This window comes from Nocardioides sp. InS609-2, from assembly GCF_023208195.1.
Lineage (GTDB): Bacteria > Actinomycetota > Actinomycetes > Propionibacteriales > Nocardioidaceae > Nocardioides.
This window is the reverse complement of sequence record NZ_CP060034.1, coordinates 4,142,577-4,200,122: the sequence shown is the minus strand read 5'-3', so window position 1 is coordinate 4,200,122 and position 57,546 is coordinate 4,142,577. Positions and strand designations below refer to the sequence as shown.

General features: G+C 69.2%; 51 protein-coding genes and 1 tRNA gene (2 of these 52 running past the window's edge). 22 read left to right on the top strand and 30 right to left on the bottom strand.

The features are described from left to right. Both H4Q84_RS21530 and rpsT read left to right on the top strand, forming a co-directional pair. On the top strand, positions 1-342 hold the 3' portion of the coding sequence (locus H4Q84_RS21530; protein WP_248581108.1) for a hypothetical protein. The gene continues 861 nt to the left of window position 1, outside the view; only the last 342 of its 1,203 coding nucleotides appear in the window; its start codon lies off the left edge, out of view; the stop codon is at positions 340-342. A gap of 404 nt (positions 343-746) precedes the next feature. After that, the gene (gene rpsT / locus H4Q84_RS21525; protein ID WP_248581107.1) at positions 747-1,007 is read left to right on the top strand and encodes a 30S ribosomal protein S20; all 261 of its coding nucleotides are present in this window, start codon (positions 747-749) and stop codon (positions 1,005-1,007) included. Between the two features lie 47 nt (positions 1,008-1,054). Here rpsT and holA read toward each other — a convergent pair whose 3' ends face one another. The 6 genes from holA to H4Q84_RS21495 all read right to left on the bottom strand — a co-directional run bounded on the left by holA (position 1,055) and on the right by H4Q84_RS21495 (position 9,417). Next, positions 1,055-1,996, bottom strand: a complete 942-nt coding sequence (gene holA, locus H4Q84_RS21520; protein ID WP_248581106.1) for a DNA polymerase III subunit delta — start codon at positions 1,994-1,996, stop codon at positions 1,055-1,057. Positions 1,997-2,084: 88 nt separating this feature from the next. Then, a complete protein-coding gene (locus H4Q84_RS21515) occupies positions 2,085-4,370 on the bottom strand; it encodes a DNA internalization-related competence protein ComEC/Rec2 (protein ID WP_248581105.1) in 2,286 nt (761 codons plus the stop codon). A 3-nt stretch (positions 4,371-4,373) separates the two neighbouring features. Further along, a complete protein-coding gene (locus H4Q84_RS21510; RefSeq protein WP_248581104.1) occupies positions 4,374-5,258 on the bottom strand; it encodes a ComEA family DNA-binding protein in 885 nt (294 codons plus the stop codon). 234 nt (positions 5,259-5,492) lie between these two features. Continuing rightward, positions 5,493-6,356, bottom strand: coding sequence for a DegV family protein (locus tag H4Q84_RS21505; RefSeq protein ID WP_248581103.1), 864 nt, complete (start codon positions 6,354-6,356; stop codon positions 5,493-5,495). A gap of 28 nt (positions 6,357-6,384) precedes the next feature. After that, a complete protein-coding gene (gene leuS / locus H4Q84_RS21500; protein WP_248581102.1) occupies positions 6,385-8,853 on the bottom strand; it encodes a leucine--tRNA ligase in 2,469 nt (822 codons plus the stop codon). Between the two features lie 180 nt (positions 8,854-9,033). Further along, positions 9,034-9,417, bottom strand: a complete 384-nt coding sequence (locus H4Q84_RS21495; RefSeq protein ID WP_248581101.1) for a DUF4870 domain-containing protein — start codon at positions 9,415-9,417, stop codon at positions 9,034-9,036. A gap of 261 nt (positions 9,418-9,678) precedes the next feature. On the opposite strand from H4Q84_RS21495, the gene H4Q84_RS21490 reads away from it, so the two are divergent. Beyond that, complete coding sequence (locus tag H4Q84_RS21490; protein ID WP_248581100.1) at positions 9,679-10,440, top strand: 3-oxoacyl-ACP reductase family protein; 762 nt, start codon at positions 9,679-9,681, stop codon at positions 10,438-10,440. Here H4Q84_RS21490 and H4Q84_RS21485 read toward each other — a convergent pair whose 3' ends face one another. Further along, the gene (locus H4Q84_RS21485; protein WP_248581099.1) at positions 10,441-11,046 is read right to left on the bottom strand and encodes a hypothetical protein; all 606 of its coding nucleotides are present in this window, start codon (positions 11,044-11,046) and stop codon (positions 10,441-10,443) included. Positions 11,047-11,431: 385 nt separating this feature from the next. Here H4Q84_RS21485 and H4Q84_RS21480 point away from each other — a divergent pair, with 385 nt between their 5' ends. From H4Q84_RS21480 to H4Q84_RS21465, 4 genes are all read left to right on the top strand, one after another. After that, positions 11,432-11,974, top strand: a complete 543-nt coding sequence (locus H4Q84_RS21480) for a heme NO-binding domain-containing protein (protein WP_248581098.1) — start codon at positions 11,432-11,434, stop codon at positions 11,972-11,974. Positions 11,975-11,980: 6 nt separating this feature from the next. After that, entirely contained in the window at positions 11,981-13,381 is a 1,401-nt protein-coding gene (locus H4Q84_RS21475; RefSeq protein WP_248581097.1) for a HAMP domain-containing sensor histidine kinase, read from the top strand. Positions 13,382-14,589: 1,208 nt separating this feature from the next. Continuing rightward, positions 14,590-16,755 carry a hypothetical protein gene (locus tag H4Q84_RS21470; RefSeq protein WP_282580289.1) on the top strand — a complete coding sequence of 722 codons (2,166 nt, stop codon included), beginning with the start codon at positions 14,590-14,592 and terminating at the stop codon, positions 16,753-16,755. 242 nt (positions 16,756-16,997) lie between these two features. Next, positions 16,998-17,570: a tetratricopeptide repeat protein gene (locus tag H4Q84_RS21465; RefSeq protein ID WP_248581096.1), complete on the top strand. Its 573-nt coding sequence runs from the start codon at positions 16,998-17,000 to the stop codon at positions 17,568-17,570. A gap of 253 nt (positions 17,571-17,823) precedes the next feature. On the opposite strand, the gene H4Q84_RS21460 is transcribed toward H4Q84_RS21465, so the two are convergent. The 5 genes from H4Q84_RS21460 to H4Q84_RS21445 form a co-directional block, all read right to left on the bottom strand. Next, positions 17,824-18,231, bottom strand: coding sequence for an arginine deiminase-related protein (locus H4Q84_RS21460; RefSeq protein WP_248583703.1), 408 nt, complete (start codon positions 18,229-18,231; stop codon positions 17,824-17,826). Then, a complete protein-coding gene (locus H4Q84_RS23275) occupies positions 18,231-18,365 on the bottom strand; it encodes a hypothetical protein (protein WP_282580288.1) in 135 nt (44 codons plus the stop codon). The genes H4Q84_RS21460 and H4Q84_RS23275 overlap by 1 nt, the downstream gene beginning before the upstream one ends. Before the next feature lie 414 nt (positions 18,366-18,779). Beyond that, positions 18,780-19,397: a DUF305 domain-containing protein gene (locus tag H4Q84_RS21455; protein ID WP_248581095.1), complete on the bottom strand. Its 618-nt coding sequence runs from the start codon at positions 19,395-19,397 to the stop codon at positions 18,780-18,782. 79 nt (positions 19,398-19,476) lie between these two features. Continuing rightward, positions 19,477-19,938, bottom strand: a complete 462-nt coding sequence (locus tag H4Q84_RS21450) for a hypothetical protein (RefSeq protein WP_248581094.1) — start codon at positions 19,936-19,938, stop codon at positions 19,477-19,479. Between the two features lie 227 nt (positions 19,939-20,165). Continuing rightward, a complete protein-coding gene (locus H4Q84_RS21445) occupies positions 20,166-22,544 on the bottom strand; it encodes a heavy metal translocating P-type ATPase (protein WP_282580287.1) in 2,379 nt (792 codons plus the stop codon). 929 nt (positions 22,545-23,473) lie between these two features. Between H4Q84_RS21445 and H4Q84_RS21440 the strand changes: the two genes are divergently transcribed. Beyond that, complete coding sequence (locus tag H4Q84_RS21440) at positions 23,474-23,626, top strand: hypothetical protein (RefSeq protein WP_248581093.1); 153 nt, start codon at positions 23,474-23,476, stop codon at positions 23,624-23,626. Positions 23,627-23,632: 6 nt separating this feature from the next. Continuing rightward, positions 23,633-24,496, top strand: coding sequence for a F510_1955 family glycosylhydrolase (locus H4Q84_RS21435; protein WP_349238385.1), 864 nt, complete (start codon positions 23,633-23,635; stop codon positions 24,494-24,496). 1,081 nt (positions 24,497-25,577) lie between these two features. On the opposite strand, the gene H4Q84_RS21430 is transcribed toward H4Q84_RS21435, so the two are convergent. After that, positions 25,578-26,150: a TetR/AcrR family transcriptional regulator gene (locus tag H4Q84_RS21430; RefSeq protein ID WP_248581091.1), complete on the bottom strand. Its 573-nt coding sequence runs from the start codon at positions 26,148-26,150 to the stop codon at positions 25,578-25,580. A 106-nt stretch (positions 26,151-26,256) separates the two neighbouring features. Between H4Q84_RS21430 and H4Q84_RS21425 the strand changes: the two genes are divergently transcribed. Both H4Q84_RS21425 and H4Q84_RS21420 read left to right on the top strand, forming a co-directional pair. Continuing rightward, the gene (locus tag H4Q84_RS21425) at positions 26,257-26,439 is read left to right on the top strand and encodes a hypothetical protein (protein WP_248581090.1); all 183 of its coding nucleotides are present in this window, start codon (positions 26,257-26,259) and stop codon (positions 26,437-26,439) included. Beyond that, entirely contained in the window at positions 26,436-26,963 is a 528-nt protein-coding gene (locus tag H4Q84_RS21420) for a DUF2269 domain-containing protein (RefSeq protein WP_248581089.1), read from the top strand. The genes H4Q84_RS21425 and H4Q84_RS21420 overlap by 4 nt, the downstream gene beginning before the upstream one ends. A gap of 275 nt (positions 26,964-27,238) precedes the next feature. Here H4Q84_RS21420 and H4Q84_RS21415 read toward each other — a convergent pair whose 3' ends face one another. The 4 genes from H4Q84_RS21415 to H4Q84_RS21400 are packed head-to-tail and all read right to left on the bottom strand — an operon-like array spanning position 27,239 to position 31,129. After that, the gene (locus H4Q84_RS21415; protein ID WP_248581088.1) at positions 27,239-29,581 is read right to left on the bottom strand and encodes a heavy metal translocating P-type ATPase; all 2,343 of its coding nucleotides are present in this window, start codon (positions 29,579-29,581) and stop codon (positions 27,239-27,241) included. Between the two features lie 36 nt (positions 29,582-29,617). Further along, positions 29,618-30,583, bottom strand: a complete 966-nt coding sequence (locus H4Q84_RS21410) for a hypothetical protein (RefSeq protein ID WP_248581087.1) — start codon at positions 30,581-30,583, stop codon at positions 29,618-29,620. Continuing rightward, complete coding sequence (locus tag H4Q84_RS21405) at positions 30,580-30,786, bottom strand: cation transporter (RefSeq protein ID WP_248581086.1); 207 nt, start codon at positions 30,784-30,786, stop codon at positions 30,580-30,582. Before H4Q84_RS21405 ends, H4Q84_RS21410 begins: the two co-directional genes overlap by 4 nt. A 31-nt stretch (positions 30,787-30,817) precedes the next feature. Further along, positions 30,818-31,129, bottom strand: a complete 312-nt coding sequence (locus H4Q84_RS21400) for a metal-sensitive transcriptional regulator (protein ID WP_248581085.1) — start codon at positions 31,127-31,129, stop codon at positions 30,818-30,820. Between the two features lie 167 nt (positions 31,130-31,296). On the opposite strand from H4Q84_RS21400, the gene H4Q84_RS21395 reads away from it, so the two are divergent. The 4 genes from H4Q84_RS21395 to H4Q84_RS23270 all read left to right on the top strand — a co-directional run bounded on the left by H4Q84_RS21395 (position 31,297) and on the right by H4Q84_RS23270 (position 33,786). Further along, positions 31,297-32,745: an MFS transporter gene (locus H4Q84_RS21395; RefSeq protein WP_248581084.1), complete on the top strand. Its 1,449-nt coding sequence runs from the start codon at positions 31,297-31,299 to the stop codon at positions 32,743-32,745. A gap of 57 nt (positions 32,746-32,802) precedes the next feature. Then, positions 32,803-33,009, top strand: a complete 207-nt coding sequence (locus tag H4Q84_RS21390; RefSeq protein WP_248581083.1) for a heavy metal-associated domain-containing protein — start codon at positions 32,803-32,805, stop codon at positions 33,007-33,009. 111 nt (positions 33,010-33,120) lie between these two features. Continuing rightward, positions 33,121-33,633: a DUF4396 domain-containing protein gene (locus H4Q84_RS21385; protein ID WP_248581082.1), complete on the top strand. Its 513-nt coding sequence runs from the start codon at positions 33,121-33,123 to the stop codon at positions 33,631-33,633. Positions 33,634-33,651: 18 nt separating this feature from the next. Next, on the top strand, positions 33,652-33,786 hold the full coding sequence (locus tag H4Q84_RS23270) for a hypothetical protein (RefSeq protein ID WP_282580286.1): 135 nt from the start codon (positions 33,652-33,654) through the stop codon (positions 33,784-33,786). Positions 33,787-33,995: 209 nt separating this feature from the next. On the opposite strand, the gene H4Q84_RS21380 is transcribed toward H4Q84_RS23270, so the two are convergent. From H4Q84_RS21380 to H4Q84_RS21350, 7 genes are all read right to left on the bottom strand, one after another. After that, a complete protein-coding gene (locus H4Q84_RS21380; protein ID WP_248581081.1) occupies positions 33,996-34,145 on the bottom strand; it encodes a hypothetical protein in 150 nt (49 codons plus the stop codon). A 151-nt stretch (positions 34,146-34,296) separates the two neighbouring features. Then, a tRNA-Ala gene (locus H4Q84_RS21375) sits at positions 34,297-34,372 on the bottom strand. 68 nt (positions 34,373-34,440) lie between these two features. Further along, positions 34,441-35,049: a histidine phosphatase family protein gene (locus tag H4Q84_RS21370; protein ID WP_248581080.1), complete on the bottom strand. Its 609-nt coding sequence runs from the start codon at positions 35,047-35,049 to the stop codon at positions 34,441-34,443. After that, complete coding sequence (gene rsfS / locus H4Q84_RS21365) at positions 35,046-35,423, bottom strand: ribosome silencing factor (RefSeq protein WP_248581079.1); 378 nt, start codon at positions 35,421-35,423, stop codon at positions 35,046-35,048. Before rsfS ends, H4Q84_RS21370 begins: the two co-directional genes overlap by 4 nt. After that, the gene (gene nadD, locus H4Q84_RS21360; RefSeq protein WP_282580285.1) at positions 35,420-36,079 is read right to left on the bottom strand and encodes a nicotinate-nucleotide adenylyltransferase; all 660 of its coding nucleotides are present in this window, start codon (positions 36,077-36,079) and stop codon (positions 35,420-35,422) included. Before nadD ends, rsfS begins: the two co-directional genes overlap by 4 nt. 1 nt (position 36,080) lies before the next feature. Beyond that, positions 36,081-36,233 (bottom strand): hypothetical protein, encoded by a 153-nt coding sequence (locus H4Q84_RS21355; protein ID WP_248581078.1) that lies wholly within the window; start codon positions 36,231-36,233, stop codon positions 36,081-36,083. Between the two features lie 19 nt (positions 36,234-36,252). Beyond that, positions 36,253-37,503 (bottom strand): glutamate-5-semialdehyde dehydrogenase, encoded by a 1,251-nt coding sequence (locus tag H4Q84_RS21350; RefSeq protein WP_248581077.1) that lies wholly within the window; start codon positions 37,501-37,503, stop codon positions 36,253-36,255. A gap of 72 nt (positions 37,504-37,575) precedes the next feature. Here H4Q84_RS21350 and H4Q84_RS21345 point away from each other — a divergent pair, with 72 nt between their 5' ends. Beyond that, on the top strand, positions 37,576-38,091 hold the full coding sequence (locus H4Q84_RS21345; protein ID WP_248581076.1) for an SGNH/GDSL hydrolase family protein: 516 nt from the start codon (positions 37,576-37,578) through the stop codon (positions 38,089-38,091). 52 nt (positions 38,092-38,143) lie between these two features. Here H4Q84_RS21345 and H4Q84_RS21340 read toward each other — a convergent pair whose 3' ends face one another. From H4Q84_RS21340 to H4Q84_RS21320, 5 genes are all read right to left on the bottom strand, one after another. Further along, complete coding sequence (locus H4Q84_RS21340; protein WP_248581075.1) at positions 38,144-39,106, bottom strand: electron transfer flavoprotein subunit alpha/FixB family protein; 963 nt, start codon at positions 39,104-39,106, stop codon at positions 38,144-38,146. A 26-nt stretch (positions 39,107-39,132) separates the two neighbouring features. Further along, a complete protein-coding gene (locus tag H4Q84_RS21335) occupies positions 39,133-39,921 on the bottom strand; it encodes an electron transfer flavoprotein subunit beta/FixA family protein (RefSeq protein WP_349238384.1) in 789 nt (262 codons plus the stop codon). Positions 39,922-40,036: 115 nt separating this feature from the next. Then, entirely contained in the window at positions 40,037-40,405 is a 369-nt protein-coding gene (locus tag H4Q84_RS21330) for a hypothetical protein (RefSeq protein ID WP_248581073.1), read from the bottom strand. A gap of 33 nt (positions 40,406-40,438) precedes the next feature. Further along, entirely contained in the window at positions 40,439-41,218 is a 780-nt protein-coding gene (locus tag H4Q84_RS21325) for an enoyl-CoA hydratase-related protein (RefSeq protein WP_248581072.1), read from the bottom strand. A gap of 93 nt (positions 41,219-41,311) precedes the next feature. Beyond that, entirely contained in the window at positions 41,312-42,376 is a 1,065-nt protein-coding gene (locus tag H4Q84_RS21320; RefSeq protein ID WP_248581071.1) for a M36 family metallopeptidase, read from the bottom strand. Positions 42,377-42,475: 99 nt separating this feature from the next. Between H4Q84_RS21320 and glgX the strand changes: the two genes are divergently transcribed. Beyond that, positions 42,476-44,641, top strand: coding sequence for a glycogen debranching protein GlgX (gene glgX, locus H4Q84_RS21315; RefSeq protein ID WP_248581070.1), 2,166 nt, complete (start codon positions 42,476-42,478; stop codon positions 44,639-44,641). Between the two features lie 383 nt (positions 44,642-45,024). Here glgX and glgP read toward each other — a convergent pair whose 3' ends face one another. Next, complete coding sequence (gene glgP, locus H4Q84_RS21310) at positions 45,025-47,586, bottom strand: alpha-glucan family phosphorylase (RefSeq protein WP_349238383.1); 2,562 nt, start codon at positions 47,584-47,586, stop codon at positions 45,025-45,027. A 117-nt stretch (positions 47,587-47,703) separates the two neighbouring features. On the opposite strand from glgP, the gene H4Q84_RS21305 reads away from it, so the two are divergent. The 5 genes from H4Q84_RS21305 to glgB form a co-directional block, all read left to right on the top strand. Then, positions 47,704-51,531: a M36 family metallopeptidase gene (locus H4Q84_RS21305; protein ID WP_248581068.1), complete on the top strand. Its 3,828-nt coding sequence runs from the start codon at positions 47,704-47,706 to the stop codon at positions 51,529-51,531. A gap of 108 nt (positions 51,532-51,639) precedes the next feature. Then, complete coding sequence (locus H4Q84_RS21300) at positions 51,640-53,610, top strand: alpha-1,4-glucan--maltose-1-phosphate maltosyltransferase (RefSeq protein ID WP_282580284.1); 1,971 nt, start codon at positions 51,640-51,642, stop codon at positions 53,608-53,610. A gap of 47 nt (positions 53,611-53,657) precedes the next feature. After that, entirely contained in the window at positions 53,658-55,379 is a 1,722-nt protein-coding gene (gene treS / locus H4Q84_RS21295) for a maltose alpha-D-glucosyltransferase (RefSeq protein WP_248583700.1), read from the top strand. Continuing rightward, positions 55,376-56,782 (top strand): hypothetical protein, encoded by a 1,407-nt coding sequence (locus tag H4Q84_RS21290; RefSeq protein ID WP_248581066.1) that lies wholly within the window; start codon positions 55,376-55,378, stop codon positions 56,780-56,782. Before treS ends, H4Q84_RS21290 begins: the two co-directional genes overlap by 4 nt. Further along, a protein-coding gene (glgB, locus tag H4Q84_RS21285) for a 1,4-alpha-glucan branching protein GlgB (RefSeq protein ID WP_248581065.1) crosses the window boundary here: on the top strand, positions 56,779-57,546 show its 5' portion. Its footprint extends 1,101 nt past the window's final position; 768 of the gene's 1,869 nt are visible here — the first part of the coding sequence; it begins with the start codon at positions 56,779-56,781; its stop codon lies beyond the right edge, outside the window. Before H4Q84_RS21290 ends, glgB begins: the two co-directional genes overlap by 4 nt.

Below are 57,546 nucleotides of genomic sequence, written 5' to 3'. Positions count from 1 at the left end.
ACCGACGTCCGCGACGACAACCTGCTGGTCCGGCCCGACGGTGCGGTGCTGCTCTGCGACTGGAACTGGCCGGTCGTCGGCGCCGACTGGCTCGACACCGTCTTCCTGCTGATGGGCGCGCGCGGCGACGGCCTCGATGTCGAGGAGGTGCTGGCGTCGCGACGACTGACCCGAGACGTGCCCACCGACCACATCGACGCCGTGCTCGCACTTGCCGCCGGCTACTTCCTCGCCTCCGCCGACGAGCCCGTGCCGCCGACGTCGCCGCACCTGCGCAACCACCAGCGCTGGTACGGCGAGGCGTGCTGGGCGTGGCTGGCCGCTCGCCGTGGCTGGACGTGAACGTTCCGCGCGCGGTCGGCGTCCGGGCGCCGTACGCCGCTGTGCCCGAGCGCGTGCGCGTCTGGGTCGACGAGACGCTCGGGTCGCCGGTGGTCGAGGCGGCCGAGCCTTCCGGCTCACCGAGTCCCGCCGCGCGTTCACCGCTGCCGCCCGACGACTCGGAGTCTGAGCTCCGGGGACTCGCCGGGACGTCATCCGAACCGTGGACCCGCTTCCTCGATTCGGATGACGTCCCGGCACACTGGGCGAGATCGGCGCGCGGTGCCGCCCGAACGCGATTTGGGCGGCCTGACGGCCCGCTGGTAACGTGTGTCCTCGCATGTCAGGCGCCAGCCCATCCGGTGTTCCAGGCTGCCCGACAGCTCAAACTTTCCTGACCAGACACCTCCAGCGAAGGCTCATCAGTGGCGAACATCAAGTCCCAGATCAAGCGCAACCGCCAGAACGAGGCGGCTCACGAGCGCAACAAGTCCGTGAAGACCGGGCTCAAGTCGGCCGTGCGCAAGTTCCGCGAGCTCGCCGAGTCCGGCGACAAGGACGCCGCCGTGACCGCGGGCCGCGAGGCTTCCAAGAAGCTCGACAAGGCTGCGTCCAAGGGCGTCATCCACCGCAACCAGGCGGCCAACCGCAAGTCGTCGATCGCGAAGAAGTCCGCTTCTCTCTGAGGCTCCTTCACCTGCACGAACGCCGCCTCCGGGCGGCGTTTGTCATTTCAGCGGGAGCTGCGCAGCCCGGAGACGGTGAGCACCAGCCGCTCGAGCGTGTACGCCGCGTCGTGGGCCGCGCCCTTGATATCGGCGTCGGCCCGGGCCACTGCCTGCACGGCGGCGCCGATGCCCTCGTCGGTCCAGCCGCGTGACTGATCGCGGATCGTCTTGACCTTCCACGGCGGCACGCCCAGCTCGCGGGCCAGGTCGGCCTCGCGTAGGCCGCGGGCCGCCCCGAGGTAGCGGGCGATGCCGCGGGCGCCGGCAGCGAACGCGGAGGTCACCAGCACCGTCGCGGTGCCGCCCTCGAGCGCCCAGCGCAGCTCTTCCAGTGCTGGCGCGGGCCGGCCACCGAACGCATGGTCGGCGACGGCGAACGACTTGGCCTCGGCCCGGCCGCCGAAGTAGCGCTTCACCTCGTCGATCCCGATCTGCTGGTCGGGGAAGTCGTTGCTCAGCTGGTTGACCGCTGCCGAGAGCGAGCGCAGGTCCTGGCCGACGGCCAGCACCAGGAAATCGGCGGCCTCCGGGGTCGACCGGGCGCCCACGACCGCGAACTCGGCGCTCACGAAGGAGACGAAGTCGCGGGCGTACTTCACCTCGGCCGACTTCACCTCGGTCACGGCCTCGAGCTTGCGCAGCCGGGTCAGCACCCCGCTGCCCTTGGCGCCTCCGGAGTGCACCAGCACCAGCGCGACCTCGTCGGCCGGCGCCGCGGCGTACTCCACCAGGCCATCGGCGACCTCGTCGGAGGCGTCCTCGAGAGACGTCACGATGACGCAGCGCGTCGACGAGAACAGCGACGGCGACGACATGTCGTCGAGCGCGGCCAGGGTCAGGTCACCGCCGGGCGACTCGGCGATCTCGGCCTCGGCGTCGTAGGCGCGGATCGCGTGCCGGACAGAAGACACCGTGCGGGCGCTGAGGTACTCCTCCTTGCCCGTCACGAGGGTGACTCGACCGAGGACCTGGGCTGCGCTGGGACCGTGACCTGCCATCGTGACGCAAGCCTGCCACATGCTTCCGACAGTCTTCTCAGTCGCCCGTGAGGGTGCCGAGCTGCCCGTCGCGCACCGTCACGACGAGGTCTCCGTCGACGTCGGTGCGCAGCACGCGGGCGCCGGCGGCCGACAGCGCGGCCAGCGTGCCCGCCGCCGGATGGCCGTAGTCGTTGTCCTCGCCCACCGACACCAGCGCCACCCGCGCGCCCAGGCTCGTGAGGAACGGCAGGTCCTGGTAGCGGCTGCCGTGATGCGGCACCTTCAGCACGTCGACGTGCAGCCCGGCAAGCGTGCGGGCCAGCCGGCTCTGGGCGTCTGGCTCGACGTCGCCGGTGAGCAGGATGCGCACTCCCCCGACCTCAGCCACGAGCACCACGCTGGCGTCGTTGGGTCCGTTGTCGGGCAGGCCCGGCACCGGCCAGACCTCCTGGAGGCGTACGTCGCCGACCCGCCACCCCCGGCCGTACGAGGTCACGGCGGGTTCGATGCCGCGGCCCTCCGCCAGCCGGCGTACTGCATCGACTGCCTGGGGTGGATCGGCCAGCGAGGTCACGACCACCTCCCCCACCGATCGGCCGCGCAGCACCCCGGCCAGACCGTCGACATGGTCGGCATGGAAGTGGGTGATCACCACGAGCGGCACCGCCTTGATGTCCATCCGCCGCAGGCAACCATCGACCGCGGCGGCATCGGGCCCGGCGTCGACCACGACCGCCGAGCGGGGGCCGGCGCGCAGCAGCAGCGCGTCGCCCTGCCCCACGTCGCAGGCGGCCACGACCCAGCCGTCGGGCGGCCAGCCTGGCGTGGGTGGCCGGGTCAGCACGGTCACCACGAGCAGGACACAACAGCCGACGCCCGTCACCGGCGAGCGCAACAGCCGGGGCGCGAGCGCCACCACGGCGACCGTCAGCACAGTCAGCAGCGCGAGTGACCACGGTCCGGCGCTCCAGTCGAGGGCGGCGGTCGGCAGAGCGGCACCCCGGCGGGCCACCACCACGATCCACCCGACGCACCAAGCGGCCGGGGCGGCAACGACCTGGCCGATCGGCAGCCAGATCAGACCGAATAGACCGCCGGCAAGGCCGAGCACGGTGGCCGGCGCGATCGCCGGCGCGGCCAGCAGGTTGGCCAGCACCGCCACCAGGCTGACCTGCCCCGACAACGCAGCAACGACCGGAGTGCAGGCGACCTGCGCGGCTGCCGGGATGGCGATCGCGGCCGCCAGCCACCCGGGCAGCCAGCGCGACATGGCATCGCGCCACCCCGGCGCGAGGAACAGGATGCCGGCGGTGGCGAGCACCGATAGCGTGAACCCCGCAGTGGTCGCCAGCCACGGGTCGATCAACAGGAGCAGGACGACCGCGACACCGAGCGCCCGCGACCCCTGCTCGCGCCCGTTGGACCCCATCGCCATCAGGCCGACCGCACCCATCACCGCAGCCCTCAGCACGCTCGGCTCGGTGCGGGCGAGCAGCACGAACCCGACGATGCCCAGCGCCGCGACCACCCTGATCCAGCGCCCGCGCACGCCCAGCCAACGCGCGAACAGCACGAGAAACCCGACCAACAGGGTCAGGTTGGTGCCGCTCACCGCGAGCAGGTGGGTGAGCCCGGTGGTGCGGAAGTCGGAAGCCAACGCATCATCCACGCGAGTGTCGTCACCCACGACCAGGGCCGGCACCAGCGCCTGCGCCTCCGCGGATCGAGGCTCGACGGCGGCCCGCATGGACGCCCGCACCGCCGCAGCCCCTCGCCACCACACGTCGGGACGCCCGATCGTCTCCGGCGTTCCGCGCGCGGAGAGTACGGCGGCCGCGTCGCCGTCTGCGGGCCCGAGCCGGCCGGACGCCCGCACCGTGGACCCGAGCGTCACGTCGGTCCACTCGGCGTCGCCGATGACGACCGTCGGGCTGTCGACGCGCCAGGTGCGACCCCGGCCGGTCACCTCGGTCACCCGCCCGCGCACCACGACGTACGACGCGAAGCGGCCCTCGCTCGTGCGCGGGTCGGACGTCACCCGGACCGTGGCCGTGACCACCGCGCCCTCGTCGGCGAGGGCGGCGACCGGTCCCCCGCCGACCCGTTCACCGCGGAGCGTGGCCACCCCTGCCACGGCCAGCACCACGAACGCCAACACGAGCCACGTGCGCAGACCGCTGGGCCGACGCCAGGCGACGAGCCCGGCCACCACGACGAGCAGCGCCGCCACCTCCGGCAGCCAGCCCGGCCGCAGCACGCCGACGAGCCCACCGGCCCAGGCCGCGAGGCCGAGTGCCGGCATCCGCAGATCGGGCACCCGCGCCCGCCCGACGAACGCCACTGGTCAGATCGTCACGTGCGGGGCGAGCTGCTCGAGGGTCGCGTCGCCGATGCCGTCGACCTCGAGCAGTTCGTCGACCGCGGTGAATCCTCCGTGCTCGGAGCGCCAGCCGATGATCGACTCGGCGGTCACCGGGCCGACGCCGGGCAGCGTCTCGAGCGTGGCCTGGTCGGCGGTGTTGATGTTGACGAGCGCGCCCGGGTCGGTGACGCCGGGCTCGGTGGCCGCAGCGGTGCCAGGCACCACGGCGACACCCACCAGCACCTGCTCCCCGTCGACGAGTGGGCGTGCCAGGTTGAGCGACGTCAGGTCGATGCCGCGTCGAGCACCACCGGCCGCCTTGAGCGCGTCGATGACCCGCGACCCGGCAGGGAGCACGGCGATGCCGGGGCGGCGCACCTTGCCGGCCACGTCGACGGTGACCTCGGTCGACGCCTCGCCAGACACGGCCACGGCGGGCGACTCGACGAGCGGCTCGGATGAAGGCACGTCGATCAGCGGCGCGGCCACCTGGGGCGCCGCGACCTCCTCCGGGTCGGACCGGACCAGCCACCAGCAGGTCAGGGCGAGGGCGGCACACAGCACCAGCGCCACCACCGTGACGGCGCCCTGACCGATCGACACCCGCCCGCGCAGCGTCTCGGGCACCAGGTCGGCGAGCGTGGCGCGCAACCCTGGGCGGGCATGTCGCCCCGGCACCGGCACGATCGGCACCAGCGGCTCGCTATCGAAGGAATCGACGGAGTCGGGCACATCCCGGATGCGCGTGTGCGCATGCTCCGGCTCGCCGTCAGCCCCGGGCCGCACCGTCGCCAGCTCGGCGGACAGCAGCGCCAGCCGCCGGGTCACGGCTTCCTGGTGCTCGGGGCTCGGGCGTCGACTGCGCATGCCTCGACCCTAGGAACATCCGCCCCCAGCCCGCGACCCCGAACCGGCCGCCTGTGGATAACCCCGCCAGGGAGCGCACGTTCCCCGCCAACTCGGTGGTCGAGCAGCCCGCGAGGAACAAGCGGGCGTATCGAGACCCGCTTCAGAGCAGGGTCGCGATACGGGTCTCGATACGCTCGCTGGCGCTCGCTACTCGACCTCCGAGGATCGCTGGCTCGCGCGCACGGTTCAGCCTCACTCCAGCCGGGGCGCCACACACGCCGCGACCATGCCCGGGCCGACGTGCGCGCCCAGGACGGCGCCCAGCTCGCCGCACCAGACCTCGCGTCCGCCGAGCTGCTCGGCCAGCCGTTCGGTCAGCCTGGCGGCGAGCTGGCCGGCCCGGTCGGCGCTGGCCAGGTGGGCCACCGAGATGTCGACCTGCTGGTCCCCCGCAGCCTCGACCACGAGGTCCTCCAGCCGGGCCAGCGCGCGGGTCGCGGTGCGGACCCGCTCGAGGTTGGCGACCTTGCCGTCCTCGATCTTCAGCAACGGTTTGACCGAGAGCGCTCCTCCGAGCAGCGCCGCCGCGGCGCCGATGCGGCCACCCCGTCGGAGGTACTCCAGCGTGTCCACGTAGAAGAACGACGACGACAGCGCCGCCCGCTCGCGCGCAGTTTCCGCAGCGAGCTCGGCACTCCCCCCGCCTGCGAGTACGTCGGCAGCCGAGATCGCAGCGAATCCGGTCGCCACCCCCACCTGCCTGCTGTCGACCGCGTGCACCGGGATCGACGCCTGCCGGGCGGCCAGCTGCGCCGACTCGAACGTGCCACTCATCTCGCCCGACAGGTGCACCGAGACGACCGCCGAGAACCCGTCGGCCGCCCCCTTCTCGTAGACGTCGAGCAGCACCGCGGGCGCCGGTCGCGACGTCGACACCGGCACGAACGCCTTCAGTGCCTCGGCGACCAGCTCGGGAGTCGCGCCGCCCGCTCCCTCGTCGTACACCTTGGCGCCGATCACGACCTGCAACGGCACCACCACGATGCCGTGGGCAGCAGCGATGTCGGGGGTCAGGCTGGCCGTCGAGTCGGTGACGACCAGGGTGCGCGTTGGCATGGCCGCACCCTAGTCGCCGAGCGTCTTGCTAGACGACGATGTTGACCAGCTTGGGCGCCCGCACGATGACCTTGCGCACCTCGGCGCCGTCGATCGCCCGCACCACCGCTGGGTCGGCCATGGCAGCCGCCTCCAGGTCGGCCTCACTGATGTCGGGCGAGACCTCCAGGCGGGCGCGCACCTTGCCACGCACCTGTACGACGGCGGTCACGGATTCCTCGACCAACAGCGCCTCGTCGACGACCGGCCAGCCGGCGCGCGCGACGGTGGGCTCGTGGCCCAGCCGCGACCACATCTCCTCCGCGGTGTACGGCGCCACCAGCGACAGCATGATCGCGACCGTCTCGACGGCCTCGCGCACGGCGGGGTCGGCAGGTCCGCAGCCGGAGTCGATGGCCTTGCGGGTGGCGTTGACCAGCTCCATCACCCGGGCCACCATCACGTTGAAGCGGTGGCCCTCGACCAGCTCCCCGCCCTCGTGCACGGTCTTGTGGGTGACCTTGCGCAGTGTGACGTCGCCGCCGTCGGGCGACGTACCAGCAGCAGAGGCGACGTCACCGGACAGCCGCCAGGCACGCTGCAGGAAGCGCAGCGAACCGGCCGGCGACATGTCGGCCCAGTCGATGTTGTCCTCGGGCGGGCTCGCGAAGACCAGGGTCAGCCGCACCGCGTCCACGCCGAACTCCGCCAGTTGGTCCCCCAGACTGACGCCGTTGCCCAGCGACTTGCTCATCTTGCGGCCGTTGTTGATGACCTTGCCCTGGCTCAGGTACGCCGAGAACGGCTCACCCCAGGAGATCAGACCCATGTCGCGCAGGGCCTTGGTGAAGAACCGCGCGTACAGCAGGTGCATGACGGCATGCTCGTCGCCGCCGATGTACAGGTCGCACGGGCCCCACATCTCGGCCAGCGCGGAGTCGAACGCCTGGGTGTTGTCGTGGGGAGACAGGTAGCGCAGGAAGTACCACGAGGAGTCGACGAACGTGTCCATCGTGTCGGTGTCGCGCAGGGCCGGCCCACCACACACCGGGCAGGTCACGTTGACCCACTCGGTGGCCGCTCCCAGCGGGGAGGTCCCCTTGGGCTTCAGGTCGGCACCGCGCAGCTCGGGCAGCTCGACGGGCAGCTGGTCCTCGGGCACCGGCACCTCCCCGTCGACCGGGCAGTGGATGATCGGGATCGGCGCACCCCAGTAGCGCTGGCGCGACAGCAGCCAGTCACGCAGCCGGAAGTTGACGGTGCCGCGACCCAGCCCCTGACGCTCCAGGAAGGCGATCGTCGTGGACTTCGCCTCGGTGACCCCCAGGCCGGACAGGTCGATCTCGTCGTTGGCGGAGTTGATCGCCGGGCCGTCGCCGGTGAACGCGTCGCCCTCCCAGTCGGCCGGCGGCTCGACCGTCCGGATGACCGGCAGGTCGAAGGCCTTCGCGAACTCCCAGTCGCGCTGGTCCTGGCCGGGGACGGCCATGATGGCGCCGGTGCCGTAGTCGGCCAGCACGTAGTCGGCGGCGTACACGGGGATGGCCGTGCCGGTCAGCGGGTTGGTCGCGTGCACGCCCAGGAAGACACCGGTCTTGGGCCGGTCGGTCGACAACCGGTTCATCTCGGTCTCCTTGCGGACCTCGACCAGGTAGTCGTCCAGCGCGGGACGCTGCTCGTCGGTGACCAGCTCACCAGCCAGCGCGGCGTCGGCTGCCACGACCATGAAGGTCGCGCCGAACAGTGTGTCGGGACGCGTGGTGTAGACCGTGACCGGTTCGTCGCGGCCTGCCACGACGAAGTCGACGTGGGCGCCCTCGGAACGGCCGATCCAGTTGCGCTGCGCGTTGATGACCTTGTCGGACCAGGTGGGCTGCAGGTCGTCCAGGCCGTCCAGCAGCTCCTGGGCGTACTCCGTGGTTCGGAAGTACCACTGCGTCAGCTCGCGCTTGGTCACCTCGGCACCGCAGCGCTCGCACATGCCGTCGACGACCTGCTCGTTGGCCAGCACCGTCTGGTCGTTGGGGCACCAGTTGACCGGGCTGTTCTTGCGGTAGGCCAGCCCGCGCTCGCGCAGCTTCAGGAACAGCCACTGAGTCCAGCGGTAGTACTCCGGGTCGGAGGTGTGCAGCCGGCGCGACCAGTCGAACGACACGGCGTACTTCTTGAACGACTCGAACTGCGTCTCGATGTTGGCATATGTGTACGTCGCGGGGTGCTCGCCGCCCCGGATCGCGGCGTTCTCGGCGGGCAGTCCGAAGGAGTCCCAGCCCATCGGGTTCAGCACCTCGTAGCCGCGCTGCCACCAGTAGCGAGCGATCACGTCGTGCAGGGCGGTGACCTCGGCGTGACCCATGTGCAGGTCACCGCTCGGGTACGGGAACATCGTCAGCGCATAGCGCTTCTCACGCGGGCTCGCGTCGTCGGCGGCGAAGGGCTGCAGCTCTTCCCAGACGGGCTGCCAGCGGGCCTCGACCTCCGCCACGTCGTACGACTGGTGCTCGTCTCGCTCGCTCATCTCATGTCCTTCGTGTGCTGCGCTGCGGCGTTGATTCTCTGGGGCGGTCAGGGCACAAAAAAGCCCCTCGGAGACGAGGGGCAGCCGCATCGATGTGTGCTTGTCGATGCGGCTAGGTAAGGAGCAGGCGCTGCGTCATGAACTCATGCTACCGCGCCTGCTCCCCGACTGCCTTCCCGGTTACCGCACGAACCGCGGCGTCATCGGCGGGTTCCACCACTCCCCGCGGTGCGCCTTGAGGGCGCCCAGCAGGTGCAGCACGAACGCGACGACCAGCGCGACGCCGTACGTCACGAAGCCGATCAGCACGAACATCAGCGGGATCGAGATCAGCAGCACGATGCCGGTGATGATCTGCACGTTCAGCGAGTTGGCCGCGTGCGCCCGGACGAACGGGCCGCGGTCCTTGTAGAGCAGGTAAATCACCAGCGAGCCGACGAAGCCCAGCAGGCCGGCGCTGACCACCATCGCGACGAGGGGCACGGCGTGCGCGACGGCGCCGAGGGTCCGCTCCTCGCCGGGTGAGACGGAAGCGGGTGCGGTGGCGTACGGGTTCTCACTCATGACGACAACTCAACCACGGCGTACGACGCGGCCCAAGGGTTCTCGGGGTGGAGTCAGGGTGTGGTCAGGGGATGTGTCGGTCAGTCCCTGGCCGACATCTGCCCCGTCGTCAGCACCTAGAGTGCTGGGCGTGCTGCAACTGCGTCCCAACTGCGAGTGCTGCGACGTCGATCTGCTGGGCAGCCGAGGCGCGCTTCGGCGGCACCGTCCTGGAGCCCTTCGACCATCACCACCCGATGTGGGACCACCCGAGGAGATCAGATGACCGTCCCTGACATGTTCCGTCTCGACGACAAGGTCGCCATCGTCACCGGCGCCTCCAGCGGCCTGGGCGTGGCCTTCGCGAAGGGCCTGGCTGAGGCCGGCGCCCACGTGGTGCTCGGCGCCCGCCGCGTCGACCGGCTCGAGCAGACCGCCGAGCTGGTGCGGGCCGCCGGTCGCCGGGTGCTCACCGTCGCCACCGACGTCGCGTCCGTCGATGACTGCCAGTCGCTCGTCGATGCGGCCATGGCGGAGTTCGGCCGGGTGGACGTGCTGGTCAACAACGCCGGCATCGGCACCGCGGTGCCCGCCACCCGCGAGCAGCCCGACGAGTTCCGCCGCGTCATCGACGTCAACCTCAACGGTTGCTACTGGATGGCCCAGGCGTGCGGCCGCATCATGCAGCCCGGCTCGTCGATCATCAACATCTCCTCGGTGCTAGGTATCACTACCGGCGGCCTCCCGCAGGCGGCGTACTCCGCCTCCAAGGCCGGGCTCAACGGTCTCACCCGCGACCTCGCCTCACAGTGGACCGAGCGCAAGGGCATCCGCGTCAACTCGATCGCGCCGGGCTTCTTCGAGTCCGAGATGACCGACACCTACCCCGACGGCTACCTCGACCTCGCGATGAAGCGGGTGCCGGCGCGGCGCCAGGGCGACCCGGCCGAGTTGGCCGCGACCGTGGTGTTCCTCGCCTCGGCCGCTGCCGGCTACATCACCGGTCAGACACTCCCGGTCGACGGTGGCATGACGATCAGCTGATCAGCGCAGCCTGCGCGGGTACAGCAGGGCCTTCGACAGCACCGACCTGTCCTCCGCCGCGCGGCCCCAGCCGGCGGCGCCGTACGAGTCGAGGTAGGTCACCGCGACCAGCTTCACCCGGCCGCGCAGCCGCAGGCAGGCGGCCGGCATGGTCACATCGAGGGAGCTTCTCGCGACATTGCGCGTACGACGTGCGCGCGGGCAGCGCGTGGTCGCACCGTCGGGCCGGACGGCCGTCACGCCGCCGCTGCGCTCGAACACGACGGCGTAGGCGATCAGACGCGGAGGATTGCCCTTCGGCGCCCGCCACGCCTCGACGACCAGCCCCTGCCGGTAGGTGGCATCGGTCGGCTGGACCCGCTTGATCTGCACCCGAACGCGGAGCTTGTGGTCGCGGCGGACGAGCAGGTGCGACACCACGGTGCGCTTCAGCTCGACCTCGGTCCGCCGGAGGCCGTCGGCGTCGGCGACGCCGAACTTCACGTCCGGGACAGCGTCGGCGAAGGAGAACGACCGGACGGTCACCACTCCGGCCGCGGCTGGGCCGGCTGGCAGGAGGCCGACGAGCACAGCCACCAGCGCGACGGCGAGACGACGATTCGACATGCGACCAACCTCTCACGCCTCATACCCCTGCGGGGTACTGAATGAAGCTCGCGGACTGGTCACGCTGATCGCCGACAAGCTCGAGAAGAACGCGGGGTCACCGCACGCCGAGAAGGCACTCAGATCCGCCAGGTCAGGTAGAGGCCGAGCTTGTCGGCCTCGGCCACCACGGGGATCAGAGGTCACCGTCACCGCGAGTACGGTGACGGTGCTGGACAGACGCACGAGTCCCCACGAAGTTTGACGAGCGCCGCGTCACGCTAGGCGAGACTGTCCTTTGGGATATATCTAGATGATTCCGGTCCGCGCGTCGGAGACGCGACATAGCCTGTTCCCCTGAGGTGCGTGAGTGACTGTCGAGCTGTCACGGGGGAACGGATCGTCCATGAAGGGCATCATTTTCAACCTGGTCGAAGAGGCAATCACGACCAGCCACGGGGAAGCTGTGTGGGACTCCGTGCTGGCCACTGCCGGGCTCGACGGTGCATACACGACGCTCGGCAACTACACCTTCACCGACCTCACTGCACTGATCGACGCCGGCGCCCAGGAGCTCGGGGTCACACCCGTTGCCCTCACCCACACACTCGGCGCGGCCGCCCTGCTCGGGTTGGCCCGTCGCTATCCGGTCTACTTCGAGCCCTTCGACTCCACGCGCCCGTTCCTGCTCACCCTGAACGAGATCATCCACCCCGAGGTGCGCAAGCTGCACGGCGACGCGAACCCGCCCGACTTCTGGTTCGAGCAGGTCGGCCTCGACGGCCTGGTTGTCCACTATCGCCCCGAGCGACAGCTCTGTGCACTCGCAGTGGGGATGATCATCGGCGCCTCGACGTACTTCGGAGAGCGTGCCTTGCTGACCGAGACCGAGTGCATGCTCGACGGCGCCGACCACTGCGTCTTCGACGCACGGTTCCTCGCGGCGTGAGCCGGCATGTCGATGCGGCAGCTTCCACCACCTTCTGGCGGCCCTGACCCGGCAGCCGAGATCGCGCTGCTCAAGCGGCAGCTCGCCCGCGAGCGCGCGCGCCGGTCGGAAGCCGAAGACATCGGTGAGCGCGCCACCGGCGACCTCTACCAGACCATCCAGGAGCTTCGCAACGTGCAGCAGGAGCTGCTGGTGAACCTCGAACGCGCCAAGGTCGTCCACGAGCTCGGCCGGGAGCTGCGACTGGAGCCGACGATCGCGGGGCTCCGGGACCGCACCGCCACGGCCACCGCCCGCTCGCTCGGGGCCGACCGGTGCCTGGTGTACGTCGCCGACCCCCAACCGACTGTCACCGACTGGTCCGTGGTCTCGTCCGAGCCGGAACCCTCGCTCTCGGCCGACGGCTACGGCGCCACCGTGCAACGGCTCGTCGCTCAGCGGGCACCGACCGGTGGCAGCATCCGGATCCACGACCTCGACGTGGAGGCGCCGTTAGTGGGCCGGGCGCTGGGTGTGCGGGCCATGGCCCTCGTGCCGATGTGGCTCGGCCCGCGCCTGGTGGGTGCTGTCGTGCCCATGTCGGTCACGCCCCGCGACTGGACCGACGCAGAGCTGACGATCTGCGAAGGTGTGGCCCACGAGCTCGGGCTCAACCTCGTCCAGGTCCAGGCCCACAACCGGGACCGCCGGGTCCGGCGACTGGAGGAGATCGACCGCGCCAAGGACGCCTTCGTCTCCAACGTGTCGCACGAGCTCCGGACTCCGCTGGCCAGCATCAGCGGCTACCTCGAGATGGTGACCGACGGGGAGTTCGGCCCGCTCAGCGACGAGCTCGGGCATGCGATCGGCGTCGTCAGCCGAAACGCCGCTCGCCTGCGACGACTCGTCGAGGACCTCCTGATGTTCTCGGCGTACGACGGGGCGGGGGCGAAGCTGGACACCACCCTGGTTCCCCCCGGCCGGCTCGTGCGCGACTGCGCGGAGTCCCTCCGGCCGGCCGCGGCCGCCAAGGATGTCGACATCGAGGTCCACAACGTGCTCGGCCTCCACTCGATCCGCGGCGACCGGGCCCAGCTCGAACGCGCCATGCTCAACCTGATGTCCAACGCCGTGAAGTTCACCCCGGCGGGCGGCCTGATCAGCATCTGCCTCGCCAACGACCGCGACGGTGTGGTCGTCGACGTCACAGACACGGGCATCGGCATTCCTGCCGCGGAGCAGCACCAGGTCTTCACGCGGTTCTTCCGCTCGAGCCTGTCCACGCAGGCCGAGGTGCCGGGCACCGGCCTCGGCCTGGCGCTCGCCAAGACGATCGTCGAGCTGCACGGTGGCACCGTGGACCTGGTCTCCGAAGAGGGCAAGGGCACGACGGTCACCGTGAGCCTGCCGCCGCGGCCCCCTGACTGATCCGGTGGTCATGGTCCCTGCCTAGGCGGGAACGATTGAGTTCGTGCAGTTTGCATGCCCGTCAAACCTCAGGACACGCCCACGAACCCGGCGTGAGTCGAGGTGCCGACGGGGGTCCGACGATCCTGACTCACGTCCGGCCGTTCATGTCGCGGCGACGCGCCGTTCATGACCGTGTCGAGCACCTGGTCGGCAGCCTCATCTTCTCGGCGTACGACGCAGCGGGGGCGAAGCCGGACACGACCCTGGTCCCCCGGGGCGGCTCGTGCGCGACTGTGCGGAGGCCCTCCGACCGGCCGCGGCCGCCAAGGATGTCGACATCGAGGTCTAAAACGTGCTCGGGCTCCACTCGATCCGCGCGGACCCGTCACCTCGATGCACGGCGTCACGTAGCCGAGCACGCGGGCGGCATCGTGGAGCTCGTCGGGCAACCCGTGCAGCAGTCGCGCAGGGGCACAGCCGCACCCTGCACGTCGAGTGGGCCCACCGGCAGGTCTTCCTCAGCAACGACGCAACGACCGCAGCGATGGAGCCCTAACTGGAGTTCTCCGACCTTGGACGACGTCACTCAGCCATCTGAGGCCACCACCCGATCAGCCATGAACCCGCCGGCCGTGTACAACTAGATGCATCGGCCGGGCCGCCTTCCGAAGAGCCTCGCTGGCGTCGACGTCCACGCTGACTTCTGGTCCGGGCCGGTCCACGGCCGCGTGGCCGGAGGCGCCGATCCAGCTGCTGCGTCTGCCGAGCAGGTGATGGCGGCTTTTACAGAGACAGGCAGCTGACCGGCTGACCTGATTTCCTAAGCCACATGTGCTTCCGTCACTGGTCACCTATTGCGCCTATATGTAAAGGGATTGACCACCGGTTGGCACTGCCGTGGATACCCACCTACCGCAATTGGGTGATAGGAAGCCGAAACGGTCGGTCCTGGGTGCTTGTCCGGTTAGCGTCTCGCGCATCGACCGACACGGTCGTAGCGAGCGGATCCGCCGGGCGACATGGTCGCCTTTTGGCCTGGCGTGGAGCAGAGACCAACCCGTCGCTTTCATCCCACAGGGGGGCTGCGGCCAGTGTCAAATACCAAGCATCCGAAAGTGGGCGGCACTCCGCGTCCTGGAACCAAGCTCGTGCTCGGAGGTGCCACCTCCATATTGCTGCTCGGCACCATTAGCGGCGCGCAGGCAGCGATTCCCGCCAGTGACGGCGTGATCAGCGCGTGCTTCGCCAAGTCCGACGGCGCCGTCCGCATCATCGATGCGGCCAAAGCCCGCTGCAAGGGCGGCGAGACCCTGATCGACTGGAACCGAGCGGGCCAGATGGGTCCGCAAGGACCTCAAGGCATCCAGGGGATCCAGGGCCTCAAGGGCAACACCGGCGCCACGGGCGCCACCGGGCCGGCGGGAGCCACGGGGGCCACGGGGGCCACCGGCGCGACTGGTCCCGCAGGAGCAACCGGGGCAACTGGTGCAACCGGCGCTGCTGGCCTCAACGGCACCAACGGCGCGACGGGTGCGACTGGCGCACAGGGCGAGACCGGCGCCGCCGGGCCACGGGGACCGCAGGGCGCCAAGGGAGACACCGGAGCTGCCGGCACCAACGGCACCGACGGCACCGACGGGGCAACGGGCGCGAAGGGAGACACCGGAGCTGCCGGCACCAACGGCACCAACGGCACCAACGGGGCAACGGGCGCCAAGGGAGACACCGGAGCTGCCGGCACCAACGGCACCAACGGCACCAACGGCACCAACGGGGCAACGGGCGCCAAGGGAGACACCGGAGCTGCCGGCACCAACGGCACCAACGGCACCGACGGGGCAACGGGCGCGAAGGGCGACACGGGCGCGACCGGTGCGACCGGTGCGACCGGTGCGACCGGTGCGACCGGTGCGACGGGCCAGACCGGCGCCGTCGGCCCCCAGGGCCCGCAGGGCGCCAAGGGAGACACCGGTGACACCGGAGCTGCCGGCACCAACGGCACCGACGGGGCAACGGGCGCGAAGGGCGACACCGGCGACACGGGCGCGACCGGTGCGACCGGTGCGACCGGCCAGACCGGCGCCGTCGGCCCCCAGGGCCCGCAGGGCGCCAAGGGAGACACCGGTGACACCGGAGCTGCCGGCACCAACGGGGCAACGGGCGCGAAGGGCGACACCGGCGACACGGGCGCGACCGGTGCGACCGGCGTACAGGGCCAGACCGGCGCCGTCGGCCCCCAAGGCGCCAAGGGAGACACCGGTGACACCGGAGCTGCCGGCACCAACGGCACCAACGGCACCGACGGGGCAGCGGGCGCGAAGGGCGACACGGGCGCGACCGGTGCGACCGGTGCGACCGGCGTACAGGGCCAGACCGGCGCCGTCGGCCCCCAAGGCGCCAAGGGAGACACCGGTGACACCGGAGCTGCCGGCACCAACGGCACCGACGGGGCAGCGGGCGCGAAGGGCGACACCGGAGCTGCCGGCAACAACGGCACCAACGGGGTCGACGGCACGAACGGCGTCGATGGAGCCAAGGGCGACAAGGGTGACACCGGTGCTACCGGCGCTGCTGGCACCAACGGGACGAACGGTCTCGACGGAGCCGTTGGGGCCGCTGGTCCTCAGGGTCCGGCGGGTCCGGCGGGTCCGGCAGGAGCCGCTGGCACGAACGGCACCAACGGCACGAACGGTCTCGACGGAGCCGTTGGGGCCGCTGGTCCCCAGGGCGAAGCAGGTGCCGTCGGGCCGCAGGGTCCGCAGGGTGCTACCGGCGCAACGGGTGCTACAGGCGCTGCTGGTGCTGACGGAACCGGAACCGCTGGTGCAACTGGTGCAACTGGTGCAACCGGTCCAATTGGACCCGAGGGCCAGGCAGGTCCGGCAGGTCCGGCAGGTCCGGCAGGTCCCGCGGGGGCAACTGGTGCGAAGGGTGACACCGGAGCTACCGGAGCTACCGGCGCTGCCTCTACGGTGGCTGGTCCGAAGGGTGACACCGGCGCGACAGGCCCGGCAGGACCTACCGGTGCTACAGGAGCTGCCTCTACGGTGGCTGGTCCGAAGGGTGACACCGGTGCAGTCGGTGCCACAGGTCCGGCGGGTCCGCAGGGTGTCAAGGGCGACAAGGGCGACACCGGTCAAACCGGTGGCGGCATCGCAGCTGCCACCGTCGTGACCGTGAATGGTTCAGGCGCGGCTGGCACGAGCGCAACCTGTGCGGTCGGGAGGATTGCGATGGGCGGTGGATACAACCTCACCTCCGGGACCAGCATCTCGGCCTCGGCTCCTGCGGTCGGCACCGCGTTCGCAACAGGCGGTCAGACGCCGAACGGCTGGCGCGTGGTCGGCTCGGGCAACAGCAACTACACGGTGTACGTCGTGTGCGCTAACTGATCGAAGCTGTAGAAGCGGGCCCGCCAGATTCTTGGCGGGCCCGTTCCTCCGGCCCGGGATCGTGCCATTCGACTTCGAGACCGCATCCCCGTGGCTACTCTCGAGGACGAGGCGCGCCCACCGGGTCCCGACGTCACGACCAGACACCTGTCCCGCCCGATGAGCGCTTCTCGGCGTGGCCCGTGTTGTTGTACACCAGCCATGCACGTTCTCATCACGCACTCACAGATTCGGGGCACCCGATGAACGGCATTCACCCCTCCGGCCGATGCAGCCGCTTCGCGCGCGCGCTCTCCGTAACGGCGGTGTTGGCGCTCGGCGCCACCGCGTGCGCCGGGGCAGACGAGCCCAGCACCTCGGCAACCCCTGCCCCCGATGCCAAGAAGGCCGCGACGGCTCTCGACGCCGGGCTCAAGGCACACGCCTCGGGGGACCTCACCACGGCGGCGTCCAACTACGACAAGACGCTGAAGTACGACCCGAAGAACAAGTTCGCGTTCTACAACCTCGCGCTCATCGACGAGGCGTCGGGCAACTATGGGCTCGCCGAGCAGAAGTACCGCGCGGCGCTGAAGACCGATCCTGCCTACGAGCCGGCACTCTTCAACCTCGCCATCCTGCGCACCAGCCGCGACCCGCAGGAATCAATCGACCTTTACCAGCAGGCGGTGGCGGTCAACCCCAAGGACGCTGCGGCCTGGTTGAACCTGGGTCTGCTCCTCCGAGCCGCAGGTCAGCAGCGGTCGGGCGACGAGGCCGTACTTCGAGCCATCGGCCTGAACCCCGATCTGAAGGACCCCAAGGCCGCCGGCTAGATCTGCCCGGCCATTAGAGTGGTGACGACGTCTGGTCGGGGGAAGTCCACCGAGTGCGGCATGCGTCGTCGAGTGTGTAGGACTCGAGCCAAGAAACAAGGGGCGGCTGCTCGTTCGGCGTTGGTGAGGAAGACCTGGGAGTTGGCCTACCCGACCTGGTGGGTGATCGACGACTTCTCCATCAAGGACAAGACGCCGCACATCGCAATCTCGGTGGACAAGCTCGACACCCGCATCGACGTCCCCGAGGTCGTCAAGGGTGGGCCACGATCTGGTGCCGACGCTGCTGCACGCCCTCGGAGTCGACCGCCTCAAAGGCCATCGGCTCGTAGCCGAAGTCGGCGCAGAACCGCTCGAGGACGTGGGGGTCGGCCCGGTGGCTTCGTGCGGTGTAGGCGACCCGCGAGACGTGATCGATGACCATCGCGCCGGTGCCCTCGAGAAAGATGCCATCGGGTTCGAGGCCGGTGTAGTCCACGTTGGTCTGGACCCGGTACTGGGACTTGAGCAGCTCCAGCACGTCGGCGCGACGCTCATGGCGCCGCTTGGAGGCATACATCGCGTAGACCGCGATGTTGCCGCACGCGTGGGTCGAGAGCCAGTTGTTCAGCAAGACGCTGTCCGGGCGGGTGTGGTCCTCGTCCTCGAAGACGTGGACCATCACGCCCGCGTCCCGGAGAGCTCCAGCGACGCCGTCGTCTCGGCCAAGGCCTTGGCCGACGACGCGTCGTCGGACTGCTCCTCCGGGACATCGCGCTGGAACGCGTTGTCGGCCGCTGTGGCGGGATTGGGCATGAATCATTCCGCACGGATCAGGATGGGCCATGCTTTCCTCCTCTTACGAGGACTCAGACATGGCCTTCGGCCCGCTGATCTGATGTAGCTGAGGGGCTCTCGACGCCGCTCTTGAAACAGCCCCCGACCTGGACCGATGCCGCGAGTCGCATCGCTGACACCGTCAACTGGACCCCGGGCCATTTGGAGTAGATGTGGTCGTTTCGACCCTGCTCGTGCGCGGAGAGTGGTCAAAAGGCGTCCTATACCGGGAAGCCTGAGCGGGACTCCCGCTTGGCCAAGGTCGCTCAATACGCTCACAGTGTCGGCTCCGACACTCCCGCGGCCGACCCCCGTGCCAGCATCCGCGACGATCGGATGGTCCGCACCAGCCGGCCCGGACCACCCACTGCTGTCCCGAGTGAGTTGAACGGGTTAGCCGAGCAGCCCCTTCATGGTCTCGATCTCTGCGGACTGCGAGGTGATGATGTCTTCGGCCAGGTCGATTGCGGGCTTGTACTGGCCGTCTTCGGTCTCGGACCTCGCCATCTGGACGGCACCTTCGTGGTGTTCGGTCATCATCTCCAACCACGCGGTCTGGAACTCGGCGTCGGGTGCGTCCTCGAGGTGGGTCATGTCATCGGCCGACATCATGCCGGGCATGTCGGAGTCCATGCCTTCCATCGAGTCACTCATTTCGCCCATGTCGTGGCCGGCGTTGGAGTGGTCGCGCATCGTCTCGGGGATCTCTTCGTCCCAGTCGGTGAGCCAATCGGTGAACGTTTCGATCTCGGGGGCCTGTGCGTCCCGGATCTGTTCGGCCAGTTGCTGCACCTCGGGGTCGAGGGGCCGGTCGAGGGTCAGATCGACCATCGAGAGGGCCTGGGCGTGGTGCTGGAGCATGTCGGTCGCGAATGCCACGTCGGCATCGTTGTGCTCGGTCGTGGAGACCTGCGGGGCGGTGTCGGTGTCGTCGGATCCGCAGGCGGTCACGGTGAGGGCGAGACCGAGGGTGAGCGCGCCGAGGGCGCGGGTGGTCCGGGTGTTGCGCATGAGAGTTCTCCTGTTGTCAGTGGGGTGCTGATGGAATTGCCGGGCGCCGCGCCCCGTGGTGGGGGCGGCGGGCTGCCTGTCAGCACCTGGTGACGGAGAACTCCCATTCCGGTGGTGGCCCGGCCCCGAGACGGGCCACGAACCACTGAGGCACCGTGGTCGGGGCGGCGGGTAGATGCGCCCACGTTCGTGGGATGCGACGCAGCCCGGCCAGCAGGAGAAGGAGTATTCCTGCTGCGGCGGCGAGCATGGCGACGCAGAGCATCACCATGTCACCCAGGCCGTGACCGGCACCTCCAGCCGGTGTGGCGGCAGCAGCGCCGGGCACGGATGTCGCTGCTTCGTCGGTGACGGCCATCTGCCCCGCGACATGCTCCGAGGCCTCGCCGGTCATGACGGCGTGGTCGGCGTTACTCATGACGCCGTGAGTGTTCAGTGCGTGCATCCCGACGATGCCCAGGACGATCGACACGACGACAGCACCCAGCAGGGCAGGCAGAACGTTGCCCACTGTGCTGATGGTCGGACGCATCGCGTTCACGACTTCATCGTACGGATGCGTGTAGGCACGCCCGGAATAGTCGAGACGCAGGACTGTTGCCGGCTGGTGGGATAGCGACCAGGTCCGCCAGCATGACGAGTGCCGCGTCGGCTAGGCGCGTCGCGGCCCAGCCGGCGGCCCAACCCGCCACCCACCCTGCTGCCCATCCCATTCCGGGCCCGGTATACGCAGCGCAGGCGACGCCGGTCGATGGGTGGCTCACGGTGTCAGCCGAGGTTCTGGGCGCGCAGTCGCAGGGCGTTGCTGATGACACTGACCGAGGACAGCGCCATGGCTGCGGCGGCGATGATCGGTGAGAGGAGGACCCCGAAGAACGGGTAGAGAACACCGGCTGCGATGGGGATGCCGGCCACGTTGTAGATGAACGCGAACACGAGGTTCTGCCGGATGTTCGACATGGTCGCGGCCGAGAGTTGCCGGGCCTTCACGATGCCGGTGAGATCGCCGTTGAGCAGCGTGATGCCAGCGGACTCCATCGCCACGTCGGTGCCGGACCCCATCGCTAGTCCGACGTCGGCGGCAGCCAGTGCGGGAGCGTCGTTCACACCGTCGCCTGCCATGGCTACGACTTTGCCTTCGGCGCGGAGCCTCTGGACGACATCGGCCTTGTGGTCGGGCAGGACTTCGGCTTCGACCTGGTCGATGCCAAGTGTGCGGGCGACGGCTTCGGCGGTGACGCGGTTGTCCCCGGTGAGCATGACGACCTCGATGCCATCGTCGCGCAGGGCCTTCACAGCCTCTGGGGTGGTGGACTTGACGGGGTCGGCGATGGCGAAGATGCCCGCCACCTGCCCATTGACTCCGATGAAGATGGCAGTCGCGCCGTCGCCACGAAGGCGGTCCGCCGCCGCGGTCAGCGGAGCTGGGTCCATGCCCTGGCTGGTGAGGAAGTCGGCGCTTCCCAACGTCACCGTGTGGCCGTCCACGACGCCGATGACTCCGCGGCCCACTGGGGAGTCGAAGTCGGCGACCGGGGGGATCGTCAGGTTCTTCTCCTGGGCAGCGGTGACGATGGCCTGGGCGAGGGGGTGCTCAGAGGCCCGTTCGACTCCGGCGGCCAGTCGCAGTAACTCGTCCGCCTCGAACGCCTGCCCGCTCGTGGCGGCGGGGACGATCTGGGTGACCGAGGGGCGGCCTTCGGTCAGCGTGCCGGTCTTGTCCACGACGAGTGTGGTGACCTTCTCCATCCGCTCGAGCGCCTCAGCGTTCTTGATCAAGACACCCATCCCGGCTCCACGGCCGACCCCGACCATGATCGAGACCGGCGTGGCGAGCCCGAGCGCACATGGGCAGGCGATGATCAGCACCGCGACGGCGACGATGAGGCCGTGCGCCAGCCGTGGGTCGGGCCCGACGAGTGCCCACACAATGAACGCGATCACGGCGATGCCGATGACCACCGGCACGAACACTCCGGCTACGCGGTCGGCCATCCCCTGGATAGGCGCCCGGGAGCGCTGAGCTTCAGCGACCATAGCGACGATACGGGCCAGCATCGTGTCGCGGCCGACCTTGTCGGCGACCATGACCAGGGAACCGGTCTGGTTGATGGTTCCGCCGATGACGGTGTCACCGGTCGTCTTGGTGACCGGCATCGACTCCCCGGTCACGAGAGACTCATCGAGTGAGGAACGTCCCTCTTCGACGATGCCGTCGACGGGGACCTTCTCGCCGGGCCGGACGCGCAGCCGCTCACCGAGCTGTACCTCATCGAGGGCGACCTCGGTCTCGGTGCCGTCAGCATTGACCCGACGGGCGGTCTTCGGGGTCAGGTCAAGCAGCGCCCGGATCGCACCCGAGGTCTGCTCGCGGGCCCGCAGTTCGAGGACCTGGCCGAGCAGGACGAGGACCGTGATGACGGCGGCGGCCTCGAAGTAGACGTCGACGGTGCCGGCGCTCATGCCATCGCTCTCACGGAACGAGTCGGGGAAGATGCCCGGGGCGACGGTGGCGATCACGGAGTAGAGCCAGGCCACGCCCGTGCCCATCGCGATCAGCGTGAACATGTTCAGGTTCCGCGTCCGAACCGACGCCCAGCCACGCACGAAGAAGGGCCACCCTGCCCACAGGACGACCGGGGTGGCGAGCACGGCCTGGACCCAGGTGGTTGCCGTGGGCGAGATGACCTCATGGATGCCGTCGAAGAGGTGGGTACCCATCTCGAGAACGAAGACCGGGACTGCCAGCACGAGACCAATCCAGAACCGGCGGGACATGTCGACCAGCTCCGCGTTGGGGCCCGCGTCGGCGGTGACCAGGACCGGCTCGAGGGCCATGCCGCAGATGGGGCACGAACCGGGTCCGGGCTGACGGATCTCGGGGTGCATCGGGCAGGTGTACTCGGCCACCTCCCCCTCCAGCGGAACCTCAGCAGACTCTCCGTGCGCGTGGTCGTCGCCGTGCCCCGTGTACTGCTGCGGGTCGGCAACGAACTTCGCCCGGCAGCCGGCCGAGCAGAAGTGGAATGTCTCGCCGTCATGCACAGCCGTATGTCCGCCCACCGCCGGGTCGACGTCCATGCCGCACACCGGGTCCTTCACGGTCAGCTGGCTGGGAGTGTCGCGCTGGCCTGGTTGACTGCTCATATCCTGACAATACCCCCTGGGGGTAAGTAGTCACAAGGTGGAGGCGCCCCCGCGAGGCCCATTCGTGATGTGCGCCCACATCATGACGAACATCATGAGCGGGCATAGGAGAAGCAGCAGGAACACCGAAGGCATCCCCGCCACACCGTACGCGTCACGCCAGCCACGATCATGATCCCGTACGCCGGGTACTTGCGCTTGTTCATGCCGACCTCTTTGCTGCACACGACGAGACCTTCCCGTCCTCCGCCACTCTGGCCGGGCAGCTGTCCCGTGAGCAGAGCACAAAGTCCCGCACCGCCCGGGACGTGGCCCAGCCTCTCAAGGCGCAGGGCCCTCCTCTCCGGGTCCTCGGTTAAGGTCTAGGCGTGTTCGAGTCCGTCGCGGCCAGGAATGTCCCCTGGTTGCGGCACGCCCTGTTGGGCGCCGTGTCGCTTGGGCTGAGCCTGATGTGTGCGATGTTCGTGTTCGGGAGCCCCACTGAGGCGCCCCCAGTGAACACGGAACCCATGTCAGTCGCGATCAACACGGTCGAGGGAGACCCCACGCCGGTCACTGCGGCGGCGCCCGCGCTGATGGAGGGCATGTGCGACGGGGTGTGCGCCTCCGACACAGAGACGGCGTGCTCGTTGGCCGCGGTGGCTCCACTGACCCTGCTTGGACTGCAGCTCACGCGCCGGCGCCGTTCCTTCGTTCTGCTGCCCAGGCCTACAGAAACCCTTCGGATACAACGGCTTCACCGAACGTGGCGAGGCTGGTTCCTGCTGTCCCCTGTGTCGTTGTGCACGTGGCGGGTGTGACAGGTCGCTCAGAGACTTTCTGAGCTCACCCCACCTGCGACCGAACGTCTCCGTTCGCGCGGCTGTCATGCCCGTTGGCGGTCGCAGCCGTCCTGACGGTCTTGGCCTTCGACGTCGGTATGGGGATTGATGCTGCTTCTGCACTTCAACGAGTACATGCCTCCGGCCAGGGAGAGCTCGTCCTGGTTTCCCATGCAGATCGGGATCGTTCTCGGACTCATCGCCGGCTACCCAGTCCTCGAGTGGCTCACCCGACGCCACGCGACCGTCTTCCTCGCTTGACATCCGATGAACAGGAACAGAATGACCATGTTGCGCCATACGACCGTAGCGACCATCCTCCTGGCCCTGATGGCCCTCTCCGCGTGCTCCGGGGATTCGCCCACACCTGGGGGATCCACTGAGGACCCCCTGGGTCACGTGCACGGAGTGGGGGTCGACCCCGGCGACGGCACGCTGTACGTCGCCTCTCACCTCGGAGTCTTCCGGGTCGCCGAGAACGGCACACGTGAGCGGATAGCGAACCGCTGGCAGGACACCATGGGGTTCGCCATCGTGGGGCCGGGCCACTTCCTCGGCAGCGGGCACCCCGACCTGAGCGAAGACTTGCCCTCCAGCCTGGGCCTCATCGAGTCGACCGACGGCGCAAAAACATGGGAGTCCCTGTCGTTGCAAGGCGACGCCGACTTCCATGCCATCGAAGCTGTTGGTGACCGCATCTACGCCTATGAAGCCCGCTCCGGAGCCCTGCTGGTGAGCGATGACAAGGTCACCTGGGACACGATCACGCAGCAACCCCTCTACGACCTCGCCGCCAACCCCGCTGAGGCCCACACCGTGTACGCGACTACCGATCGGGGTGTCCTGGTGGTCTCCAAGGATGGGAGCAATCCCGTGCCGGTCGTGGGTGCGCCTGTGTTGACGGGCATCGATTGGCAGCCCGGTGGGCCGTTCGTGGGCATTGCCCCCGACGGAACGGTCATGCTCAGCGACGACACGGAGGCGTGGCGTCCGGCCGGGCAACTCGACGGGCCGGCAGAAGCACTGGACGCGGTCGTCGGCCAATGGCATGCCGCCACCGAAAGCGGGGTGTACGAGTCCACGAACGATGGCGAGACCTGGCGGCTGGTGCTGGCAGGTGATCCCTCATGAGCCGACGCCCAGATGTCCAGCCCGCACCTTTGACCGCCCAGTGCCTCCGCGCCGCCTCGTGGCGCTGGCCGAAGGGAGCCCATCGTGCACGGGACAGAGTTGCCGGTGTAGCCGCCCCGACTACTCACCTTGACGTAAGCCGCTCGGGCCGGGTCACTGGCACCGCTGGGCGAGATCGGTGCGCTCGCGACCTCCGCGCCGCAACTCCGACGCATGGGTACCCCGGACCGCGAGGTCGACGAAGTCTTGAACCCGGCTTCGGCCAGGGACGCATCTGGCGAACCTGGGGCGATCCGAGACGCGGTGAATCATCAGCGCTTCTTCGGGAACATCACCACGACGAGCGCAACGCCAAAACCCGCCAAAATTGGGCCCATCGTCGCCCACGACCTTGAGGTTGCGCGACCGCTACCCCACCCGAGCCCCTGGATCGTCAACCACACGCCTACGGCAAGCAGCAGTGCAGCGAAGACCAGTCCGACCACTCTGCCTCGCATCACTCCAGCCCCGATTCGTGTTCATCTATCGTTGGCGGATTCGCCGAGACCCGGCATGCGTGCACGGTACGTCGTCGAGCCCACACGGCGTAGCCGACAGTCCCAACGACCCGATCGCAAGCACCAGCTGAATCGGCGCGAACCAGTTGAGTGCTCCGCTGACGCCGAGGCCAACGACTGCTGGCTCGGGATGGACATTCCGGGACTCCGGCGCGACGCTCAGCTAGTTGGGATCATGCTGGGATCGTTGCCAAGGCTGTGGGACTTAATCCCCGACTGCCGGGCCCCTCGAGGTTACGGCGCTCGCGTGGCGAGACGGCTCGGGAGGCGCGCGGATGTGACCCTTCGCCACCCCGGCTCCCCCGCCCGACTGCCGAGGGTCAGTAGGTCCTGGTATCGGTCCCGAGCAGGGCGACGATCGCCAAGACCTCCGTTGAGGATGGCATCGCCGTCGATCGCCCACGGTCAGGCTTCTGCGGGCATGACGGTCATGGTGTTGCAACGGAGAACACAGGCCACGTGAGTCCTACATTGTCGTTCGGTGAGGAGGATGTCCAAGACCTACCGGGGCCACAGCTGGCCGTTTACGCCCGGAGACCTGCCATGGTGACCGCGACGAGCCTATTTACTGCTGCGGCGGAGCGGAGGGTGCCTGCGGCGGTGAGCGCGTGCAGGCAGTATCGAGCGAGCTCGTCGGCGGAGACATCGTTTCGGATCGCATCGGTCTCGATCACCTCACCGAGCAAGTTCGAGAACAGTTGCTCGACCTGCCGTTCGGCCTCGACCACCTGCGCGCCTCGATGGAGCAGTGCCGACAGCTCGCGTGTGCCGTGTTGCTCGCGGTGGTGGCAGATCATCGCGTACGCGGAGAGAGCGGACTCAAGACGCTCCTTCGGTGCGCCTGGCCCTTCCGCGACCCCTTGGAGGCGTTCGAGGTGATCGGTGACGTGCTGGTGATGATGCGCCTCGAGGATCGCTTCTACGTTCGGGAAGTACTTGTACAGCGTGGCTCGGCCGATTCCAGTCGCCTGGGCGACGCTCGACATCGTCACCGCCAGCACCCCGTGGCCTTCCACGAGCTCCCATGTGGAGTCGAGGATCGCCTGGCGAACGTCGGCGCGGTGCGCGGCGATCGTCTGGTTCCAAAGTTTGGGCACGCCTAGATCATACACATCGTCTGCTTCTATGACACGGTGTCTTGTATCCGGACATCTTGTCTCGTACGGTGGCGGTCCACACGTTTGGAGCCATGAGGAGATCGAAATGACATCGGAGCACACGCCGCGGCACGAACGGCCGCGTTGGCTCGTCGTACTAGCCGTGGTGGCCGCGATCGCGCTGTTGGTCCTGGTCGTGGCGATGGTGCTGGGCGGCGGGAAGCACGGTCCGGGGCGTCACACTCAGGGAACCGGTGACCTCGGCCAGCTCGAAGGCCAACGGCGGTGACCCTGAGCCCTCCGGCCCGCAAGCTGGCACTGGCAATCCACCTGACCGTGTCGGTCGGATGGGTCGGTGCCGCCGTGGCCTACCTCGCACTCGCAATCGCCGCTGCGCGGAGCACGGATCCTGAGCTCATCCGTTCTGCGTGGGTCGGCATGGAGCTGATCGGGTGGTGGGTCCTGGTGCCGCTCGCAATTGCAACGGTGCTGACCGGCGTGGTGATGTCCCTCGGCAGCGCCTGGGGGTTGCTTCGGCACTACTGGGTTGTCCTCTCGTTGACGCTGACCCTGGCTGGGACGGCGGTCCTGGTCCTCCACATGCCGGACGTGAGCGACCTCCAGTCGCAGGCCTCTCGGGCGGACGCGGCCGGCCTCGAACAGCAGGGCAGCGACGTGTTCCATTCGGCGACCGGTTTGGTCTTGCTCCTCGTGATCCTCGCGCTCAACGTCTACAAGCCGCGAGGACTGACCCGCTACGGATGGCGCCGGCAGCGGGAACAGAGCACCCGCCGCGTGGAACACCTTGCCTAGACTCGTGGCAATGCCCCTGAGCCTCCGCACGTTTGCAGGCCACGACTATTCGGGTCCGATGGGCTGGTACTCGTCGGTGCGTTGATGGGCTTCTTCGCGACACGCAGGCCCTTCCGAGTCCGGGCCATGCACCCGACGTCGAGGCAGCTCCGAATCTGCGGGGCTCTGACAGAGCACCGGGCCGAACTCGGAACCACTGCTCGGCCTGTGCCTGGGGGCTTGCTGCGGCACTGGCGTGGTCGTTTGGCCCACGGCGCCGACCGCGGTGGCCGACGTCAGCGCCCTGCCGGTTCGAGCGGTGCCGACTTCGGCCGTGTAGGGACCTCGGCCGGGTCAGTACCAGTTGCTTGCGCCTTGAACCCTCGCAGTCGCAGGCTGTTGGAGACCACGAAGACCGAGGAGAACGCCATCGCGGCTCCGGCGAGCATCGGGTTGAGCAGCCCGGCGGCGGCCAGGGGTAGGGCGGCGACGTTGTAGGCGAACGCCCAGAACAGGTTGCCCCTGATGGTCGACAGGGTCCGGCGTGAAAGTCGGATCGCGTCGGCGGCCACGCGGAGGTCGCCGCGGACCAGGGTGAGGTCGCTGGCCTCGATGGCTACATCGGTGCCGGTGCCCATGGCCAGGCCGAGGTCGGCCTGGGCGAGGGCGGCAGCGTCGTTGACGCCGTCGCCGACCATGGCGACGACCTTGCCCTCTCCCTGCAGTCGTTTGACCACGTCCACCTTGTCGGCCGGGAGGACGTCGGCGATGACGGCGTCGGGCGCGATGCCGACCTCGTCGGCGACCGCACGTGCGACGGTGGCGTTGTCTCCGGTCAGCAGTATGGGGGTCAGCCCCAATGTCCGGAACCTCGTGATCGCCTCGGCAGAGGTGGGTTTCACCGCGTCGGCGACGACCACCACGCCGCGCGCCTTGCCGTCCCAGCCGACGGCGACGGCCGTACCGCCGGTGGCCTGTGCCTCGGTCAATGCCCGTGCGAGGTCGTCCGGTAGGTGTTGTGACCACTCTTCGAGGAGCCGTGGGCGTCCCACGAGGACGGCGTGGCTGGACTCACCGTCGACGACGACGCCCTGGACACCGAGACCATCGATGTTGGTGAAGTCCTCCACGGCTGGCAGCTGGCCGGTCCGCGCCCGGGCACCGTCGGCGACAGCGCGGGCGATGGGGTGCTCGGAGGCGTCTTCGATCGCACCGGCGAGCCGGAGCACCTCGTCGACGTCCTCGCCATGGCCGGCGACCACGTCACGAAGGGTCATCTGGCCGGTGGTGACGGTACCCGTCTTGTCGAGCACGATCGTGTCGACGCGACGGGTCGACTCGAGCACCTCTGGGCCCTTGATGAGGATGCCGAGCTGGGCGCCGCGGCCGGTGCCGACCATCAGCGCGGTCGGCGTGGCCAGGCCCAGGGCGCACGGGCAGGCGATGATCAGTACGGCGACGGTCGCCGTGAACGCTGCCGGCAGGCCTTCGCCGGCACCGATCCAGAACCCGAATGTGGCCGCTGCGAGGGCGATGACGATCGGCACGAAGATGCCGGAGATCCGGTCGGCGAGCCGCTGGACCTCTGCCTTGCCGTTCTGGGCGTCCTCGACAAGCCTGGCCATCTGCGCTAGCTGCGTGTCGGATCCGATCCGGGTCGCCCGGATGAGAAGACGTCCGCCGGCGTTGACCGTCGCGCCGACAACGGAGTCGCCGACAGCGACCTCAACCGGGACGGACTCCCCGGTGAGCATCGACGCGTCGACCGCAGAAGTGCCCTCCTCGATCACCCCGTCGGTCGCGATCTTCTCGCCGGGGCGCACCACGAACAGGTCGCCGGTCGCGAGCTGGTCCGTGGGGATGCGCGTCTCGACGCCGTCGCGCAGCACGGCGACCTCCTTGGCGCCGAGCTCGAGCAGCGCGCGCAGGGCCGCTCCGGCCTGGCGCTTGGAGCGGGCCTCGAAGTAGCGCCCGGCCAGGATGAACGTCGTCACCCCGGCGGCGGCCTCGAGGTAGATGTTGCCCGCGCCGTCGGTGCGCTGGACCGTGAGCTCGAACGGGTGCGTCATGCCGGGCGTGCCCGCCGTACCCCAGAAGAGCGCGTAGAGCGACCAGCCGAGCGCGGCCAGCGTGCCCATCGAGATCAGCGTGTCCATCGTCGACGTGCCGTGCCGGAGGTTGACCCAAGCCGCCTTGTGGAAGGGCCAGGCACCCCACACGACCACCGGGGCCGCGAGCGTGAGCGAGAGCCACTGCCAGTAGTCGAACTGGAGCGCGGGCACCATCGCCATGGCGATCACGGGCACCGTCAGCACGGCCGAGACCCGCAGGCGTTCCCGCAGCGAACGGGTCGGGTCGGCCGCGCCGGCACCCTCACCGGGTCCGGGCTCGTCGCGACCACGGGGAAGCGCGGCGTCGTAGCCCGCCGCCTGCACCGTGCTGACGAGGTCCTCGGGTGCCAGGCCCTCCGGGTAGGTGACCTTCGCCTTCTCCGTGGCGTAGTTCACGGTGGCCACCACGCCGTCGAGCTTGTTGAGCTTGCGCTCGATCCGGTTGGCGCAGGAGGCGCACGTCATCCCGCTGATCTCCAACTCGATCGCGCTGGTGGCGGGGGTGACTGGTTCGGTCACCGAACTCATGGTGTCCTCCTGTGCTCTGGAATGGGTCGTGGTGGGTCAGTGGTCGGCATGGCCGTCGTCGGCCGGCGCCTCGGTCGGGACGTCGACCGGCTCGTCGTTCGCGGCCGGGGTGGTTCCGGCAGTGTCGATGGCGAATGCGGCTGTTCGGACCACGCCGCGGTGCTTGAAGTCGAGGTAGAGCCGGTATCCGCCGGCGCTCGGGACCGTGGCGTAGAAGACGACGTCCGGCCCGGCCTCGGTGGCGCCGTCCCCGGGCGTGCCGTCGGGGTGGACATGCAGGTAGGCCAGATCGCCCTCACGCAGAGCGACCAGGTGCCCGTAGGCGTCGAGGTAGGGCTGCAGGTCAGTGACGGGACGACCGTCCTTGCTCACAGTGACCTTGAGCTTTGCGTCGGTGCCCGGTGCGAGCTCCCCGTCAAGGGTCACCTCGTAGCCGTCGACGCTCGCAGTTCGGGTCTCGACCGCCGGTGCCGCCGGCTGGTGGTCGCCGCTCACCTCGAGGTCGGCGCCCAGGGTGAGCGCCTCGGCCCCGGTCGCCTTGAAGTCGGCGAAGAGCCGCCAGGCACCCGGCGTGAGGTCGAGGTCGATCCCCCAGGTGCCATCGGGGGCGAGCTCCGGGTGGACGTGCTGGAACCCGGTGAAGTCGCGCCGTACGGCGATCAGGTGCAGCTGCTTGTCGTGCTCCACGTCGTACGCCGTAACGGGGGCCCCGTCCGGTCCGGTGATCGTGAAGGCCACGGCCACGTCCGACCCGGGCTCCGCCCGCGTCTTCTGCAGCTCCAGGGTGAAGCCGTCCTGCGAAACCATCAGTCCTCCTGGGATGTCAGCGGCGGGTGTCGTGCTGGACTGGTCGGGGTCGTGGCCTTCGGCGTGGCCACCGTCGTGAGCAGCCGGCTCGTCATTGGTCTCGAAGGGGCCGACGGCGTTGCCGACCCCGAGTGCGATGCCGAACGCTGCGGCGAGGGCGAGCAGGAACCCGAAGACCCGGACCGGCGTGCTCATGCGAGCTGGTATCCGGCCTCTTCGACGGCTGCCTTGACGGCTGCGTCGTCGAGAGTCTGGCTGCTGGTGACGGTCACGGCACCGGTGTCGAGGACGATGTCGACCTTCTCGACGCCGGGGATCTCCTGGACCTCCTCGGTGACCGAGGCGACGCAGTGGCCGCACGTCATGCCGGTGACGGCGTAGGTACGGGTCTCGCTCATGGTGATGGTTCCTCTCTCTGTGTGGATCTGGTCAGGACCGGACGAGCCGGGCGATGGCGTCGGAGGCTTCCTTGAGCTTGATCTCGGCCTCGGAGCCGCCTTCTCGGGCGGCATCGACCACGCAGTGGGCCATGTGCTCGTCGAGCAGGCCCAGGGCGACCGACTGCAACGCCTTCGTCATCGCCGAGACCTGCGTGAGGATGTCGATGCAGTACTGCTCCTCCTCGACCATCCGTTGCAGGCCACGCGCCTGACCCTCGATGCGGCGCAGCCGCTTGAGGTAGTCGTCCTTCGCGTGGATGTAGCCGTGCTGGTGGTGCGCGGCGGTCTCGTTGCTGCTCATCCCGGTTCCTCCTGTGTGTTCGGTGACTGGTGAGTTCAACGTACCCCCCTCCGGTATTTATTCCGAGTTTCTCTTGCTTGGGAATACTATACCCCCCTATGGTATTCATCAAGTCGTCTGGTCCGCACTTGCGGACCTGAGAACGGACAACCCGAAGGAGACTCACCATGTCCAGTCCCTCTGTGCCTCCCGCCTCACGGCGGTGGCTCGGGCTCGCGGCGATCGCCGCAGCCCAGTTCATGGTCATCATGGACACCTCGATCATCGGCGTGGCACTGCCGCAGATGCAGGCCGATCTCGGCTTCTCCCAGGAGAACCTGTCCTGGGTCTTCAACGCCTACGTCGTCGCGCTGGGAGGCCTGCTGCTGCTCGGGGGCAAGCTGGCCGACCTGTTCGGCGCTCGGCGGATGTTCAGTCTCGGCTGGGTCGTCCTGCTCGCCGGCTCCGCGATCGCTGGCGCAGCCGGCAACGTCGAGGTCGAGCTCATAGGTCGCGCCGTGCAAGGCGCGGGATCCGCGCTGATCGCACCCTCGGCCCTGACGCTGCTGATGATGCTGTTCGGGCACAACCCGCGCGAGCTGATGAAGGCGTTCGCCTTCTACGGCGCTGCGGCGCCAGCGGGAGGTACGGCCGGCGTGTTCCTCGGCGGCGTGATCACCGAGTACGCCTCCTGGCCCTGGGTGTTCTACATCAATATCCCGATCGCACTCGTGCTGCTCGCCGTGACACCGGCCCTGATGCCGCTCGGCGGAGCGGGATCTCGCTCCCGCGTCGACGTGGCAGGTGCGGCTGCGGTCACCGCAGGCCTCGGCGCAGCTGTCTACGCGACCGTCCGAGCCCCCGAAGTCGGTTGGGACGGCGCCCAGACGTGGCTCGTGCTGGGTGCCGCCGCCGTACTGCTGGCAGCGTTCGTCCTCCTCCAGGCCCGGCGCCAGCACCCGTTGGTCCCGTTGCGGATCTTCCGCACGCCCAACCTGGGTGCGGCCAACGTCGTACAGCTGCTGCTCGGTGCCGCCTGGATCCCGATGTGGTTCTTCCTGAACCTCTACCTCCAGCAGGTGCTCGGCTACTCAGCCTTCCCCAGCGGGGCCGCCCTGCTTCCGATGACACTGCTGATCATGATCGGCATGGTCGTCCTGGCACCGCGCGTGATGGCCAGGTACGGACCCAGGACCACCACCGTCTCGGGCCTGGTCATCCTCGCCGTGGGCATGGGCTGGCTGGCCCAAGTCAGTCCCGACGGTTCGTTCGCCGGCGACGTGCTGCCGGCGTCACTGGTGGCCGCGCTCGGCATGTCGCTGGCGTTCATCCCCTCCCTCGGTACGGCGATCTCGTCTGCGCGCCCCGAGGAGGGCGGCCTCGCATCAGGCATCGTCAACACCAGCTACCAGGTCGGCTCAGCCCTCGGTCTGGCTGTGATGACCGCGATCGCCGCAAGCCAGGGAGCTGATCGGATCAGCGACCCCACCGCTCTCACCAACGGCTTCTCCGCAGCCTTCATCGGAGCTGCCGTCATCGCCCTCCTGGGCGCAGCCGCCGCAGCCGCGTTCCTGCGCGGAGCTCCGCCCGCGGACCCGACTCACACCACCACTGCAGTCGACGCCAACGCCGCCTGAACGCCACAGCCCTCCGTGCCAGCCCGGCCCGGACCACCAGGAAAGGATCAACCACTCATGTGCACCACGAACACCACTCACACCGTCCAGGGCATGACCTGCACCAGCTGCGCGGGCAAGGTCACCGCGGCCGTCGCCGAGGTGGCAGGGGTCGAGAACACCGAAGTCGACCTCGCCAGCGGCACCCTGACCGTCACCGGGCAGGAGTACGACGACAACCAGGTCCGCGCCGCCATCACCGCGGCCGGCTACCGGGTCGCCTGACATCGGGATCGTTCCGGGCCGGTGCTCGGCACCGGCCCGGGACGGCCCCGTCGCTCGAGCCCACCCGTCGGCCGATACGGTCGGGGGGTATCACACAGGGAGAGGATCGACATGAATGCGCGTAACAGCATGGCCGCCAACGCCACGTTGCACTGCCTCACCGGCTGTGCGATCGGAGAGGTCGCCGGCCTGATGGTCGGCACGGCGCTGGAACTGTCCACCGGCGTCACCATCGCCCTGGCCGTCGGGCTCGCATTCCTGTTCGGCTACGCGCTCTCCACGCTGCCCCTCATCTCGGCGGGACTCGGCTTCTTCGCCGCGCTGAGCGTGGTGTTCGCGGCCGACACCCTCTCCATCGCGACCATGGAGATCGTCGACAACCTCGTCATGGCGATGATCCCCGGCGCCATGGACGCCGGGCTGGTCAACCCCATCTTCTGGATCGGGATGATGATCTCGCTCTCCGTCGCTTTCATCGCGGCCTTCCCGGTCAACCGCTACCTCATCGACAAGGGCAAGGGCCACGCCTTGACTCACCGGTATCACGAGGGCATGGACCACGCGGGCATGGACCACGAGGGCATGGACCACGAGGGCCACGCCGCCAGCGACGCCCACCACTGAGTTCCAGGAGGAAGTGCCGTGAACACCAACACTCTCGCCGCCGGCGTCATCGGGTTCCTGCTCGGTGGCCTGGTCGTCTCCATCGCCGCCGAGCTCGAGGACGACGGAGCACCTCCGCCTTCGCACGGCTCGAGCATGCGTCAGGGCGACTAGCCTTCACCAGATCGATGATCCAGCGTGTCGCTCGTGGTCCTAGCCGGAGCAAGCACCGGCGCGTCCGAACAGACGACGACACGCCTTCGACGAGACCCATGAGGTGGCCGTCGGTGTCCTGGAAGCGAGTCAACGCGCGCTGGCGGCCCCCGAGGTCGGTGGCGTGGACCTGCCCGTAGGTCGCCATCGCGGTGCGGGCCGTCCGCGGCTCAACTCCGATCCCCCGTCGGATGGCGGGCACTGGCGGCCGCCTCGAGCCGGGCCAGCCACGAGTCCACCTCGGAGCGACGAAGACGCAGCTCGCGGCCGAGGGTGAGAACTGGCTCGATGGTGTCTTGGGCGGCGATCGTGGTGTCCATGCCCACCAGTGCACGAGGTCGACCGAGACGTATCGAGAAGGTGCCATGCCGGCCCCTGACTCGCCGCGCGGCCACATGTGTCCAATAAATGTCCAAGGGCCATGTCTTCCTCCTCTTGCGAGGAGGCCGACATGGCCTTGGCTTGCTGATCTGGTGGAGCTGAGGGGACTCGAACCCCTGACCCTCTGCATGCCATGCAGATGCGCTACCAGCTGCGCCACAGCCCCAGATCGTCACCCGTTGGGCAACGCCGAGAATGGTAGCCAATGGCCCGATGGCTTGCGAAATCGGGGGGTCACACGGTGCGGTTGTAGGCGCCGAGTCGCAGTGCGGAGACCTCCGGGTGCTCCTCGAGCAGCACCCAGGCACAGTTGTCGAGGCCACGCAGCGAGTGGAACTGGTCGTCGGGCCAGTCGAGCATCGCGCCGGTCGCGACGCGGATGGCCGCCCCGTGCGAGACGGCCACGCCGGTCTCCCCCGGCCCCAGAGCGGCGAGGAGCTCGGTGAGTACGGCGTGCATGCGGATCCGGACCTCGCTGGTCGGCTCGGCGCCCGGAGCCGCGTCGTAGTGGCCGCGACGGAAACGCTCGAACTCCTCGGGTGCCAGCGCCGCGTACTCATCATGCGTGATGCCCTCGCGCTCGCCCAGGGAGAACTCGCGCAGGCGCTCGTCGTACGTCGGGTCCAGGCCGGCGGCCTTGCCCACCGTCAGCGCGGTGTCACGAGCTCGCACCAGGTCAGACGACCAGAGCAACGTCGGCTCGAGCGTGGCCAGGACCGTCGCCACGGCATCTGCCTGGGCTCGTCCGCTGTCGTCGAGCTCGGCATCCAGCTGTCCCTGGACACGACGGGCGTGGTTCCACGCGGTGCGGCCGTGCCGAAGCAGGACGAGGCGCCGGCTCACCGCTCGTTGGAGGTGACGTCGGCAGGCAGCTTGATGCTTGGGCAGTCGCGCCAGAGCCGCTCGAGGGCGTAGAACTGCCGCTCCTCCTCGTGCTGCACGTGTACGACGACGTCGCCGTAGTCGATGAGCACCCAGCGTCCGTCGCGCTCGCCCTCGCGGCGGATCGGCTTGGCGCCGATCTCGCGGAGCTTGTCCTCGATCTCGTCGACGATGGCCTTGACCTGCCGGTCGTTGGTGGCCGAGGCCAGCACGAAGGCGTCGGTGATCGCGAGCTGTTCGCTCACGTCGAAGGCGATGATCTTGGTCGCGAGCTTTTCGGACGCCGCGCGGGCGGCGGCGTGGACGAGCTCGATGGCGTGGTCGGTGGCGGTCATGCAGGCGGGTCTCCTGGGACGTTCTGGGGAGCCGGGTCGGGCCCGGGATAGAGGTGGTGCTTGGCGATGTACTGGACCACCCCGTCGGGGACGAGGTACCACACGGGCTCGCCGCGTTCCTTGCGCTTGCGGCAGTCGGTGGAAGAGATGGCGAGGGCGGGAATCTCGACCATCGTGACCCGGTCGGACGGGATGGCGTCGAGCGTCTTCGCGTCCATCTCGTAGCCGGGGCGGGTGCAGCCGACGAACTGGGCGAGCTCGAACATGTCGTCGGCGTCACGCCAGGTGAAGATGTCGGCCAGCGCGTCGGCGCCGGTGATGAAGTAGAGCTCGGCGTCGGGCATCTGCTCGCGCAGGTCGCGCAGCGTGTCGATCGTGTACGTCGGCCCGTCGCGGTCGATGTCGACGCGCGAGACCCGGAAGCGCGGGTTGGCGGCCGTCGCGATGACCGTCATCAGGTAGCGGTGCTCCGGCGGCGACACCGAGCGGTCGGACTTCTGCCACGGCGCTCCGGTGGGCACGAAGACGACCTCGTCGAGGCCGAACCACGCCTGCACCTCGGACGCGGCCACGAGGTGGCCGTGGTGGATCGGGTCGAACGTGCCACCCATCACCCCGACGCGGCGGGCTCGGGACGGAGTCTGGGTTGCCGGCACGTCAGCTGTGCTCGCGCCCGCCGCCGAAGGCCACCAGCGCGCCCATGACCGCCAGCAGGATGAGCAGGACACCGCCGCCCACGGCGTATGGGGACAGCGCGTGCTCGCCGTTCTCGGCGACAGCGGCAGCGAGGGAGAGAGCGCTCAGCGACATGGCGGTGATCCTACCGGCGTCAGCGCACGTGGCCATCTCCGGTCACGACGTACTTGGTCGAGGTCATCTCGGTGAGCCCCATCGGCCCGCGCGCGTGCAGCTTCTGGGTGCTGATGCCGATCTCGGCGCCGAACCCGAACTCACCGCCGTCGGTGAAGCGCGTCGAGGCGTTCACGAGCACCGCAGCCGAGTCGACGGCGGCCACGAAGCGACGTGCTGTCGCCTGGTCCCGCGTCACGATCGCCTCGGTGTGGCCGCTCGAGAAGCGCCGGATGTGGGCGATCGCGTCGTCCACCGAGTCGACGACGCAGGCGGAGATGTCGAGGGAGAGGTACTCCGCGGCGTAGTCGTCGTCCGTGGCCGGCAACACTCCGTCGTACGCCGCGAACTCGGCGTCACCGTGCACGGTCACGCCCGCCTCGGTCAGCGCCTCGACCACCCGCGGCACAAAGGTCTGGGTGAGGTCGGCGTGCACGAGGAGCGACTCGGCGGCGTTGCAGACGCTGGTGCGGTGGGTCTTGGCGTTCAGCACGATGGCCAGCGCCTGGTCGAGGTCGGCGGCCGCGTCGACGTACACGTGGCAGTTGCCCACGCCCGTCTCGATGACCGGCACCGTCGACTCCTCGACGACCGATCGGATCAGGCCGGCCCCACCGCGCGGGATCAGTACGTCGACCAGCCCGCGGGCCCGCATCAGCGCCTTGACGCTCTCGTGAGAGTCACCCGGCACGAGCTGTACGACGTCAGCGGGCAGACCGGCTTCCACGGCTGCATCGCGCAGCACCTGCACGATGGCGGTGTTCGACGACCGCGCGCTCGACGAGCCCCGCAGCAGCACCGCGTTGCCCGCCTTGAGGCAGATGCCCGCGGCGTCGGCGGTGACATTGGGGCGGGCCTCGTAGATCATCCCGACCACTCCGAAGGGCACCCGGATCTGACGCAGCTCGAGCCCGTTGGCGAGCGTCGAGCCGCGCACCACCTCCCCCACCGGGTCGGGGAGGCCAGCCACCTCGCGCAGGCCCTGGGCCATCGCGTCGAGGCGGTCGGGAGTGAGCCGCAGCCGGTCGACGATGTTGGCGGGCGTGCCCGAGGCCTCGGCGCGTCCGACGTCGTCGGCGTTCGCGGCCAGCACCTGATCCGACGACGCCAGCAGGGCAGACGCCATCCCGAGCAGTGCGTCGTCCTTCGTCGCCCGGGTCGCCAGCGCCAGCTCGAAGCTGGCCTCCCGGCCGCGCAGAGCCACCGCGCGGACGTCACCCTCGATGCTCATGGACCGAGCCTACGAGCGTGAGCCGGGCGCGTCACCGCCGTCTCACCGGCCCGGCCGCGATAGGACAGACCCATGCGCGTCCTGCTGCTCGGCGACAGCCACCTCGCCCGGATCCAGCCCGACGACCTGACGCGCATCGCGGCCGAGGTGACCAACGCCGCGATCAGCGGCTCGTTCGCCACCGACCTGGCCGACCAGGTCGCGGGTGTCGCCGACCTCGCGTCGTACGACGTCGTGGTCATCGGCGTCGGCACCAACGACGCGGCGCCGTGGAAGCAGGTGCCGATCGAGACCTCCGAGCGGGCGCTGGCCGACGCGGTCGTCCGTCTCCCCCAGCGGATCGTGTACGTCGCGTCGCCGGGCGTCGACGAGACCCGGCTGAAACGGGTGGCCGACCGCACGAACGAGGTGCTCGCCGACTACAGCAGGGTCGCCGCGGACGTGGTGGCCGCGGCCGGCGGCAGCGTCGTCGACACCCCGGCCGTGCTGGCTTCGCTGGGCAGCGCGGCGTTCGTGGACGACGGCGTGCACCTCGCGCCGGCGGCGTACGAGCTGCTCATCCCGGCGATCGCCGCCGCTGTCGGGTGAAACGACACGACGCCCCGCCCTCCGGAGAGGACGGGGCGTCGGATGTCGATGACTACTTGCGGGCGTTGATCTGCTCGGTCGCGGCCGGCAGCACCTTGTGCAGGTCGCCGACGACACCGAAGTCGACCAGCTCGAAGATCGGGGCCTCGTCGTCCTTGTTGACGGCGACGATGGTCTTCGAGGTCTGCATGCCGGCGCGGTGCTGGATCGCACCGGAGATGCCGTTGGCGACGTAGAGCTGCGGAGAGACCGTCTTGCCGGTCTGGCCGACCTGGAAGGAATGCGGCTTCCAACCCGAGTCGACGGCGGCACGCGAGGCGCCGACCGCGGCACCGAGCGCGTCGGCGAAGCCCTCTACGGGCTCGAAGTCGCCGCCTGTGCCACGGCCACCGGAGACCACGATCGCGGCCTCGGTGAGCTCGGGGCGGCCGGTCGCCTGACGCGGCTGGCTGGCGATGATCTGCGCACCCTTGGCGGCGTCGGAGATCGTGACGGCGAACTGCTCGACGGCAGCGGCACCCTCGGTCTCCTCCGGGGCGGCGGAGTTGGGCTTCACCGTGATGATCGGCGTGCCCTGGGTGACCTTGGCCTGCACCGTGAAGTTGCCGGCGAACACGCTCTGCGTGGTCACCGGACCTTCTTGCACGTCGACGGCGTCGGTGATCAGGCCTGACTCCGTCTTGATGGCGAGGCGACCCGCGATCTCCTTGCCCTCGACCGAGGACGAGATCAACACCGCGGCCACGCCCCCCTCACCAGCAGTCTTCTCGACCAGCTGGGCCAGCGCCTCGGCCTTCGGGGCCACGAGGTAGCCCTTGATCTCGGCGTCGTCGACGACGTAGACCTTCTGCGCGCCGTACTTCTTCACGGCCTCGGCCACGGCGTCGGCCTGGTCGGCAGCACCGATGAAGACCGCGGAGGGCTCGCCGAGGCGGGCCGCGATGGTGAGCAGCTCATAGGTCGGCTTCTTGACCGTGCCGTCGACGTGGTCGACCAGAACGAGTACTTCAGTCATGATCTTGCTCCTCAGATGAACTTCGCTCAGATGAATTTCTTGGCGGCGAGGAACTCGGTCAGCGCCTTGGCGCCCGACCCGTCCTCGTCCGTGACGATCTCGCCGGCGGTGCGGGGCGGACGCTCGGTGGTGTCCTCCACTACGGTCCACGCCACCGAGAGGCCGACCTGGTCGGCGTCGACGCCGAGGTCGCTCAGCGAGTAGGTCTCCATCGGCTTCTTCTTGGCCGCCATGATGCCCTTGAACGACGGGTAGCGGGCCTCGCCCGACTGGTCGGTGACCGAGAGCACCAGCGGCATCGTCGCGCCGATGACCTCGGTAGCGGAGTCGCCGTCGCGCTTGATGCGCACCTGGCCACCCTGGGCCTCGACCACGGCCGCCTGGGTCACCTGGGGCAGCCCGAGCCGCTCGGCCAGCATGGCCGGGACGACGCTCATCGCGCCGTCGGTGGACGCCATGCCGCACATGACGACGTCGACGTCACCGATCTTCTCGATCGCTTTGGCGAGCACCAGTGACGTAGCGATGGCGTCGGAGCCGGCGATCGCGTCGTCGACCACGTGGACGCCCTGGTCGGCACCCATCTGCAGCGCCTTGCGGACGGCGTCGAGGGCCTTCGCGGGTCCCACGCAGAGCGCGGTCACCGTGGTCTCTCCTTCGGCCTTCTCCTTGAGCTGCAGGGCCTGCTCGATGGCGTACTCGTCGAGTTCGGACAGCAGCCCGTCGACGCCGACACGGTCGACGGTGTTGTCGGACTCGAACTGCCGGTCGGCGGTGGCATCGGGGACGTACTTCACGCAAACAACAATGTTCATGGTGTGACCCGGGGGCCTCTCCTGTGCATTCGGTTGGTGCGGCTGAGGCTACTAGCGAGAACCCCACCGCGGAACGCCGTCCAGGGTGGGGTCTCTCACAGTAGGACTGTCAGAATCAGGGGCGGATCAGCCGATCCAGGATGCGGCCCACGATGAGCCAGGCGATCGCGCCGAGGCCCCAGTTGAACAGCGCGTTCTTGACGCCGGCGTTGTCACCGGTGAACTGCTTGATGCCGGCGTCGCGCGAGAAGACACCCAGGTCGACCCGGTCGGCCGCGGAGAGCACGAACGAGACGAGGTCGTTGTCCTTGTTGGCCTTGAGTGCCACCAGCAGCGCACCGACCGCGAGGATCAGCGCGGCGAGCACGCAGACGAGCCAGATGGCCTGCGCCAGCCGCGCCCGGACCAGGCTGACGGCCTCGCCGACTGCCTGCCTGCCCTTGCCTTTGTCCGACTTGCGGTCGGTCTTTTCATCCGTAGCCACGGCGGTTCCTTCTCTCGTTTCGTTGCCGGGAGGCTACCGCCCCACGAACTGGGCCTTGCCCGGTCCGTTCTCAACGAACGAACCCATGCCAATGGCACGGTCCTCGGTGGCGAAAAGTGCGGCGAACTGCTGGCGCTCGATCTCCAGGCCGGTCTCGAGGTCCGTCTCGAGGCCCCGGTCGATGGTCTCCTTGGCCGCGCGGAGGGCGTACGTCGCGGCGCCGGCGAACTGGCCGGCCCACGCCAGCGCCTCGTCGTACACCAGGTCGGCGGGGACGACGCGGTCGACGAGACCGATCGCCAGCGCCTCGTCGGCCTTGACGAAACGGCCGGTGAAGATGATGTCCTTCGCCTTGCTCGGCCCGATCAGCCGGGTCAGCCGCTGGGTGCCACCGGCGCCCGGGATGATGCCGAGCAGCACCTCGGGCTGGCCGAGCACGGCGTTGTCTCCCGCGAACCGCACGTCGGCGCACAGGGCGAGCTCGCAGCCACCGCCGAGCGCGTAGCCGGTGACCGCTGCCACGACCGGCTTCGGGATCCGGGCCACCGAGGTGAGCGCGGACTGCAAGGCTCCGGAGCGCTTGACCATGTCGGTGTACGACATGTCGGCCATCTCCTTGACGTCAGCCCCGGCGGCGAACACCTTCTCGCCTCCGTAGACCACGACCGCCTTGATGTCGTCACGGGCGCTGGCCTCGGTGGCGGCGGCGCGGATCTCCTCCTGCACCTGCACGTTGAGGGCGTTCATCTTGGGGCGGTCCAGCCGGATGGTGCCCACGCCACCCTCGACCTCGAGCCTGACGAAATCCACCACGACGACCTCCACGCAACTCGACAACACGACAGAACCCGAACAGGGACCGAGCCTAGAGGCTCGATCCCTGTCCTTGACGTGCGAGGCGCTCGATCAGACGGTGAACTCGATGCCCCGCGCGGCGAACCGGTTGCGGATCAGCTCCTGGGTGCCGTCGCCCCGGGCGATCGCCTTGAGGTAGATCGCCTTCGCGGCCTGCTGGAACGAGGTGTCCGGCGCGAAGCCGAACTGCGCGTCGATCATCGTGGTGTCCCACTGGGCGGTCGTCTTGCCGGCGTTCACGTAACCGAGCCGGATCTCCCACAGCGCCTGGCTCCAGATCTGGCCGTCGAAGTGCACCTCGTTCCTGCGGGTCAGCAGCGTCAGGTTGCGGTCGAACCGTCGGATGCAGTGTGGAGCGGCGGTGTAGGACACGGCGTCCCAGTCCATCGGGCACGCCTGCTCGGCCCCGACCGGCCAGCCGTAACGCTGGGCGGCAGCCAGGCCGGCGCTGACGGCGAAGTAGTCACCGAAGGACTCGCCGATCGAGCCGGCGTCGAGGCTGCTGCCGTAGCCGGGGACCTGGTCGTTGTGGATGGCGTGACCGTACTCGTGCATGATCACCTCGGCGTCCTCGGCATCGTCGACGCCGCCCTTGCCCAGGCGGATGAAGTCGCCCTTGTCGGTCATGTAGGAGTTGTCGACGCCGTACTGGCTGATGCGCACGTCGTAGGGCCGCTTCAGGATCGGCCGCAACGTGCTGCCGAAGCCGAGGGACTGGAGGTACTCCTGCGCCTCGTTGACCCAGAAGTAGCCCATCACCTGCTCGAACTGGTCCTGGTCGCGGGTGTACTTGAACTCGTTGATGGCGCTGTAAGCCGGGGTGCCGGTGCTGGTGCGCACGTTGGCCCACTTGCCCGACAGCGTGCCCGAGCCGTCGAGGTTGCGCAGGTCCTCGCTCGTGTACGCCTCCCGAGGCATGACGGCCTCCTTGCCGTCCTTGCCGTCGACCAGCGTCTGGTCACCGGTCGACTGGACCGGGTTGACCTTGAAGATCTTGGCCGAGCCGGTGGTGCTCCCGCTGCCCGGCTTGGTGGCGAGGGCGGGCGCGGAGGCCAGGGTGGCGGCGAGTGTCAAGGCGACGAGCCCGGCGCCCGCGGGGATCAGGATGGTTCTCATCGATATCACCTGCGGACCATAACTCGCAGGTCGCGCACTGGGAATAGGTCGCAGCCGCCCAACCTCGCCGGCCGGAGGGCATGCGCCACAATGACCGCCGTGACACCGGGAATGTGGGACCACGAGGGCCAGCGCAACGCAGTCTGGCCCGGGCGCAACTGGCCGCTAGGCGCGACCTGGAGCGAGGAGTCGACCAACTTCGCCGTCTACGCACCCCGGGCGACCCGCGCCTGGGTGTGCCTGTTCGAGGACGACGGCCACGGCACGGAGGTCGAGACCCGGGTCGAGCTGACCGAGCAGTCGCTGGGCATCTGGCACGGCGCCGTGCCCGGCCTGATGGCCGGCGCGCTCTACGGCTACCGCGTCGAGGGACCGTGGCGGCCCGCGGAGGGGCTGCGATTCAACGTCAACAAGCTGCTGCTCGACCCCTACGGCCGGGCGGTCTCCGGCACCGTCACGCCCGAGCCCGCGATCTTCTCGTTCGTCATCGGCACCCCCGAGGTGATGAGCGAGCTCGACTCCGCGCCGTACATGGCGCGCAGCGTCGTCGTATACGACGAGTTCGACTGGGGCGACGACACTCCCCTCGGCCGGCGGTGGCGCGACACCGTCATCTACGAGCTCCACGTCAAGGGCATGACCCAGCTGCATGACCGAGTGCCCGAGGAGCTGCGCGGAACGTACGCCGGCCTCGCGACGCCCGCGGTCATCGACTACCTCCGCGACCTGGGCGTGACGGCGGTCGAGCTGCTGCCGGTGCACCAGTTCGTCTCCGAGCCCAAGCTCGCCGAGCTCGGCCTGGTGAACTACTGGGGCTACAACTCCATCGGCTTCTTCGCCCCGCACGGCGCCTACTCCGCCTCCGGCGACCGTGGCCAGCAGGTCACCGAGTTCAAGACGATGGTCAAGGCGTTCCACGACGCCGGGCTCGAGGTCTATCTCGACGTCGTCTACAACCACACCGCCGAGGCCGGGCCGCGTGGGCCGACGCTGAGCTTCCGGGGCCTCGACGACCGGGGCTACTACCAGCGCGTCAGCGATCAGTTGCACCCGACGGCGAAGACCGACGCCTACTGGGACGTCACCGGGTGCGGCAACACCGTCGACGCCACTCACACCCAGTCGCTGCGGATGATCCTCGACTCGCTGCGCTACTGGGTGAGCGAGATGCACGTCGACGGGTTCCGCTTCGACCTGATGTCGGCACTGGCCCGCACCAACCAGGAGATCGACATGGGCAGCCACCTGCTCGTCGCGATCGGCCAGGACCCGGTGCTGCGCCACGTGAAGCTGATCGCCGAGCCGTGGGACGCCTCCATGGACGGCTACCGCGTCGGAGGCTTCCCGCCGCCGTGGATCGAGTGGAACGACCAGTACCGCGACACTGTCCGCGACTTCTGGCGGGGCCGGGCCGACGGCATCCGCACCGTTGCCACCCGCCTCGCCGGCTCGTCCGACCTGTACGCCGACGACGGCCGGTCGCCGTACGCCTCCGTTAACTTCGTGACCGCCCACGACGGCTTCACCCTGCGCGACCTCGTGTCGTACGACCAGAAGCACAACGAGGCCAACGGCGAGAACGGGCGCGACGGCACCGACAACAACCGCTCGTGGAACTGCGGCGTCGAGGGCGAGACCGACGACCCCGAGATCATCGCGCTGCGGCGGCGGCAGGCCGCGAACATGATGGCGATGCTCTGCTTCTCCAACGGCGTGCCGATGCTGACCGCCGGCGACGAGCGCGGCCGCACCCAGGGTGGCAACAACAACGCCTACGGCCAGGACAACGAGACCTCGTGGATCGACTGGCGACCCGACGACGCGTGGCTCGACCTCTACGAGATCACCAAGACCGCGCTGCGGCTGCGTCGTGAGCACCCGGCGCTGCGGCAGCGGCACTGGTTCGAGGGGCGGCCCACCATCAAGGGTGGTCCCAAGGACATCGTCTGGCTGCACCCCGAGGGGCGCGAGATGTCGGACGCCGACTGGCGCGACGACTCGATCAAGGCGGTCGGGCTGTTCGTGCTGGGTGACCCGTTGCGCTTCCCAGGTGCCCACGGCGAGCAGCAGCGCGACAAGTCGTTCATGATCTGGCTCAACTCCAGCCCCAACGACGTCGTGCTCACGCTGCCCGAGAACGCCTGGATATCCGCCGGCGAGATCGTGCTCTCCACCGACTCGACGAACCCGATCGGCACCCAGGTCAAGGCGGGCGAACAGGTCAAGCAGGAGGGCCGCTCCGTGCTGGTGTTCCGGCAGACCTGAGCTTGGCCGCACAAGCGGGTCGTGGTCGGGCTGACGTCATCGTCCTCCCGCGGCGCCAGTCTTCGGCCTCCACCCGGGCCGAGTTGGCGCCTATCGGGACGACGCCGACCTGCGGTCGGAAATGCACCCCGTCGAATGGCCAGAAACCGCATGAATCTCGGCCAGAACCATGCGGCTTTCGACCAATCGCGGGGTGTCATTTCGGGGCCCGCGCTTGCGCGGGCGGCGGCTTGCCGCCGCCCCGGGCGCCGCTCAGCAGGTCGGGAGAGGCTCGGAGTCAAGAGCGCCGAAGGCGCCGCAGGGAACTCTTGACGCCGAGACCCGACCTGCTACGCGCGCGGGCCCCAGCACCCCGGGCGGACGACGGCGCACCAGGCTCGCCCTCAGGCGGGAACGGCGACCAACCCGAGCTCGGCGACCGAGGCGAGCGCGTCGTTACGCGGCACGACCCGCACTGTGTAGCCGAACGAGCCGGACCGGGCGAGGGACACGTCGGCGTCGAAGCGGTGCCGGTTGCCGTCGTAGCTCTCGACGACGTGCATGACGCTCACGGTCGAGTCGGCGAGCTCGTCGTCGCCGGTGGTGCGGCCGTGCACGACCTGAACCTCGACGTCGTCGGGGCTCAGCGATCCGAGCGCGACGAACGCGCGCACGGTCAGGTTCGCGCCGACCTCCGGGGAGTCGTCGACACCGGCCGACTCGACGTGCTCGACGTGCACCGACGGCCAGGCCTGGCGCACACCCTGCTTCCATGCGGCGAGCTCGCGGGCGCCGTCGTAGTTGGAGTTGAGCGCCCGCGACGTGTGCGCGGCCGGGGAGTACAGGTCGCGCACGTAGTCACGGACCTGACGGGTGGCCAGCACCTTGGGGCCGAGCGACTTCAGCGTGTGCCGCACCATCTCGAGCCAGCGGGTGGGCACGCCCTCGTTGTCGACGTCGTAGAACCGCGGCGCGACCTCGTTCTCGATCAGGTCGTAGAGCGCGTTGGCCTCGAGGTCGTCGCGCCGGTCCTGGTCGTCGACGCCGTCGGCCGACGGGATCGCCCAGCCGTTCTGGCCGTCGTACCACTCGTCCCACCAGCCGTCGAGGATCGACAGATTGAGGCCACCGTTGAGGGCGGCCTTCATGCCGGACGTGCCGCACGCCTCGTAAGGGCGCAGCGGGTTGTTGAGCCAGACGTCGCAGCCGGGGTAGAGAGGCAGCGCCATCGCGATGTCGTAGTTGGGCAGGAACGCGATGCGGTGCCGGATCTCGGGGTCGTCGGCGAACTTGACGATCTCCTGGATCAGCTTCTTGCCGCCGTCGTCGGCCGGGTGCGCCTTGCCGGCGATGACCAGCTGGATCGGCCGCTCGGGGTCGAGCAACAGCATCTTCAGGCGGGCGGGATCGCGCAGCATCAGCGTCAGCCGCTTGTACGACGGCACGCGGCGCGCGAAGCCGATCGTGAGCACATCGGCGTCGAGTGCGGAGTCGACCCAGCCGAGCTCGGCGGGCGCGGATCCGCGCTTGATGCTCGAGCGCCTCATCCGGCCGCGAGCGTCCTCGACGAGCCGGGCTCGCAGGGTCCGCTTGAGGTCCCAGAGCTCCCGGCCACCGAACTCGTCGACCAGCGGCCACAGCGAGTCGGTGTCGTCACCATCGACGTCGGCACCGCGAGAGCGAGCCAGGTCGAAGATCTCGCGGGCGATCCAGGTGGGGCCGTGCACGCCGTTGGTGATCGAGCTGATCGGCACCTCGGCCTCGTCGAAGGCCGGCCAGAGACCGTTGAACATGCCACGAGAGACGACGCCGTGCAGCTTGGAGACGCCGTTGGCCCGCTGGGCGAGCCGGAAGCCCATGACCGCCATGTTGAAGACGGCCGCGTCGCCGCCGTCGTAGTCCTCGGCACCCAGCCTCAGCACCCGGTCGGCGGGCACGCCCGGCGTCGGCGAGGAGCCGCCGCCGAAGTACTGCTCGATGAGCTCCCGCGGGAAGCGGTCGATGCCGGCGGGCACCGGCGTGTGGGTCGTGAAGACCGTGCCGGCCCGGGAGACCTCGAGGGCGGTGTCGAAGTCGAGGCGCGGACCGTCGTCGGCCACGGTGAGCTCGCGGATCCGCTCGATGCCGAGGAAGCCGGCGTGGCCCTCGTTGGTGTGGAAGACCTCGGGCGTGGGTGCACCGGTGATGCGCGAGAAGGCGCGCAGCGCACGCACGCCACCGACGCCGAGGAGCAGCTCCTGGCGCAGGCGGTGCTCGGAGTTTCCGCCGTACAGGCGGTCGGTGACGTCGCGGTAGTGCTGGCTGTTCTCCTCGATGTCGGAGTCGAGCAGCAGCAGCGGCACGCGGCCGACGTTGACCACGAAGATCTTGGCCAGCAGGTCGGGGCCGTCGGGCAGCGAGATCGAGATCGTCGCGCGCGACCCATCGGCCTCGCGCAACAGTGTCAGCGGCAGCTCGTCGGGGTCCAGCACCGGGTAGGTCTCCTGCTGCCAGCCCTCACGAGAGAGCGACTGCTTGAAGTAGCCGTGCCGGTAGAGCAGGCCCACCCCCACGACGGGGATGCCCAGGTCGGACGCCGCCTTGAGGTGGTCGCCGGCAAGGATGCCCAGGCCACCGGAGTACTGCGGGAGCACGGCGGTGATGCCGTACTCGGGCGAGAAGTAGGCGATCGAGCGGGGCGCGTCGGCCCCGGCCTTGCGGGCGTACCAGCGCTCACCGGTGAGGTACTGGTCGAGGTCGGCCTGCGCGGCGCCCAGCGTCTGCAGGAACGCCTCGTCGCCGGCGAGCTCGTCGAGCCGCTCGCGACCGACGGCGCCCAGCAGGCGCACGGGGTCGTGGTTGACGTCCTCCCAGACCTTCGCGTCGACAGCGCGGAAGACGTCCTGGCTCTCCGGATGCCAGGACCAGCGCAGGTTGCCAGCCAGCACCCCCAGCGCGGTCAGCGGCTCGGGGAGGACAGGACGCACGGTGAATCGTCGAATGGCTCGCACGAGACGACGGTAGCGAACATTCTTGGATCGATCCAAGCCCGTGTCCCCACACTGTCCGCGTAACCCGGCTGCCCCCGACGCGGTTGTCGGGGCATGACAGCCCCCGCAGTCCGCACCCTCGCCCTCGTGGCGCTGGCCACCGGCCTCGTCGCCGCAGCCACCCTCACGACTGGTCAAGACCCGGGCTCCGGGGCGTACGCCGCACCTGCGGCTGTCGACCTCGACGCGGTGCGCACACTCGGCGACCCGGTCGCCGGCCTGGCCGACCTCGACGTTCGCGACGCGGTCGCCCCGCTGAGCGGCCAGCGGCAGGCAGCCGCCACCCTCGACGGCGTACACGTGCGCTGGAACGACCTCGGGACTCCCGCGTCGGTGCTGCCCGACGACGGTAGCCTGGGTGCGGCGCCGGGTACGCCGGCCGAGGGTGCGCGGGCCTGGCTGCGCGACCATGCCGACCTGTTCGGGGTCAGCCCTGCCGCCGTCGACGATCTCGAGGTCGTCAACGCCCAGGCCCTCCAGGACAGCCCGGCCCGTGCGGTGCTGTTCCGGCAGAAGTTCGGCTCTCTCGTCCCGGCCACCGGCGGCATGGTCACCGTGGGCGTGACCGACGGGAAGGTCGCCTACGTCTCGTCGTCCCTGAGCCGCGCCACCGGCACCCCGCCCGCTGCGACCCTCAGCCCGAAGGAGGGCTGGCTCGAGGCCGCCGCCGACGTCGGCCGCGCGGTCACCGACAGTGAGCTCGGCGGAATCGATAGCAACGTCTCCGGTGGCTGGACGCGCCTCACGGTGCCCGGTCTCGTGCAGGAGCAGCTGGTCCGGCTGCGGGCCCTCCCTCTCTCCGACGGTGACGTACGGCCGGTCTACGAGGCCAACGTCGTCGACGTCAGCGGCGGCTCCACCCTGGCCCACACCGTGCTCGTCGACGCGATCAACGGCGACGTGCTCGTCCGGCGCAACCAGGTGGACAACGCGGTCTACAACAACGTCTTCACAGGGAAGATCACTCCGACCACCTGTGGAACCCGCCACCCCTTCGACCTTGGTGACGGCGCCACGAAGCAGATCAACACCGTCGCCACCGCGGCACCCGCGGACGACATCACGGTGAACATCTACGGTCCGGGCGGCTTGCTCTTGTCCCAGGATCTGCTCACCAGCCCCGAGGTGGCGACGTACTCCGCCGACTCGATCCCGGCCGGCACCTACAGCGTGGAGATCTGCCCGTTCGACGCGACGTCCGTCGTGGTCGGTCAGTACTCCGTAGCGGTGTCCACCAGTGACACCGCCGCCCCCGGGGGCAGTGACGTCGGGTTCTCGCCGAGGTGGCGCTATTTCGAGGCCAACCCGACCCTCGACTCCGCCACGGAGATTCCGAGCAACTCCGTGATCGGCTGCTGGCGGCCCGCCGCCGACTGCACCGCCACCGCGGGCGCGCACGAGAACATCGCGGCCTTCGGCCCGTGGGACTCCCTCACAGGCGGTGTGCCGACCAACACCACAGTCGGCAACAACGCCAACACCCACGAGGCGTGGGGCAGCCCGCTCACTCCAGGCGGCACGTTCCAGGCGCCCACGTCCGCGACGCGGGAGTACACCACGGAGTTCACCGACTCCTGGAACAACTCCAAGTGCGATCCGACCCAGCTCACACCGGGTGGCAACGACATCGAGGCGTCGGTCGGCAACCTGTTCGTGGCCCACAACCGGATGCACGACTTCGCCTACTACCTGGGCTTCACCGAGGAGAACTACAACCTCCAGCAGGACAACGGTGGTCGTGGAGGGGTCGCCGGTGACTCCGAGGTCGGCAACGCCCAGGCCGGCGCGATCTCGGGCGGATCCCCGTCCTACCTGGGACGCGACAACGCCAACCAGATCGCGCTGCAGGACGGCGTGCCCGGCATCACCAACCAGTACCTCTTCCAGCCGATCGCCGGCGCGTTCTACGCACCGTGCACCGACGGCGGGCTCGACATGGGCATCGTCGGGCACGAGTACACCCACGCGATCAGCAACCGGATGGTCGGTGGCCCCGACGACGGCCTGACCTCCGAGCAGGGTGGCGCGATGGGTGAGTCGTGGAGCGACCTGGTCGCCGGCGAGTACCAGTTCAGCCACGACCACTCCAACGGCGGCAACCCGTGGGCCGTGGGCGTCTACGCCACCGGCAACAAGGACGTCGCGATCCGCGACTACTCCATCGACAAGAACCCCCTGAACTACTCCGACTACGGCTTCGACGTCACAGGCGACGAGGTGCACGCCAACGGCGAGATCTGGAACGGCACCCTGTGGGACGTCCGCCAGGCACTCGTCGAGAAGTACGACGCGCAGTTCCCGTACGCCGACAAGGCACTGCAGCTGCAGTGTGCCCAGGCCACGAAGACGCAGACCCCGCGTCCGGCCGATGCCTGCCCGGGCAACCGGCGCTGGGTGCAGCTGCTCTTTGACTCGTTCCTGCTCCAGCAGGGCGACACGTCGATGCTCGACGCCCGTGACGCGATGCTGGCGGCCGACAGCATGCGCTTCGGCGGGGCCGACCTGCCGCAGATGTGGTCGGCGTTCGCCCGCCGCGGCATGGGCCGTGACGCCTCGACGCCGGACGCCAGCTCGGGCGACACGACGCCGAGCTTCGCCTCGCCCATGGCCGACAACACCACGGTGACGTTCCAGTCGTCGGGTGCTGCGCGCATCTACGTGGGTGACTACGAGGCACGGGCCACCCCGGTCGCCGACACGGTCGGCACGACCGGTCTCGGTGCGGCCGCCCCGTTCGCTCCCGGCACCTACCGGATGCTGGCGGTCTCGCCGGACCACGGCTTCCAGCGGTTCACGCTCGAGGTCGCGCCCGGTGGTGGCGCACGCACCGTGGTCGTACCCGACACCGACGTCAACGTCGCGAGCGCCGCCGCCGGCGCCACCGTCATCGGCTCGACGGCGGGCTCCCTCAACCCGGAGCAGCTCATCGACGGCACGGAGGAGACCAACTGGGGCGGCGTGACCGCCGCGAACGTCGACGAGACGACGCCGTCCGTCGCGGTCGACCTGGCCGGAGACGTGCAGACCGTACGTCGCGTGCAGGTCAGCGCCATGCTCACGCCGGCGCCGGCTGACCCCAACGAGGTCCCGCTCGCAGCCGACCCGGACTCCGGTTCGCGCTTCACCGCGTTGCGGCAGTTCGCCGTCGAGGCGTGTGTCGCCGACTGCGCCTCCGCCGGTGCCGCGTGGACACGGTTCTACACCTCGCCCGCGGACGCGTTCCCGAGCCGGGCGCCGCGTCCGGTCGCTCCCGACCTGACCATGCGCGTGTACGACGTGCCGGCGACGCAGGCGTCCGCCGTGCGACTGGTCGCGCTGCAGAACCAGTGCACCGGCAACCCGGCGTATGCCGGTGAGCTCGACAACGATCCGAACAACGCGACCGACTGCAAGACCAAGTCCGACCGGGGCACGATCGTGCACGCCTCGGAGCTGCAGGTCTTCACGACACCCGCGCCGGTCACCGGTCCGGGCTCGGGAACCGACCCGGGCTCGGGCGCGGGCACTCCCCCAACCGGCACGCCCGTTCCCGGCACCACCCCGACCACACCCACCCCGACCACGGGATCCGGCGCGGCTCGCACCGCGATCGCGCTCACGGTGTTCCGCCGGGTGCAGACCCGGTTCAACGCACCGCCGAAGCTGAAGCTCGGCGTGGAGGCCGGTGGCTCCCGGTTGCGCACCGGCGGCTCGATCGTGATCCGGCTGGACGGCAAGAAGTTCGCGGAGTTCAACCTGAACAAGTTGGAGATGGTCACGACCGTCCGCCGTCCGCTGGCGGTGGGCTCCCACACGGTTCGGGTCACCTTCCAGCCTTTCGACACGGCGAGCTACACGAAGTCGCGCTCTCCCAAGGTGCGCATCCAGGTGCTGCGCGACTGACCCCGAGCTGACGGTGGGCGGTGCCACGGGGGCCGCCCGCCGTCACCAACCGATGGGACGCATTGGCCTCGTCTTGCTTGTGGCCATGCGATTCGCAAGTGTGGGTGCATGGTTGGACGAATACCCGTCATGGACGTGCACCCCGTCGTCGACCTTGGTCGCCAGCCGGCCAAGGCCACCGAGGGTGAACCTCTCCCCATCCGTGCCTCGGTGTTCCGCGAGGGGCACGACCAGCTCGGAGCCGAGGTCGTGCTCGCCGGACCCGACGGCGTACGCCGCGCTCCGGTGCGGATGGTCAAGCACGCCGACATCCCCGACCGGTACGACGCACTGGTGACGCCCGACCAGCCGGGCAGCTGGACCTTCGAGGTGCACGCCTGGTCCGACCCGATCGCGACCTGGCAGCACGACGCCGGGCTGAAGATCCCCGCCGGCGTCGACGTCGAGCTGATGTTCACCGAGGCCCGGCTGCTCATCAACCGGGTCATCGGCGAGGGCGGTCTCACCGACAACGAGCGGTTGGTGCTCACCGGCGCGGCCGAGGCGGCTGCCGCCGAGTCACGACCGGTGCCGGCGCGGCTGGCCGCCCTCCAGACCGCCGAGCTCGACGACATCCTGGCCAGCCACCCGCTGCGCGAGCTGGTGACCATCGAGGGTCCCTACCCGGCGTACGCCGATCGCGGCCGCGCGCTGTTCGGCAGCTGGTACGAGTTCTTCCCGCGGTCCGAGGGCGCCAACCGCGACGAGTTGTCCGGCAAGGTCACCACCGGCACGTTCCTCACCGCCGCCAAGCGCCTGGACGCGGTGGCCGAGATGGGCTTCGACGTGATCTACCTGCCGCCGATCCACCCGATCGGCGAGGTCAACCGCAAGGGACCCAACAACACGCTTACGCCGGGGCCTGACGACACCGGGTCGCCGTGGGCGATCGGCAGCAAGGCCGGCGGCCACGACGCCATCCACCCCGATCTCGGCAGCTTCGACGACTTCGACGCGTTCGTCGGGCGGGCCGGCGAGCTCGGCCTCGAAGTCGCGCTCGACCTCGCACTGCAGGTCGCCCCCGACCACCCGTGGGTGAAGACCAACCCGGAGTGGTTCACCACGCGCGCCGACGGCACGATCGCCTACGCCGAGAACCCGCCGAAGAAGTATCAGGACATCTACCCGGTCAACTTCGACAACGACCCCAACGGCATCTGCCGCGAGGTGCTGCGCATCGTGCGGCTCTGGATGTCGCACGGCGTGCGGATCTTCCGCGTCGACAACCCGCACACCAAGCCGGTCGCGTTCTGGGAGTGGCTGCTCAAGGAGGTACGCCGCACCGACCCCGACGTGGTGTTCCTCTCCGAGGCGTTCACCCGGCCTGCGATGATGCACGCCCTGGGCGCGGTGGGCTTCCACCAGTCCTACACCTACTTCACGTGGCGCACCGGCAAGCGCGAGCTCGGCGACTACCTCGTCGAGCTGTCCAGCGAGTCCGACCACCTGATGCGGCCGAACTTCTTCGTCAACACCCCCGACATCCTGCACGCGTTCCTCCAGTACGGCGGCCCGGCGGCGTTCAAGATCCGGGCCGCGATCGCGGCCACCGGCTCGCCGAGCTGGGGTGTCTACGCCGGCTACGAGCTGTTCGAGCACGTGGCGGTGAAGCCGGGCAGCGAGGAGTACCTCGACTCGGAGAAGTACCAGATCCGCATCCGCGACTGGAAGCAGGCTGATGCCGACGGCCGCACGCTCGCGCCGTACATCACGCACCTGAACAAGATCCGCCGGGAGCACCCGGCGCTCCAGCTGCTCCGCAACCTCACCGTCCACGACGGCGACGACGAGAGCGTGCTGGTGTACAGCAAGCGCGTCGATGACGACGTGGTGATCGTCGTGGCCAACCTCGACCCGCACGGCGCGCGCGAGACGATGATCCACCTCGACATGCCGGCGCTCGGCCTCGACTGGAACGACACCTTCGTCGCCCACGACGAGATCACGGGCGCCGACTGGAGCTGGAGCCGCCACAACTACGTTCGTCTTGACCCCGGTCACGAGCCGGTGCACATCATCTCCGTCAGGAGGCCGCGTTGACGGCACCCGCAAGCGAGCCCGAGACCATCCCCACGATCGAGGAGACAATCCACCCCGCGAGCGACCAGGAGATCGGCGAGTCCGCCATCGGCAACCAGCCCGACTGGTTCAAGACAGCCGTCTTCTACGAGGTGCTGGTGCGGTCGTTCCGCGACTCCAACGCCGACGGCACAGGTGACTTCAAGGGTTTGATCGAGAAGCTCGACTACCTGGCCTGGCTCGGCGTCGACTGCCTATGGGTGCCGCCGTTCTTCACCTCGCCGCTGCGCGACGGCGGCTACGACGTGGCCGACTACACCGGCATCCTGCCGGAGTGCGGCAGTGTCGATGACTTCCACGAGTTCCTCGACGAGGCCCACAAGCGCGGCATCCGGGTGATCATCGACTTCGTCATGAACCACACCTCCGACCAGCACCCGTGGTTCCAGGAGTCGCGCAAGGATCCCGACGGCCCCTATGGCGACTTCTACGTCTGGTCCGACACCGACGAGCTCTACGAGGAGGCGCGTGTCATCTTCGTCGACACCGAGCCGTCCAACTGGACCTTCGACCAGGAGCGCGGGCAGTACTACTGGCACCGTTTCTTCCACCACCAGCCCGACCTCAACTTCGACAACCCGGCCGTCCACGACGCGATGTTCGAGGCAATGGCCTTCTGGCTGGACATGGGTCTCGACGGCTTCCGGCTCGACGCCGTGCCGTACCTCTACGAGCGGCCGGGCACCAACGGCGAGAACCTGCCCGAGACCCACGAGTTCCTGCGCAAGTGCCGCGCGTTCGTCGACGAGCACTACCCCGGTCGGGTGCTGCTGTGCGAGGCCAACCAGTGGCCCACCGACGTGGTGGAGTACTTCGGCAACCCCGACGTGGGCGGCGACGAGTGCCACATGGCCTTCCACTTCCCGGTGATGCCGCGCATCTTCATGGCCGTACGCCGTGAGTCCCGCTTCCCGATCTCCGAGATCATGGCCCAGACACCGGCCATCCCCGACAGCTGCCAGTGGGGCATCTTCCTGCGCAACCACGACGAGCTGACGCTCGAGATGGTGACCGACGAGGACCGTGACTACATGTGGTCCGAGTACGCCACCGACCCGCGGATGAAGGCCAACATCGGCATCCGCCGGCGGCTCGCGCCACTGCTCGACAACGACATCAACCGGATCGAGCTCTTCACGGCGCTGCTCCTGTCGCTGCCCGGATCGCCGGTGCTCTACTACGGCGACGAGATCGGCATGGGCGACAACATCTGGCTCGGTGACCGCGACGGCGTACGCACCCCGATGCAGTGGACGCCCGACCGCAACGCCGGCTTCTCCTCGGCCACGCCGGGCAAGCTGCACCTCCCGGCCGTCCAGGATCCCGTCTACGGCTACCAGAGCGTCAACGTCGAGTCGCAACTGGAGAACTCCTCCAGCCTGCTGCACTGGACGCGCCGGATGATCCACGCCCGCCGCGGCCACGACGCCTTCGGCCTCGGCACCTTCACCGACCTCGGTGGATCCAACCCGAGCGTGCTGTCCTACGCCCGCGAGTACCGCGGCGACGTCATTGTGTGCGTCAACAACCTGTCGCGCTTCTCCCAGCCGGTCGAGCTCGACCTGCGCCACTGGGAGGGCTGCGCGCCGGTCGAGCTGCTCGGCGGCGTGGTCTTCCCGGCCATCGGCGAGCTCCCCTACCTGCTGACCATGGGTGGCTACGGCTTCTACTGGTTCCGGCTCACCTCGCCTGAAGTGACCGGCGCACCGACCGAAGGAGGCATCGCATGAGCGACCACCCGCAGCTCGAGGCCTATCTCGACGCCGCCCGCTGGTTCGGAGGCAAGGGCCGCGGCGCACGCGTCACCGGCATCGACCGGATCGCGTCAATCGAGGGCTCCCCGCTCCTCACCGTCGACTTGATCACGATCGCCTACGCCGACGGCGGCGCCGACGAGGTCTACCAGCTGCCGATGGCCAACTACGCCGAGCCGCAGGGCCGTCTCGACCACGCCCTCATCGGCAGCTGGGACGACGGTCGCCTCGGCTACTACGTCTACGCGTACGACGCGGTGCACGACCGCGACGCGATGGCGCGCTACCTCCAGGCGTTCGACGAGACGGACAGCTCACGCGAGCTGGGCGGGCTGACTTTCCACCGGCTGCCCGGCCACGAGTTCGACATCGAGGCGCACTCGACGCTGTTCACCGGCGAGCAGTCGAACTCCTCGGTCGCCTTCGGCGAGGACTCCGTGCTCAAGGTGTTCCGCAAGATCACGCCCGGCATCAACCCCGACATCGCGATCCACGAGGTGCTGACGCGGGCGAAGTCGGAGCATGTCGCGCAACTGTACGGCTGGGTGGAAGCTCCGTCTGGTGCCGACGGCATCCTGCACCTGGCGATGTTGCAGCAGTTCCTGCGCACCGGCAGCGACGGTTGGGAGCTCGCCCAGACGAGCGTGCGCAACTTGCTGACCGAGGCCGACCTGCACGCCGACGAGGTCGGTGGCGACTTCGCCGGCGAGGCTGCGCGGCTAGGTGTCGCGCTGGCCGAGACGCACGCGGTCCTCGGGGAGCAGTTCCCCAGGCATGTCCGCACCCCCGACGAGATGGCCGCCCTGGCGGCATCGATGCAGACGCGACTCGATGCGGCGCTGCTCGTAGCGCCCCAGCTCGCGACCTACGAACCGGCGCTGCGGGCGACGTACGACGCCATCGCGGGGCTGCCGGGCGACGCGGTGCAGACCGTGCACGGTGACCTGCACCTGGGTCAGACGCTGCGCACCGTTAAGGGGTGGAAGATCGTCGACTTCGAGGGCGAGCCCGCCCGGCCGCTCGCCGAGCGGATGCTGCCCGACTCGCGGTGGCGCGACGTCGCTGGCATGCTGCGCAGCTTCGACTACGCGCCCCGGGTGGCGGCGATGATCGCCAGCTCGAACGCGTCAGACGGAGACGAGCAACGCGACTACCGGGCGCGCGAGTGGGCCGAACGCAACCGCGAGGCCTTCCTGACGGCGTACACCGGTCGCCCTCTCGACGACGCCGAGCAGACCCTGCTCGACGCGTACGTCGCCGACAAGGCTGTCTACGAGGCGGTCTACGAGGTCCGCAACCGCCCGGCCTGGGTCAGCATCCCGCTGGAGGCGCTCGCCGCCGTCGGAACCCCCGCAACAGACAACGAGGAGATCCGATGACCGGTCCCGGAGAACTCGACATCCACCTGATCAACGAGGGACGCCACGAGGAGCTGTGGGAGGTCCTCGGCGCGCACCCGGGTGATGACGGCACGTCGTTCTCTGTCTGGGCGCCCAACGCCCAGGAGGTCCAGATCGCCGGCTCGTTCAACGAGTGGGACGGCGCCAGGACCCCGCTCGCCGCGATCGGCTCGTCCGGTGTGTGGCACGTGCTGGCGCCCGGCGTCGGCGCGGGCGCGCAGTACAAGTTCCGGATCCGCGGCATCGACGGCGTCTGGCGCGACAAGGCCGACCCGATGGCGTTCCACACGCAGGTGCCGCCTGAGACGGCGTCGGTCGTCTTCGCGTCGTCCCACTCCTGGGGCGACGACGCCTGGATGACGGCGCGGGCCTCGAAGACGCCGGCCTCCGAGCCGATGTCGGTCTACGAGATGCACCTCGGCTCGTGGCGCAAGCACTACGACGGGTCGACGTACTCCTACAGCGAGCTGGCCGACGCGCTCATCCCCTACCTCGTCGAGCTGGGCTTCACGCACGTCGAGTTCATGCCGGTGATGGAGCACCCGTTCGGTGGTTCGTGGGGCTACCAGGTGACGTCGTACTTCGCTCCGACCTCGCGCTTCGGCGACCCCGACGGCTTCCGCGACCTCGTCGACCGGCTGCACCAGGCCGGCATCGGCGTCATCGTGGACTGGGTGCCCGCGCACTTCCCCAAGGACGAGTTCGCACTGGCCCGCTTCGACGGCACGCCGCTCTACGAGGAC

Excerpts from the sequence above, each read along its gene's own strand:
- H4Q84_RS21490 (WP_248581100.1), top strand. The coding sequence starts at position 9,679 with ATGACCGTCCCTGACATGTTCCGTCTCGACGACAAGGTCGCCATCGTC.
- H4Q84_RS21435 (WP_349238385.1), top strand. The coding sequence starts at position 23,633 with ATGAACAGGAACAGAATGACCATGTTGCGCCATACGACCGTAGCGACC.
- rsfS (WP_248581079.1), bottom strand. The coding sequence starts at position 35,423 with ATGACCGCCACCGACCACGCCATCGAGCTCGTCCACGCCGCCGCCCGC.
- H4Q84_RS21290 (WP_248581066.1), top strand. The coding sequence starts at position 55,376 with ATGAGCGACCACCCGCAGCTCGAGGCCTATCTCGACGCCGCCCGCTGG.
- H4Q84_RS21340 (WP_248581075.1), bottom strand. The coding sequence starts at position 39,106 with ATGACTGAAGTACTCGTTCTGGTCGACCACGTCGACGGCACGGTCAAG.
- H4Q84_RS21400 (WP_248581085.1), bottom strand. The coding sequence starts at position 31,129 with ATGAGCAGCAACGAGACCGCCGCGCACCACCAGCACGGCTACATCCAC.
- leuS (WP_248581102.1), bottom strand. The coding sequence starts at position 8,853 with ATGAGCGAGCGAGACGAGCACCAGTCGTACGACGTGGCGGAGGTCGAG.
- H4Q84_RS21355 (WP_248581078.1), bottom strand. The coding sequence starts at position 36,233 with ATGTCGCTGAGCGCTCTCTCCCTCGCTGCCGCTGTCGCCGAGAACGGC.
- H4Q84_RS21350 (WP_248581077.1), bottom strand. The coding sequence starts at position 37,503 with ATGAGCATCGAGGGTGACGTCCGCGCGGTGGCTCTGCGCGGCCGGGAG.
- H4Q84_RS21445 (WP_282580287.1), bottom strand. The coding sequence starts at position 22,544 with ATGAGCAGTCAACCAGGCCAGCGCGACACTCCCAGCCAGCTGACCGTG.
- H4Q84_RS21300 (WP_282580284.1), top strand. The coding sequence starts at position 51,640 with ATGGTTGGACGAATACCCGTCATGGACGTGCACCCCGTCGTCGACCTT.
- H4Q84_RS21495 (WP_248581101.1), bottom strand. The coding sequence starts at position 9,417 with ATGAGTGAGAACCCGTACGCCACCGCACCCGCTTCCGTCTCACCCGGC.
- H4Q84_RS21385 (WP_248581082.1), top strand. The coding sequence starts at position 33,121 with ATGAATGCGCGTAACAGCATGGCCGCCAACGCCACGTTGCACTGCCTC.
- H4Q84_RS21475 (WP_248581097.1), top strand. The coding sequence starts at position 11,981 with ATGTCGATGCGGCAGCTTCCACCACCTTCTGGCGGCCCTGACCCGGCA.
- H4Q84_RS21465 (WP_248581096.1), top strand. The coding sequence starts at position 16,998 with ATGAACGGCATTCACCCCTCCGGCCGATGCAGCCGCTTCGCGCGCGCG.
- H4Q84_RS21415 (WP_248581088.1), bottom strand. The coding sequence starts at position 29,581 with ATGAGTTCGGTGACCGAACCAGTCACCCCCGCCACCAGCGCGATCGAG.
- H4Q84_RS23275 (WP_282580288.1), bottom strand. The coding sequence starts at position 18,365 with ATGCCCAATCCCGCCACAGCGGCCGACAACGCGTTCCAGCGCGATGTC.
- H4Q84_RS21455 (WP_248581095.1), bottom strand. The coding sequence starts at position 19,397 with ATGCGCAACACCCGGACCACCCGCGCCCTCGGCGCGCTCACCCTCGGT.
- H4Q84_RS21305 (WP_248581068.1), top strand. The coding sequence starts at position 47,704 with ATGACAGCCCCCGCAGTCCGCACCCTCGCCCTCGTGGCGCTGGCCACC.
- H4Q84_RS21405 (WP_248581086.1), bottom strand. The coding sequence starts at position 30,786 with ATGAGCGAGACCCGTACCTACGCCGTCACCGGCATGACGTGCGGCCAC.
- H4Q84_RS21510 (WP_248581104.1), bottom strand. The coding sequence starts at position 5,258 with ATGCGCAGTCGACGCCCGAGCCCCGAGCACCAGGAAGCCGTGACCCGG.
- H4Q84_RS21395 (WP_248581084.1), top strand. The coding sequence starts at position 31,297 with ATGTCCAGTCCCTCTGTGCCTCCCGCCTCACGGCGGTGGCTCGGGCTC.
- H4Q84_RS21410 (WP_248581087.1), bottom strand. The coding sequence starts at position 30,583 with ATGAGCACGCCGGTCCGGGTCTTCGGGTTCCTGCTCGCCCTCGCCGCA.
- H4Q84_RS21480 (WP_248581098.1), top strand. The coding sequence starts at position 11,432 with ATGAAGGGCATCATTTTCAACCTGGTCGAAGAGGCAATCACGACCAGC.
- H4Q84_RS21320 (WP_248581071.1), bottom strand. The coding sequence starts at position 42,376 with ATGAGAACCATCCTGATCCCCGCGGGCGCCGGGCTCGTCGCCTTGACA.
- H4Q84_RS21440 (WP_248581093.1), top strand. The coding sequence starts at position 23,474 with ATGCTGCTTCTGCACTTCAACGAGTACATGCCTCCGGCCAGGGAGAGC.
- H4Q84_RS21390 (WP_248581083.1), top strand. The coding sequence starts at position 32,803 with ATGTGCACCACGAACACCACTCACACCGTCCAGGGCATGACCTGCACC.
- H4Q84_RS21380 (WP_248581081.1), bottom strand. The coding sequence starts at position 34,145 with ATGGACACCACGATCGCCGCCCAAGACACCATCGAGCCAGTTCTCACC.
- H4Q84_RS21485 (WP_248581099.1), bottom strand. The coding sequence starts at position 11,046 with ATGTCGAATCGTCGTCTCGCCGTCGCGCTGGTGGCTGTGCTCGTCGGC.
- H4Q84_RS21335 (WP_349238384.1), bottom strand. The coding sequence starts at position 39,921 with ATGAACATTGTTGTTTGCGTGAAGTACGTCCCCGATGCCACCGCCGAC.
- H4Q84_RS21460 (WP_248583703.1), bottom strand. The coding sequence starts at position 18,231 with ATGGTCCACGTCTTCGAGGACGAGGACCACACCCGCCCGGACAGCGTC.
- H4Q84_RS21425 (WP_248581090.1), top strand. The coding sequence starts at position 26,257 with ATGACATCGGAGCACACGCCGCGGCACGAACGGCCGCGTTGGCTCGTC.
- H4Q84_RS21505 (WP_248581103.1), bottom strand. The coding sequence starts at position 6,356 with ATGCCAACGCGCACCCTGGTCGTCACCGACTCGACGGCCAGCCTGACC.
- H4Q84_RS21345 (WP_248581076.1), top strand. The coding sequence starts at position 37,576 with ATGCGCGTCCTGCTGCTCGGCGACAGCCACCTCGCCCGGATCCAGCCC.